The following is a 55,664-nucleotide window of genomic DNA, read 5'->3' as shown; positions in this document are numbered from 1 at the left end:
AGTATATATTGGAAATACTTTACAAGGAAAGAGTGTTACTTTAAGTTATAAAAATAAACAGCAGATAGAAAAAGAGAAAGAAGAATGGATAAGAGTAGAAAATACCCATGAAGCAATTATAAGTAAAGAAGTTTTTACTATTGCAAATACTATGTTAAAAAGAGATTTGAATAATTCTCGTGGAAAGGACAAAATTGATATTTTTACAGGAATGCTTTTTTGTAAAGAATGTGGAAGTTCTTTGATTAGAAGGACTGTAAAGTATAAAAAAAGAGAAGAGGTTTTCTATATATGCTCAAAGTATAACAAGGAAAAATCTTGCACAAGACACAGCATAAAAGAAGAAACCTTGATAAAAGCAGTATCTAAAATAATGAAGTCCTACATTGAATTTAATGAAAATCTATATTCTAAAGTTCAGCGTATAGATATAAATAAAAATTTGAAAGATAATCAAATTCCTATACTAAAACGAGAAAAAGCGATGACAGAAGAACTCTTATCTTCTCTATACCTTGACCTAAAAGAAGATGTTATTAGTAAAGAAGAATATCAACTTTTTAGAAAAAACTATACAGAGAAATTGACTAAATTAGATGAAAGTATCGAGTATAGATTGAAAAAACAGGAAGATACTAAGGAGAAGATTGACAAAAATAAGAGTTGGATCATCGACATTAACAAGTATAAAAATTTATCTGAAATAGATAGATTGTCTGTTGTGATGCTTATTGATAAAATTTTTATTTCTGAAGATAAGACGATAGATGTTAGATTTAATCATACTGAAGAATTGTCTTTACTTGAAGAAATGACAAAAACGGATAAGCCTGATATTAAAACTAACACTATAAAAAAGAAAAGTATCGATAAAAGCAGGAAGTCAAATACTATCCCCACTGTTATGAATAAAAGTCTTGTAAGTGCTGAAAGTGAGGTATGCTGTGGCTAGAACAAAAAATAGGCATATATCACAATCAGAAACAGAAGTTGGAAAAGTGATTGAAAAAATATACATTGCCGGTATTTATGCTAGATTATCACAGGAAAGAAAGGAAGCTTACAGGGATAAAAGTAATTCACTTGAAATGCAGGAAGAACTTTGTATAAATGCTGCAAACGAAAAAGATATAAAGATTTTAAGAGTATACAAGGACTATGAATATTCTGGAACAAATTTTAAAAGACCTGCATTTATTGAAATGATGGAAGATATCCGAACAGGTAGGATAAATTGTATCATAGTAAAAGATATGTCAAGGTTTGGTAGAGAGTATTTAGAAATCGCAAACTATATCGAAAAAGTATTTCCATTTTTGGGAGTTCGATTTATTTCCGTAAATGATAATCTGGATACTAAAGACGGTATAAAATCAGATCAGAGTTATGAAATAGCAATAAAAAATATCTTCAATGATTTATACGCAAAAGATATTTCAAAGAAAATAAAAGCCTCTAAAGAAATAAAAATGAAACAAGGGTCTTTTATAGGAGCGATGGCTCCGTATGGCTATAAGGTTGATAAAATTGATGGTAAAAGAGTTCTGGTGATGGACGAACAGGCAGCAGATGTAGTAAGACTTATCTTTTATATGGCAAGTCAAAGAAAATCCAATATGCAAATAGCAAGAGAATTGACTAAAACATATACGACACCTGATGAATATAAAAGAACAGGTAAAATTTTTAAGGATAAAGAAGATATAAAACAATGGGATATTTCTCATATATCAAAAATGCTTTCTGATGAAGTATATATTGGGAATTTGATTCAAAGAGTATACTCAAATAGACATGATCCAAGTAGGAAAAGTAAGTTTCGTGATAAAGAAGAGTGGATTATAACAGAGAACACCCATGAAGGTTTGATAGACAAAACTACATTTGAAAATATCAGAGAGATAAAGGAGAAAAAACAAAACTATCTACCTTACCATTCACTGAAAAACATAATAAAAGACGGAAAAGAAAATGTTGGAGTAAAAATTCAAAGAGATTATAAAAAAGAAGGAAAGTATGATGACCTCATACAGTGCAGTGTTTGTGGAAGATATTTGAAAAAACGATATGGACCACGAGGACTGAAATATCATGATGAGATTTGCTATTGCTATTATTGTAAAGGTGGAGACAGATTAAACTTAGAAAAATCTCATGTAAGAATATACGAAACAGACCTAGACAAAATTTTAGTAGATACCTTAAAAAAACTGGTTTCAAGCTTTTATAAAAAGGATAAAAGATTACGACTAAAAATATATTTAGAAAATATAAGTACTGAAAAGATAAATCAAGTTTCTCTAAAAACAGATGTAAATAATAAAAAGATTGCTTCTCTTAGGATCAATTTACAAGAACAATATGAAAACTATGTTAAAGGAGAGGTTCTTTTAAGTGATTTTAAAATAGAAAGTAAAAAAATAAATAATCAAATAAAAACCTTAAAAAATGAATTAAAAGTTTTTGATGAAAGAATAAGAAATATAAAAAAGAAAAAAAGAGAAATTATAGAATTTATAGATGTACTATTTTGCTGCTTGGATGCTAAAAGCATAGAAGTTGATAAAGAATTGGTCGATACATTAATTAGCCATATAGAAATATCAGAGTATAAGCAGGTTACTATATATTTTAAGTTTAAACTTGATAAAGATGTGGGAGAGCAGTTGGAGGTAGAGCATGAATAAGATAGCTATATATTTAAGACTTTCTGAAGAAGATTATCACAAAGTAGATGAAAGTGTAAGTATAGCAAATCAAAGAGATTATATAAAAAGCTACATTGAAAATGAAACATCTTTAAAAAGTTGTGAAATAGAAGAATATGTAGATGATGGATATTCTGCTACTAATACAAATAGACCTTCATTTTTAAGGCTTATTGAGGATATAAAGAGTGGTAAAGTAGGAACTATAATTGTAAAAGATATGTCTAGGTTTTCAAGAGATTATATTTTGCTTGGGGATTACTTAAGCAATATATTACCATTTCTAAAAATACGATTTATAGCTATCAATGATTGTTATGATTCCATAAACGAAAATGGAAATGGATTAGATATGGATACACAGTTTAAGACATTGTATTATGATTTATTCAGTAAGGAATTATCTGAAAAGGTAAGAAGTTCTATTAGGCAAATTAAATCGCAGGGGAAAAATATAAATTGGGCAGCACCTTTTGGATATATTAAAGATCCTAAAGATAAACATAGTATCATCATTGATGAAAAAACAGCTTTTATAGTTAAAGAAGCTTTTGATTTATTGCTAAAAGGATATTCGTGTATTCAAGTGGCTAATATATTTAATGAAAAAGGTTATATTACACGCTCTGAACGAAAAGAAGAACTGAAACTTTCTGACTATACTGGAAATTTAATTACTGGAAGTGAGGTAAAGAAAAGAGTTTGGACAAATGCAGCTATCTCACAGATTACAAGGAACGAACTATATACAGGGGATTATGTATATAATAAATTCAAAGAAACAAAAATAGGTGGAAGAAAAAGAATTTTACTTCCTGAAGACGAGTGGAAAATACTTCCAAATACCCATGAAGCTATTATTTCCAGAGAAGTGTTTGATGAGGTAAAGAAAATAAAAGAAAAACGAAGTTTTGGGGGATATACAGGGAACAAAAATCGTTCTATTTTTTCTGATAAGATTTTTTGTAAAGAATGTGGTAGACATATGAGTTTTCGATGTGATAGTAGGCAAAAGAAGAATTCTGATAAAATATACAAGTATAAAAGTTATTATTGTAATTTATGTAAAGCTGAGAAAACACCAAACAATATCAAAGAGAAAGATATTATTGAACTTATAAAACCCAAATTAAAAGATTTTAAGATTCAAAATACATTAAATGAAGAGAAAGTTATAGAACACAAGAATGTGAAAGAAGAGATTCTAAAGGAAATATCCATATTAAACTGCAATTTACAAATCATCTATGAAAACTACAAAAAGAAAATTATTTCTAAAGAGGCGTATCTAAAGGAAAAATCTCTTATACAAGATAAAAAGATATTATTGGAGAGTAAATTGGAAGAGTTGAAGTCAGAGAAGATTGATTCAAGGAAAGAAACGGATATTACAGTCTTAGACGAAGAAAGTTTATTGAAGGCTTATTTAGACAATAAAATTGATAAGATAATTGTATCAAGAAGTGGAGAAATAGAAATTGTAGAAATATAGATGGATAGTATTAAAAGTAACTCATAATCTCGCCAACTTTAATTTTAATACGCCAAAATGAAAATAATGGCGAGAAAATTCGCAGAAATAAATAGTACTGTTTACTATGAGTTGATAGGGTAAATATTTAGGAATAAATAAAAAAATGATATAATTATAGTTAAAATGAGATATTATGAGGTGATTTTTGTGTCTAAAATAAATGTAGAAGGATCAGAAATTAGCATTATTGCCATAGATAATAGAGATTATATTTCTTTAACCGACATGGTTAGAAATGTTGAAAATGGTGTGGCACTAATAGAAAAATGGCTAAGGAATAAAAATACAATTGAATTTTTAGGAATATGGGAAGAAATGTATAATGCGAATTTTAATTCCACCGAATTCGAGGGAATTAAAAATGAAGCAGGTTTTAATCGTTTTATTTTATCGGTTAAACAATGGGTCAATAAAACGAATTCTATCGGAATTGTTGCCAAAGCAGGAAGATATGGTGGAACATATGCACATAAAGACATAGCTTTTGAATTTGCGTCGTGGGTATCACCTTATTTTAAGCTCTATCTTATTAAAGAGTTTGAGCGCTTAAAAGAAGAAGAGCAAAGACAATTAGGTTGGGATATCAAGAGGAATTTAGCTAAGATAAATTACAAAATTCATACAGATGCAATTAAGAATAAACTTGTCCCTGAGAAATTATCAAAGGAAAGAATAAACTATATCTATGCAAGTGAAGCAGATATATTAAATGTAGCTTTGTTTGGAATGACAGCAAAAGAATGGCGTGAAAATAATCCGGAGTTAAAAGGAAATATGAGAGACTATGCTGATATATCACAATTAGTGTGTTTATCAAATCTTGAGAACTTAAATGCTGTTTTTATAAATGAGGGAATGGATGCAACTGAAAGGATAGAAAAATTAAATGCAATTGCTATTGAACAAATGAGGATTCTAACAGAAAGTGAACGTATAAAAAAGTTAAAATAATAGTTTTGTATATAAATTAGGCGATAGAAATATCGTCTAATTTTATGTAACAATTGCTTGACATTGTAGGGCAAATCTACACTACTTCATTTACTTGCAGGAGTAGATACACCAACAAGTGGTGATATATTTATTCAAGATAAAAATATTACCAAGTTTAACAAAGACGAAATGACAGTATTCCGCAGAAGAAATATAGGAGTTGTCTACCAATTTTTCAATCTAATTCCTAATATTAATGTAAGAAAAAATATCCTACTTCCTCTTTTATTAGACAATAAAAAAGTAGATGAAGAATATTTAAAGGAAATTTTATCAATACTAGGAATAGAAGGAAAGCTTGATAGGTATCCAAAACAATTATCGGGTGGAGAGCAACAAAGAGTTGCCATTGCCAGAAGTTTGATTACAAGACCTGCCATCATTCTAGCAGATGAACCTACGGGAAATCTCGATAGAAAAAATTCTGAAGAAATCACAGGACTTTTCAGACTTGTAAATAAAAGATTAAATTCTACAATTATGATCATTACTCATGATGAAAAAGTAGCAAATTCTTGTGATAAGGTCTATAGAATGGTAGATGGTAGGTTAAATTTCTTAGGAGATGAAACTTATGAAAATTATTAATGACCTAGCTGATGGAACTGTAAAAAATAATAAGAAAGACAGTTTTGCTATTAAAATTTCCATACTTTTAGCAGTTATTCTACTAGGAACTGTAATTTTTATCTTTAATGCAATGAGAACCGAACAGTATAATTATGTTAAGAAAAATGTTGGAGACTACCATGTGTCAATTAGTGAAATTGACGAGAAACTTTATGATAAATTAATAAATGATGAGGATATAGAAAAAATTTCTTTTAATAAAATCATAGAGACAGATTTAAATGCAACTATCTATGAATTTGGAGATTCTACTGGTCTTATAGGTTTTGATATTAAAGAGGGAAGAAAACCTAATAATTCAAACGAGATTTTAGTTCCAGAGAAATTTTTAATAAAAAGTAAAGAGTACGATTTGGGCTCTGAAATAACTGTTCGTGATAAAACTTATAAAGTAGTTGGAGTTTATGATGATTATTCTAAATCATTTGAAGAGTCTATGCTTATAGGTTTGACTGAAAGTGATGACAAGAAAGGTTTATTTGAAAAAAATAATGAAATAGAAGCCCAAATTTGGTATAAAAATATAAGGGATACTTATACAAAAACTAGGGAAGTTTTGTCTGAAATGAATATTGACGAGAACCATGCCTTAGACATTGGGAGAGTTTTTTATAATAAAGATATCTTAGAATATAAGATGGTCTATCCAAAAGGAATCATCCCACCAAAGAGTGTTGTAAACTTAGCTATAGAAAAATATGGAGCAGGCTTCTTTCTTTGCCTACTTTTTGCTTTTATCATTTATGGTTCTTTTAATGTATGGAACAATAGGGATTTAAAGGAAATTTCTCTATTAAAAAGCACAGGTATGACAGATAAGCAGGTCAAAAAAATGATTCGAAAGAAAGCTTTTAAACTTTCAACCTTACCAATAGCCTTGGGAACAATTTTATCTTTGGCATTTGCAAATCTTCTCTTATACTTGATGTGGCTTAATAATTCAATATCCTATAAAAATATGTCTGAGATATTGGGAGAAAGTTTAAAATCCCCAGGTTTTTATTTCGTCTATCCAAACCCTATTTCTATAATAATGATTATATTATTGTCAATCCTAACAGTTTATTTATCTGCGATAATCCCTGCTAGGAAAAGTGCAAAAATAAAAATTATAGAAGGTTTAAATGGGATTACAGAAAAAAACATTAAATTGGGTAAGTCAAAAATAAATGGACCTATAGAAAAGACTTTAGCAAAAGATTATTACAGGTCTTATCGTTCAACCTATCGAATTATTGTAATTTCCATGGCTCTGTCTGCTTTTGCCTTGACAGCAGTTTTAGTTAGCCAGTCCTATAGAGCTTTGAATGAAAAATATAATTCTTATAAAAGTCCGTATAATTTTAATTCAAGTATTTATACAGATGGTTATTTAGACAAAAACTTATTAGATAGCTTAGAAAAAGTCGAAGGAATAAAAGAGTTTCACCTATATCAAAGAAATGACACCAAATTTTACCTTGACGATAATAAAGATTTTATGTCTAAGGATTTAAAAAATTCTCTTGATAATGGAAAAATAACAAAAGATAGACTATATGCAAGCATATACGCCTTAACAGATGAAGATTTTGAAAAGCTTTTAAAAGAAAATAACATCTCTCATGCATCTTATTTATTGCTTAATAAGATAAGAAAAGATAATAAAACTCCGTATGCTTTTAGTGAGTATATAAAAATTTCTGATAAGGATACAGGAAATCTTACCTTAAAATATAATGCACAGGGACAACCCATAAATTTAAATATAGATAGAAGTATAGAAGAAATACCTTATGATTTAGAAGCCTATAATGACAACGAAATACCTATATTTACTAGCACAAGTAATATGAGAAAATTTATTGACGAGTATGGAATAGATGAATCAAATCCTGTTTACTATTATTTTGTAAAAATAAAGGCTGATAAAAACAAGGAAAAAGTATTTGAAGATGCCGAAAAAGTAATTTCAAATTATGTGCCAAAGTCTGACCGCGGCACTTCTACAGAAATTATAAAAGCTGCTATGAATAAAGAACAAATGAGAAATGAAAAATTATTAAATCTTGGCATCCAAATCATTCTTATAACCATCGCTCTGTCCAATGCCTATAATAGTTTTAAAGGCAACCTTAGGGCAAGATCCAATGACTTTAAACTTCTATCAACCACTGGCATGACAGAAAAACAAATGGAAAAGATGGTCTTTGGAGAAGGGAAAATATTGTTTAAAAATATTTTCTTAGCCTATATCTTTATGTTCATTATTGGAATTGCATTGAGAGCCTATAGAAGTAACTATGAATTAGCATTTGCGATAAAAGGTCTGATAACAAATATGAATTATATCCCTCTAATAGTAGTATTTGTATTTATGATTGCAGGAGTTTTATTTGCAATAAAAAGTGGTTTTAAAACAATAAACGAAAACTCAGATAATACTTTCAAGAGTATATAAGAAAAAGGCTGTGAGCATTAAACTCACAGCCTCTCCTTTTGCAAATTCAAATTAAAAATTCTCTGAATTAGTTTTTTAAATTCAAAATTGAACAAACTTTTAAAAACCCAACTTTTTCTATTTTATAGAAATTGTGTAATAAATATTATAACTATAGCAATAGGTGCAATGTATTTAATACTTATGCGCATCCAGCTTTGAACAAATGGGCTTTTTATATTTGCAGCCTTGATTGTATTTTCAATACCCCAAACATAACCGCAGAAAATATCAATGATAAGACAACCAATAACTAAGATAAAGTTACTTTCGATCTTGTCTAAAAGATTAAATAAAGCGTCATTTCTGATTGAGAAAAATGCTATAAATAAAATAATTGCTACAGAAATAATAAGTGATTTTACTCTAGAAAAACTATACTTTTCACTAAGAAGTCCAACAATAGCTTCAAGAATTCCAACAGATGAAGTAAATGCAGCTATATAAAAACCTAAGTAGAATAGCATAGATAAAAATCTACCAGCTGGTATAAGGTTAAAAGCATTAGGTAAAGTTAAGAAACTTAGTGCAACACCTTCTGCAGCTTCGAGATTTGTAGCAAAAACTATTGGCATGATCATAAGACCAGCAGCAATTCCTGCAAAAATTAAAGCTATACATATAACAGCTGAACTTTTAAAAATATCTTCATCTTCATTTTTAATATATGATCCAAAAACCATTGAACCTAACATGGCAAGACCAAGTGCAAAAAAGGCTTGTCCCAAGCAGGTTAGTAGTGAATTCATAGAAAACTTTGATGCATCAGGTAGGAATAAAAATCTAACCCCATCAATAGCACCTTCAAGCTTTAGAGATGAAATAATTATTATTGCCATTATTACAAATAAAGCTGGTAAAAGAATTTTTGAAATTCTTTCAATTCCCTTTTGCACACCGAATAAAATTACAGCAACATTTAATAAAATGTTAATAGTGAAAAATAAAAAGACTGCATTTTTATCAGCATTAAAAGTATTAAAATAGTTAACAACTCCATCAGCATCAAGACCAGCTAAAGAACCTTGGAAAGATGCAACAACATATTTAAAGATCCAAGCATAGATTGGTGATGTGTATCCTAAAATTAAAATAGCAGCTATTAAGTGAAGATAACCAGCATAGTACCATTTTTTTCCAGGAGCTAGAGTTTTATAAGCATCAATTGCTGTTCTTTGAGTAGAAAAGCCAATCGCTACCTCACAAGTCATAAGTGGAATACCAATAATTAAAATTATAGCTATGTACATTATTATGAAAATTGCTCCACCATTTTCTCCAACGACATAAGGAAAACGCCATAAGCTTCCAATTCCAAGAGCAAGGCCAATTGCTACAAGAATAAATCCAATTATAGAGCTAAAGCCCTCTTTCTTTTCCAAAAAATCATCCTCCATATTAAATTATCAATTAATATATAAATATTAACAGATAAACTAGAACAAATTAAGTTATTTTTGATATTTTTCAAAAAATATTATAAATCTTTGTAATATTTTTAGTGATTGAACGTATTAACTATTGAAGCTAGCTAAAATAAAGATTAATTAAATTTAAAAGGCCGTGAAGGGAGATGATCTCTTGAATAAAGAAGGATCTATAGATATAGGATCATACAAGGCGAAAGAGAAATACAATTTTGAAGAGATATATGATGAATATTTCACTAGGGTTTATAAATTTTTATCTTACAGAATCAACAATGAAGATGATGTTAAAGATTTGACTGCTGAAGTATTTAAAAAAATATTTAGCAAATTATCTAGCTATGATAAAGAAAAATCTAATTTAGACGTCTGGATTTTTGCCATAGCAAGAAACGCACTCTATGACTATTATAGAAAAATTAACAGGAGGCAGATTCTTCCACTAGAAAAGATAAAAGATATGTTTTCTAGCGATAAAGATCTGCACGAAGAAGTAGAAAGAGCAGAAGAAATTACTTATTTAAAGAAGGCAATAGAAAAATTAAACGAAAGAGAAAAACAAATTATTTCTTATAAATTCGGTGCAGAATTAAATAATAAAGACATAGCTGATTTAATGAATCTTAGTCAGTCAAATGTTTCTGTAATAGTTTATAGGACTATAAACAAGCTTAGAAAAGAAATGGAGGAATACTATGAATTCAAGTGAAAAATTTAATCAAGAACTAGATGATTTATTAAAAAGAGATTATATAGACGAAGATTCTGAATTTTTTGATGAGCTTAAATTAGCAAGAGATGTAAAGAATCTGCAAAATCCTAATAATAAAGTTGAAAAGGAGATATACGATAATATGAAAAATAAAAAATCAAAAAAACCATTACAAATTGCAGCAGTAGCAGCATGTCTAATCATTGCTCTACCAATTACAACAAATGCAGGACAAGAGCTTTATACACGAATAAAACAAGCAATATTACCATCTGGTAGGGTTGTAGTAAATGAAGAAAACCAAACTTTGATCCATCTCAAGATCAAGAAGTTCCTGATGGATATAAGGGACATGTCTTTGATAAAAACGGAAAAGCACTTGAAAAAATGAATCAAAATACAAGACTTTATGATAAAGATGGAAATGAAATAAAATCAATAGCCTATGATGAAGGAAGCAAAAAATACTCTTTCTATACAGAAAAAGATTTAGAAGAAGAGGAAAAGAAATATACATTCTATGATGATCAAGAAAAAATTGCAGATGAAAAATTAAACTTTAAACCACTTTTATTACCAGAAAAATATAATTATCAAAATGCCCGTGTTTATAGTGAAGCTGGAGAAAAATCTGATTATGCACACTTCACATATAAAGATAGCAAAAACAGAGAAATAATACTTTTTGAAAGCGTATCAAGTAAAGAAGCGGCATATGAAACAGGCGGAAGTGATGTAAAAGAAATTAATATTGATGGGGTAGATATAATTTTCCACGATGGTGATACTTTTGAATTTGAAAGGGATGGACTACTTATTACTTTATTATGTAGAAATATGACTTATGAAGAAATAAAAGAAGTCTATAAGGATATCTATCTTTATAAATAAAATCCAAGGTAAACGAAAGGGGAAGCCGAAAAGGCTTCTTTTTTCATTTAACAAATTAATGTGAAAAATTAATAATATGTTAAAAAATGATAAAATGATTTGTTTATAGGGTATATTAAAAATAAGAAAAGATAAAAAACATTTAACTAGGAGGTAAGACATGAAAATTTTAGTACCTATTGACGGATCAAAAGCATCAAAAAGAGCAATTGAAGAGGCAAAATTAATTGGTAAAAAGTTTGAAGCAGAATTAATAGCTTTTACAGTAATACCTGAAACTACAATCTTTGAACAATTTCCAACTAACTTCCCTTATGCATTAGAAGTTAGCGAAGCAAATACTGAACACGCTGAACTTGTGTTATCAGATATAGAAAAATTACTTAAAGATTATCCTTATAAAACAGAAACCTTATATAAGACTGGAGACCCTGCAAGCGAAATTGTTGAGTTTGCTAAAGAAAAAGAAATTAATTTAATAATCATGGGCAATAGAGGTCTAGGAGCATTTTCAAGAACTCTACTAGGTTCAGTTTCATCTAAGGTAATTAACCACTCTAGTATCTCAGTATTATTAGTTAAGGGAGATAAAAATATTTTAGATAAATAAATTAATTATGTAAGTTTTAATATATTTATTTGATGGGAGGAATGACACATGAAAGTATTAGTACCTGTTGATGGATCAAAAATGTCAAAAAGTATAGTTGAGAAAGCGGCTGAATATGGAAAAAAATTTGATGCTGATATAACATTATTTATAGTTATTCCAGAAGATGAAGCTTTTGATAGAATACCATTTCCTGGAGCATCATTCCCTTATACAAATGAAATTCAAAAAGCTAATTTAGAAAATGCAAAAAAGATACTAGAGGAAATGAGAGAAGCTATAAAAGATTATCCTTACAATGTTGATACAGTTTATAAAGAAGGCAGACCTGCTAATCAAATTGTAGATTATGCTAAAGAAAATAATTATGATTTGATAATTATGGGCAATAGAGGACTGGGAGCATTTTCAAGAACTCTACTTGGATCAGTTTCATCTAAAGTTTTAGATCACTCTTCAGTATCTGTATTTGTTATAAAAGATGCTTAATAATTAATTTTAAAAAGACAGAGAAATCTGTCTTTTTTTATGTTCTGAAAAACTTGTAAAATTGAAAAAATGCGATTTTTGGCATATAATAAATATATTTACGGAATTAAATTATTATTTGGAGGTAATTAAATAATATGAAAAGCTATTATCTTACAACTCCTATATATTATCCAAGTGACAACCTTCACATAGGACATACTTATTGTACGGTTGCTGCTGATAGTATAAAAAGGTATAAAAAGCTTCAAGGTTATGATGTATTTTTTACAACAGGAACAGATGAACACGGACAAAAAATACAAGAAAAAGCCAAAGAAGCAGGACTTGAACCTAAAGAATACGTAGACAATATATTGGTATCAATAAAGGAATTATGGGAAAAATTAGAAATAGATTACGATCAATTTAGACGTTCAACTGATCCAGAACACGAAGAACAAGTGCAAAAGATTTTCCAAAAATTATATGACAAGGGAGAAATTTACAAATCAGAATACGAAGGCTATTACTGTACTCCTTGTGAATCTTTTTGGACAGAATCTCAATTAGACGAAGGACACAAATGTCCAGACTGTGGTAGAGAAACAAAAATAAGCAAGGAAGAAAGTTACTTCTTTAGACTTTCAAAATATAGGGACAAATTATTAGAATTATACGAAAAAAATCCTGAATTTTTGGAACCACTTTCTAGAAAAAAAGAAATGGTAAGCAACTTCTTAAAAGATGGTCTTGATGACTTATCAGTTACAAGATCAAGTTTTGATTGGGGAGTTAAAGTTCCATTTGATGAAGACCACGTAATTTATGTTTGGGTAGATGCCTTATCTTGCTACTTAACTGCAATAGGATATGGGTTTGATGAAGAAAAATTCAATAAGTATTGGCCAGCCAATGTCCATCTTGTTGGAAAAGAAATAGTAAGATTTCACGCTATCATATGGCCAGCTTTATTAATGGCACTTGATATACCACTTCCTAAAAAAATATTTGGACACGGTTGGATTTTATTTGACAATGACAAGATGAGTAAGTCCAAGGGAAATGTTGTATATCCAGAACCAATAATTGATCTTTATGGAACAGACGCTTTAAAATATTTCTTATTAAGAGAATTTTCTTTTGGATCTGATGGATCATTTACAAAAGAAAAATTTATGAAAAGATTAAATTCAGACCTAGCTAATGACCTTGGTAACCTTGTTTCAAGGACAATATCAATGGTAGATAAGTACAATGATTTATATCTTCCTGAAGCTCACCAAATAACAGAAATTGACCAAGACTTAATTGATCTTGCAACAACAACTTCACAAAAAGTTGACCAAGCTATGGACCATTTCCAATTTTCAAATGCTTTAGAAGAAATATGGAATTTAATTAGAAGATCAAACAAATATATAGATGAAACTACTCCTTGGATACTTGCTAAAAATGAAGAAGACAGGGAAAGATTAGATACAGTTTTATATAACCTAGTTGAATCTTTAAGAATAATTTCTATTCTTATAAAACCTTTCATTTCTCACACATCTGATAGCATAAGAACAGCACTTAACTTAAAAACAGAAGTAAAATGGGACGATGCTAACACTTGGGGACTAAGTCAAGCTGGAGAAAAACTAAAGAAAATAAAAGCGCTTTTCCCAAGACTTGATATAGAAAAAGAAATCGAAAGACTTGATGAAGCTAACCATGCCCTTGCAGAAAAAAGACAAGCTGAGAAAGCAACTTGGCAACACGAAGCAGGCGGAGAAGATAAAGAAGATAAAAAAGAAGAAAATTCAAAAGAAAAAATTACAATTGATGATTTTTCAAAAGTAGAAATAAAAACTGCCCTAATAGAAGAGGTAGAAGACCATCCAAATGCAGATAGACTATATGTTTTAAAAGTAAAAATTGGCGACGAAAGAAGACAAATTGTAACAAACATAAAATCTCAATTCTCTAAAGAATATTTAAAAGGTAAAAAGATTATGGTAGTAACAAACCTAAAGCCAATGAAATTTAGAGGACTTGAATCAGACGGAATGATTCTTGCAGCAGAAGATAAGGATGGAAAAATTTCACTTGCAACAACATTTGAAGATTTAGCAGACGGTACAATTGTAGGTTAAGGTGATAATTTGATCGATTCACACGTTCATTTAGACGATGCAAAGTTTGATTATGATAGGGAAAATTTAATAGAAAACTTAAAAGAACACGGACTAGACAGGGTCTACAATATTGGAGCAGATTTAAAAAGCTCAATAGCCAGTGTAGAGCTAGCAGATAAATATGAAATAATCAAGGCTGTAATAGGAATTCATCCTCATGCAGCTAGTGAATATAATCAAGAAGTTGAAGATAAATTAATTGAACTTGCAAAAAATGAGAATGTCAGAGCAATTGGAGAAATTGGTTTGGACTACTACTATGACAATTCACCAAGGGATATCCAAGTCCAAGTTTTTAAAAAGCAAATTGAATTAGCAAACAAATTAAAACTTCCTATTGTGGTCCATTCAAGAGAAGCGGCCAAGGAAACTTTTGACATAATAAGCTCTTACAAAGAAAAATATAAGGACTTAAAATTTTTAATCCATTGTTTCTCACAATCAGTTGAAATGATGAGAGAGTATGTAAAAATGGGTTGCTATATAGCTCTTGGAGGAGTTGTAACCTTTAAAAATTCAAAAGTTCCAAAAGAAGTAGCAAAAGAAGTTCCACTTGAAAATCTTTTGCTAGAAACAGATTGTCCATATCTTGCGCCAGAACCAATGAGGGGCAAGAGAAATGAGCCTATGTTTATAAAATATTCTGCTCAAAAAATTGCAGAAATAAGAGGAATAAGTCTTGAAGAACTTTTAAAAGCAACAGATGAAAATACTAGGAGATTCTATAATGATTAAAGAAGTAATTGTTGTGGAAGGAAAAGATGATATAGCCAAGGTAAAAGCTGCAGTCGATGCAAAAGTTGTTGCCACATCAGGCTTTGGTTATGGGAAAAGACTAATAAAAGAACTTAGGGACTTAAATAAAAAATGTGGAATAATAATTTTCACAGACCCAGATTATATGGGAAATAAAATTAGGGCAGATTTAGATAAAAATATAAAGGGAGCAAAGCATGCCTTTCTTCCAAGAAACAAGGCCCTAAAAAAAGATAATGTTGGAGTAGAAAATGCCAGCATAGAAGATATAAAAATTGCCATATCTAGAGCAAGACCTGTCTATGAAAAAAGCGAAGAGATTTATACTAATATTGATTTAATAAAGTATGGTCTTTCAGCTAAGGATGATTCAAAAGAAAAAAGACAAAAGGTTGCAGCCATATTAGATATTGGTTTTGGAAATTCAAAGCAATTTCTTAATAATTTAAATAAATTTAAAATAAAAAGAGAAGAATTAGAAAAAGCACTGAAAGCGGTGGAAGATGCAAAGACTTTATAAGCCAAATAGGGTTGTAGAATTACAAAATAAATATGGTTTTAGATTTACTAAATCATTGGGACAGAATTTTTTGATTGATGGAAACATAGTCAGAAATATTGCTGACTGTGCGGGAGTTTCAGAAAATGACAATATAATAGAAGTGGGTCCAGGCATTGGAACGCTTACAGAAGAACTTGCACTAAGGGCAAAAAAAGTTTTGGCAATAGAAATTGATGAATCTTTGAAGGATCTTTTAAAAGAATCTTTGCCTTATGAAAATGTTAAGGTTATTTTTTCAGATGTTTTAAAAGTAGATTTAAAACAATTAGTTAAAGAAAATTTTAATGATGAGCCATTTAAACTTGTTGCAAATTTGCCCTACTATATAACAACACCGATAATATCAAAATTTATAGAAGCAGATTTAAATCTTGAGTCCATAACAATTATGATGCAAAAAGAAGTTGCAAAGAGATTAGCAGCTGAACCTTCTACAAAAGATTATGGATCTTTGAGTGTTTTTGTTCAATTTTATACAGATGTTAAATATATGTTTACAGTTTCAAAATCCTCTTTCATGCCAAGACCAAAGATAGATTCTGCAGTTGTAAATTTAAAAATAAAGGATGACTTGGTAAAAATCGACCAAGAAAAATTCTTTAAAATTGTTAAGGCTTGTTTTTCAAAAAGAAGAAAGACAATTGCAAATGCACTAACAAGTTATGGTTTTGATCTAGATAAATCCCAAATTTTAAAAGCTTTAGAATTATCTAATATTGATCCAAAAAGAAGAGGGGAAACTTTAACAATAGATGAATTTGTAGTTTTGACTATCAATTTTCCAGAAATAGGAGGCTGAAATGACAAAAAATTTAGAAGATAAAGAAATTCTTGATCAGATAAATGGTTTCTTACAAGATCAAGAAAGTTCTGATTATATGTCTTTAATTTTTAAACTTTTAGGTGATCCGACAAGATTAAAAATAATATATGTTCTTTCTAAAACTCCTATGAGGGTAACAGATATAGCTAATATTTTAGATATGAGCCAGTCTTTAATTTCTCACCAACTAGCAGAACTTAGAGAGGCAAAGCTAATAAAAGTAAAAAGAGTTTCAAGAAATGCCATATATTCATTAGACGATGCTCACGTTTTGTCAATTTTTAACCAAGCGCATGAGCACGCTAAGCACGAAAGGCATAGAAATGATTGACAATTATATTATAGGGTATAATATAATTGTACAAAGGAGGAATTCAAATGAGTAAAGTTACTATATATACTTCAAATACATGCCCATATTGTACAATGGCAAAAGATTATTTAACTGAAAAAAATATCGAGTTTGAAGAAAAAAATGTACAAACTGATGCAGAAGCAAGATCAGAATTATTAGCAAAAGGATATACAGGAGTTCCTGTTATTTACGTTGATGATGAAGAAATAGTAGGTTTTGATAAAGCAAAACTTGAAAGCTTACTTGAAAAATAAAATATAAAAGAAAAAGATGGGGCGACCCATCTTTTTTATTTATCCAGTTTATTAAATTTTATTTTAAAAGTAGAGCCAAAATTAATTTCACTAGAAACAGAAATTTCAGCCTTGTGAACTTTAGCAATCCCATCTACAAGTGCAAGCCCAAGACCACTTCCATCTACTAGAGACTTTTTATTGTTTGACCTATAAAATGGGTTGAAAATATTTTTTAGATCTTCTTGGTCCATGCCTATTCCATCATCTTTTACAAAAATATTGATAAAAGAATTTTCAATCTCAGACCAAATTTCTATTTTTCCATTTTCCTTGTTATATTTTATTGCATTTTCAATTAGATTATAAAATAATCTGTAAATTAAAGTGTCAGATCCTAAAATATATAAATCCTTACATATATTATTAGATATTTTTATTTTATTTTTATCAAGCAGAGGATAAAGGTCATCAATTATTTCATCAATCAAGGAAGATAATTCAATTTTATTTTGCCTTTTTATGGATTCTAGCTCGCTTAGGTCTAAAAGGCTTGTGATAATCGTATTTAACTTAGAAATCTGAGATTTCAACATAGATAAAAATTCTTTGGACTCAGAGTCTAATGAACTATTATCCTCTTCATATAAGTCAATTTGACTTTGAATAATTGCAAGAGGAGTCTTTAATTCATGGGCCGCATTTGCCGTAAATTCCCTTTGATTTTTAAAAGAGGCAGAAAGCCTTTCTAACATATCATTAAAAGAAGATACTAATCTTTCAAACTCTTTTATATTTACTTCTTCTATTTTTGAATCTGATAAATTTTTTATTTGAATTTGTTCTATATTTTCTGATAATTCTTTTAAAGGTTCAAGAGATTTTCCACTGACATAGTAGGCAAGGATTCCACTTAAAAGGCTGACAAGTCCAGTTAACATCCAACCTTTTTTATTTAAGCTAAGTTTATTTTTATAAATTTGGTCAGAAAACTTATCTAAAAATAAATCCATTTTGTCATCGGGAATGTTGATATAAAATCCATTTTCTGAATTTTGAGAATAATCATTTATATAAAACTCTAAAGAATCCATATAATTAGAGCCAGACCTAAACATTAAAAGATTTATGCTTATGCAAGATATGGCAATTAAAAGACTTGTCATTATTGTTATTCGCCATTGCAGAGATATTTTTTTCATTTTTCACTAGCTCCTATCTGATATCCCACGCCAATTTTATTTTTGATTGGGTCGTAGCCGAGTGCTTGTCTTAATTTTTTTCTAAGAGAAGATATGTGAACTCTGATAGAATTGCTCATAAGATCAACGCTAGAATCCCAAACGTGCTCTATTAATTCTTCTTGGCTGATAGGCCTATCTTGGTTTAAAAGTAGGTATTCAAAAATTCCTGTTTCTTTTCTCGTTAGATTTAAAGCTTCATCTTTTGCAAAAGCTTTTCTAGATTTTGTATCAAAGCTCATTTGTCCGCAGACAAGTCTTGTATCATTTTGTATAAAGTTTCTTCTAGTTAAACTTCTTATTCTTGCTTTTAATTCTTCTAGGTGGAAGGGTTTTTGTAAAAAATCATTTGCTCCTGCATCAAGTCCATCAACCTTGTCTTGAATTTGACTTCTGGCAGATAAAATTAAAACTTTTGTTGTATTATCAAAAGATCTTAGTTTTTTTAAAATATCCATTCCATCCATTCCTGGAAGATTTAAATCCAAAACAATTAAATCATATTTTTCAACTTCAATTAAATAGCAGGCATCTTCGCCATCATTTGAAGTATCAACCTCATAACCTTCTTTTATTAAAGATTTTGCTATGTTTTGGCAAATCGTTTTTTCATCTTCAACTATTAAAAGACGCATAAAATCACCTCTTTTACTTTCTTAAAAACATTATAACAAAATAGAAATAAAGTTTATGTTAATATTATTTCTTAACAAAAACTTTATATGAGATATTGTATACTTAATTTGTAAAGAGGGGTGAAGGAGATGTTTAATAAAAGAAAGATGCAAGTATCACTAATTCTCTTATCAATATTTATGATTTCTTTTGGTGTATATAGGAAGGAAGCCTATGTAGTTTTATCAAAGGCCATAAGAATTTGTCTAGAATGTGTGGGGATTGGTTGATATGAAATTTACTAAATTTTTAACAGCTAAAAGAGTTTTACTTCAAGGCCTGGCAAGTATTTTGTCTAACCTGCATTTAAAAAACTTTTTAACTGGTCAAATTTATACTGGCAAGACCAAGGTGGCCTGCCTACCAGGCTTAAATTGTTATTCTTGTCCTGGAGCTGCAGGATCTTGCCCAATAGGAGCCTTGCAATCAGTTTTAGGATCTTCCAAATTTAAATTTAGCTATTATGTTGTTGGGATTTTAATATTCTTTTCAGTTACATTAGCAAGATTTATTTGTGGATTTATGTGTCCTTTTGGATTATTTCAAGAGCTTCTTTACAAGATACCTAGCAAAAAATTTTCAACTGCAAGGCTAAAAATTTTAACTTATTTAAAATACATAATCTTATTGGTAATGGTAATAGCTTTACCGCTACTTATAACCAACAGTTTAGGCATGGGCAATCCATATTTTTGCAAATATATATGTCCACAAGGCGTTTTAGAAGGTGCAATTCCTCTATCAATTTTAAATCCTTCTATAAGAGCAGGACTTGGAAAATTGTTCAAGCTAAAGTTTATGATTTTATTAGTTACAATTTTATTAAGCATCTTTACCTTCAGACCATTTTGCAAGTGGATTTGTCCTCTTGGAGCAATTTATGGATTATTTAATAAAATAGCCCTAGTAAATTTAAATTTTGATAGGGACAAGTGCATATCTTGCGGCAAGTGCAAAAAAGCTTGTAAGATGGATATTGATGTAAGAGAAGATCAAAATAGTCCAGAGTGTATTAGGTGTGGAATGTGTATAGATTCCTGTCCGGTAGATGCTTTGTGCTATAATTGTGATTTAGTTAAGAAAAAAGAAAAAGAAATAATAAAGGAGCAAATATGAAAAACAGAATAGGAAAAATTTTTATACTTTTACTTTTAGTTTTTGGATTGACAGCTTGTGCTAGCAACAACAATAACAACGAAGTAATACCTTATGAAAAATCAAATGAAGAAATAAGCCAAGAAATAAATGCCTTAATAGATCAAGAAGGCGAAATAATTGCAAAAAACAAAGATGCTTGGGACAAAGTTTTTGCCTATGCAGATAAGTCAAATGCAGAAGAAGCTGACTACTACAAGTTTTTAAGCAATGCATTTGAACAAGCTAAAAAAGATTTAAGTGAAAAAGAAATAGGGCTTGTAGAAAAAGACCTTGAAGAAATCAAAGTTTTAGAAGAAAAAATAGCAGAAAAAGCTAAAGGGATAAAAGAAACAAATGAAGCAAGCCTTGATGCAAAAGAAGATTCAAATAAAAAAGAAAAATTTCCTGAATTTACTGCAAAAGATTTTGATGGAAAAGATTTAGATTCTAGCATGTTTAAAAATAATGCAGTTACAATATTAAACTTTTGGAACAATGGCTGCCTACCATGCATAGAAGAGATGCCAAAACTAAATGAATTAAATAAGTCTCTAAAAGAAAGAGGCGGAGAAATCATCGGAGTAAACGCAGATATGATAAATGGCGATGAAGACTCACTTAAAGAAGCAAAGGGAATTTTAGAAAAACAAAAAGTAGAATATAGAAATATCTACTTTGATCAATCAAGCGAAGCTTGGAAACCTCTTTTACAATCATCAGTTTTCCCTACAACAATTTTAGTAAATAGAAAAGGCGAAGTTGTTGGAGATCCGATAGCAGGATCAATCGAAAATGAAAAATTACTTGACATACTAAACCAAAGAATAGAAAAAATAATAGCAGAAGACAATAAATAAAACTTTATTTATAAAGCCCATCTCAGTATGGGCTTTTTTATATTTAGAAATATTTATATAAATTTAAATATGATAATATAATTAATATATTTTTTGAATTTGTATTTAAGGTGGTTTTATGTTTAGAAAAGTAAGGAAAATAAAGAATGAGATAGAAAGCAAGGATTGCTATAAATTACTTTCTGAAAATAAAAGAGGTGTAATTTCTTTTAACGGAGAAAATAATTATCCATATTCAATCCCAATTAACTATTACTATAATGAAGATGAAAATAGGCTATATTTTCACTGTGGTAAAAAAGGATATAAGATTGACTGTATAAATAATGATAATAAAGCTTGTTTTGTAACTTATGGAAATGAGATTTTATCTGAAGATGCTTGGTCTTATTGTGTTTCAAGCGTTGTGATTTTTGGAAAAACTAAAATAATAGAAGATCGGGATATAATATTAAAAAATATAAAAAAATTTGCTATGAAATATTATCCTAATGAGAAAGAAGCTGATGAAGAGATTAAAGAAGGGATAAATGCAGTATCTATGTTTGTTTTAGATATAGACCATATTTCTGGAAAAAGAGTAAGAGAAAAATAATATTTATTAAAAGAAAATAGACAAATAAAAAAGAGCTAAGTCTTAATTAACTTAGCTCTTAATTTTTTAGCACTATTTCAATACACAGAATTTATAATCTCTTTCTTTAAAATAATCTATAACTCCTTGCAAAGTGTTCACTGTATGAGTTTTTGTTTGTTCATCATGCATTAAAACGACTGCAACATTAGTATGGATATTTTTGTTAAGAGTTTTATCAAGATATTTCACAAATTCAGCTTCTGATTTTGGTCCCCTGCCACTAGGTTCTGCATCTCCTGTTAGGCAGTTCCAATCTATCCACTCAACTCCATTTTCTTTTAAAAGATCATCCGATTCTCCAGTATTTTCCCAGGACATGTGTCCACCAGGATATCTCCAAACATTAGACTTGAAGTCTTCTCCAAGAAGGTTTTCTAACCTATTTTGAGTTAACTTATATTCTTCGATAATTTTTGCTGGATCAGCAACTCTTCCAGGATATAGGTCTGTATACTCATGAGTAAAGGAGTGAGTTGCTATTGAGTTACCATTCATCAAAGTTCTTTTTAAAACTGGCTTGGTTTTTTCTGATAGATTTTTACCAACTACAAAGAAAGTTGCATAAGCATCATTTTCTTTTAAAACATCAAGAACTTGAGGAGTGATACTAGTGTTTGGTCCATCATCAAAGGTTAAGAAAACAAGTTTTTGAGGATCTTCATAAGTTGCTTCTCCTCTTATATATTTTCTTATAAGTCCAGCATCATAAGCATAGGATGAAGCTGTTGTTATATGATTTGATCCAGGAACTAATTCCTTAACTAGTTCACTAGCCCTATCATAAACTGAAAGCAGTTTTTCACTTTCATTTACATATTTTTTAGGACTTCTATAGTAGTCATGATATTTTTCTTGGTAAATAAGACCAGCATACCAAGCAGGAAGAGATCCATCTAGGGAAATATCTTTTGGCTTATTAAAGATCGAAGAAATTAATTTAATGATTCCAAAAATGATTAATAGAAGAACAGCTAAGGCGATTATTCTTCTACGTCTGTATTTTTTTCTTCTTTGTGCTCTGCGTCTTTTTACAGACCGTTTGTGTCTAAGGCTTTCTGGGTCAGCCTTTTCGTAATGATTTTTTTTATTATACTTACTATTTCTCATGATATCCCTTCTAAAAAATTAATTAAGCTTATAAACTATATTATAGTTTATCATGATTTGATAATTATTAAAATAAAGAAAAGCCTATAAAAAGATATAAATAGATATATAATTTATATAAAGAAAAATCTAGCTTAGGAGCTGTCTTATGGAAAAAATTTTAGTTAGTGCATGTCTTTTAGGAATTAATTGCAAATACAATGGAAAGAATAATTATATAGAAGAAATAGAAGAAATTAAAAATAAATACCAAGTTGTTTCTTTCTGCCCAGAAGAAAGTTCTGGACTTCCAACTCCAAGGACTCCTTCAGAAATAAAAGATGGCAAGGTTTTTTCAAAAGATGGAAGAGATCTCAGCGATTATTTTATCAAGGGAGCAGAAAAAGCATTAGAAATTTGTAAAAGAGAAAATATAAAGCTTGCCCTTTTAAAAGAAAAATCTCCATCTTGCGGAAGTTCTTATATATACGATGGAAGTTTTTCAAATAAATTGATAAAATCGCCAGGTATAACTAGCAAGCTGCTCATGGAAAACTCTATAAAAGTCTATTCTGAAAATGAAATTAAAAATTTACTAAAATAATTAAGATTTTCTGAGAATTTGACTTTAATCACTTATGCTATAATAAAATAAATAATATTAGAAAAGGAAATAAACCAAGAATTTATGAAAAATAGTAAAACAATAGTTTGTAATAATACAAAAGAAACTGAAAAATTTGGTCTAGCTCTTGGATCTAAATTAAAAGGATCGGATGTAATTTGTCTAAACGGAGATCTTGGTGCAGGAAAGACCACTCTTACAAAAAGTATTGGTAAGGGGATGGGAATTGATGATTATATAACATCTCCAACCTTTAATATAATTAATGAATATTATTCAGACCTAAACTTATATCATTTCGATACTTACAGATTGGAAAATGTTGATGATGTAGAATATCTTGGTTTTGATGAATATTTTTACTCGGACGGAGTTTGCATAATAGAGTGGGCAGACAGGATAAAAGAATTTTTACCAGACCAATATCTTGAGTTAAATATAAAAAAGATAGACGATGATAAAAGAGAAATAGAGCTTGTGGCATTTGGAGATAGACCAGCTGAAATTTTGGAGGAAATTTAATGCTAACATTAGGACTTGATACATCAAGCATGAGAAGTGCTGTGGGACTAGTTAAAGATGGAAAAGAACTTGCCAGTTTTGAAATAAGTGAATCAGTAAATAGTTCTGAAGAATTAGTTGCTATGGTTTCAGAAATTTTTAAAAAACTAAAATACAATATAGAAGATATTGACCTTATAGGAGTTGGCATTGGTCCTGGATCATTTACAGGATCAAGAATTGCAGTTACAGTCGCAAGAGTTTTTGCCCAAACTTTAGACAAAGAAATCAAGGGAGTTTCTTCCTTAAAATCTCTTTCTTTAAATTATAGGGGAGATAGAATTCTTCTTCCAATCCTTGATGCGAGAAGAAACAGGGGCTACTACGGAATTTATAAAAATAATAATGGACTTGAAACTATAAAAGAAGATTCGGTTGACCAGCTTGAAGAGATTAGAGAACAAGTTAAGGGGAAAGAAATCTTATTGCTTGGAAGAGATTGTGAAAAGTTTAAAGAATTTTTTGCTGAATCATGTGATGTAAGTCTTCAACCCAACCACGAAATAAAGGGATCAAACATAGCAAGGCTTGCTGAGATAGAATATGAAAAAAATGGACCGGATGAATTATTAAATGTTTTGCCAAACTATATAACAAAATCTCAAGCAGAAAGAGAATTAGAAAAGAAAAAATGATTAATATAAAAAAGGCGGACTTAAAAGACTTAGATTCTCTATGTGATTTAGAAAAAGAATGTTTTGAAAAGGCTTGGACCAAATCTAATATAGAAGCCGTGCTCAAAGATGAAAATAGCAAAGTTTTTCTTATTAAAGACGATAAAAAAGCATTAGCCTATATAGCTTATTCTCATATAATTGATGAGATAAGTCTTGATAGGATTGGAGTTTCTAAACTCGCTAGGAGAAAAGCCTACGCTTCTTTATTGATAGATAAAATGCTAGAAGAAAATCTTGCTACTAGCCTAGAAGTTAGCGAAAAAAATATTGGAGCAATAAAGTTATACGAAAAATATGATTTTGTCATTGAAGGAAAAAGAAAAGACTACTATAAAATCGGAGAAGATGCATTAATAATGTGGAGGAAGATTAAATGAAGGTATTGGCAGTTGAATCATCTTGCGATGAAACATCAGTTGCTATTTTGGATGGGGGAAGAGAAGTTTTATCAAATATAATTTCATCTCAAATACAAACCCACCAAAAATTTGGGGGAGTTGTTCCAGAAATAGCATCTAGAAAACACGTTGAAGCCATAAATATTGTTTTAGACCAGGCTTTTAAAGAAGCAGGTGTAAAAAAATCAGATATAGATTTGGTTGTTGCGACAAGAGGACCAGGACTTGTTGGTGCTTTATTAATAGGTTTATCAGCAGCAAAAGCATTTGCTTATTGCATAAACAAACCATTTATTGGCGTAAACCATATATATGGACACGTTTGTGCAAATTATATAAGTCATAAAGAATTAGAAGCACCTTTTATATCTTTAATTGTATCGGGAGGTCACACCTATCTTGTCAAAGTAAATGATTATGTAGATTTTGATCTTATAGGAAGAACAAGAGATGACGCTTGTGGAGAAGCCTTTGACAAGGTTGCAAGATCAATGGGACTTGCCTATCCTGGAGGACCAATTATTGATAAATTAGCAGCAAAAGGAAAAGCAAGTATTGAATTTCCTAGAGTTATGTTAGAAGAAGATTCTTATGATTTTTCATTTTCAGGCTTGAAAACAGCAGTAATAAATTATCTCCACCACCAAGAACAAGTTGGGGGAGAAGTTATTGTAGAAGATGTCGCTAGGTCTTTTCAAGATGCAGTTATAGATGTTTTAGAAGAGAAATCATTTAGGTTATTAAAAGAAGAAAATTTAGACAAGTTAGTTCTTGCTGGAGGAGTTTCAGCAAATTCAGGACTAAGAAAAAGACTCGAAGAAAGAGCAAGAAAAGAAGGGGTAAAAATATATTATCCAGATTTAAAACTATGCACAGATAATGCAGCTATGATTGGATCTGCAGGTTATTACTTATATAAATCTGGAAAATATGACAAAAACACATATGCAAATCCAAATCTTGCTTTATAAAAGAAGGGGGCTATAAGATGGAAGATTTTATTTTTGAAGTTGGAACAAAGATTTTATTCGGTAAAGATCAATTAAAAAACTTAGCAAAAGAAATACTTAAATATGGAGATAGGGTTTTATTATGCTACGGTGGAGGTTCCATTAAAAGAATTGGACTTTATGACCAAGTGGTTAAAATTCTAGAAGACAATAATATTTTCTTTAAAGAATTATCAGGCATAGATCCAAATCCTAGATATGAATCAGCAGACGAAGGAATAAAAATTGCTAGAGAAAATGATTTAAACTTCGTTTTAGCAGTTGGCGGTGGATCAACTATTGACTGCTCTAAATTAATTTGTGCAGGAATTTATGAAGATTCTAGCTCTTGGGACATAGTAACAGGAAAAGTTAAACCTAAAAAAGGTTTGCCACTTGGAACAATCCTAACACTTTCTGCAACAGGTTCAGAAATGGATAGGGGATCAGTAATAACAAATCAAGCTACAAAACAAAAATTAGGTTGGGCAGCACATTTCACCCTACCAAAATTCTCTATTTTAAATCCAGAATATACTTATTCAGTTCCTAAAAAACACACAGCAGCAGGAACAGCAGACATCATGAGTCATACTATGGAAAACTATTTTTCATTAAATGACGGAGTTTATTTAGGCGACAGGATGGCAGAAGGATTATTAAAAACTTGTATGAAATATGGAAAAATTGCCTATGAAGATCCAGAAAATTACGAAGCAAGAGCAAATCTTATGTGGTCAGGAACTTGGGCAATAAATGGATTAATTGATGCAGGAAAGAAAACTGAATGGTCAGTGCATGCAATGGAACACGAACTATCAGCCTTCAATGACCTAACTCATGGTTATGGACTAGCAATTTTAACTCCAAACTGGTTAAAATATTGCTTGAGCGAAAAAACAGTAGATAAAATCTCTGAATTTGCTAAAAATGTTCTTGGAGTAGAAGAAAAAGAAGATAAATTTGAAATGGCAAAAGAAGGAATAGATAAATTATCAGAATTCTTTGCAAGTTTAGGAATTCCAAAAACTTTATCAGAAGTTGGATTTAAGGAAGAAGACATTGCTGGTTTAGCAAAAGCTTGTATAGAAAACCATGGTGGGCCAATTAAAGGTTTTATTGAACTAGACGAAAAAGATGTTTTAGAAATTTACAAATTAAGCTTATAAGATAAAAAATCATTAGGGCGAAATAAATTTTGCTTTAATGATTTTAATTTATTTTAAATAAATAATAGGAGATTAAATATGCTAAATATAGTTTTATATGAGCCAGAAATTCCCCACAATACAGGAGCTATTGCAAGAACTTGCGTTTTGACTCATTCAAAATTACACCTAATTAAGCCACTTGGCTTTTCGATTGACGACAAACATTTAAAAAGAGCAGGCCTTGACTATTGGCCCCTTCTTGAGATGGAAGTTTATGAAAACTATAAAGACTTTATAGATAAAAATAAGGACAAAACAATATATTATTCAACAACAAAAACATCAAACATTTACACAGATGTAAAATTTAAAGATGGCGATTTTATAATGTTTGGACCGGAAACAAGAGGAATACCAGAAAGTATCTTAGATAAAAATAGTGAAAATTGCATAAGAATACCAATGATAAAAGAATTAAAAAGATCTTTAAATCTTGCAAATTCAGCAAATATAGTTCTTTTTGAAGCCTTAAGACAAGTTGGATTTTATGATTTAGTATGAATAAAAGAAGCTCTTAGAGCTTCTTTTTTATTGGAAATTTTTATAAAAAACTAAGGTTTAGTTTTTTGATTGAATTTATAAGTATGAGTGTATATTAATATTAGCAGTTAATTTATAGTAAAGGAATTCTTATAAAGTATAAAAATTTTACTACATATCAAAAAACTTTAATTAAATATACCAGTATCAGCAATACTCTTTATGCCAATGAATATTTCTTATAATATTAGAGTTAGCTATTAATAATAAATTCATAAATATGATTTTAACAATTTCTCAATTTTATAAATAATATTTGCAAATTATGTTTTATAAAATTTATTATTTTATAGGATTTCATAAGTTTTATTTTTAAGGGAGGATTTAAATGTTAAACAAGACAAAGGTATCTGATCCAAAATTATATGAAATAGTAGAAAAAGAATTGAAAAGACAAGAATCAAACATTGAGATGATTGCATCAGAGAGTACTGTACCTGTTGAAATTATGGAATTATCAGGCTGTATTTTTACAAATAAAACTTTAGAAGGATATCCTGGCAAAAGATTTCAGGCAGGATCCCATGTAGCTGATGAATTAGAAATTTTAGCAAACGAGAGAGGAAAAGAATTATATGGTTGTGATCATATAAACATTCAACCATATTCAGGAAGTACAGCAAACTATGCTGTTTATGCAACAGTTTTAAAAAAAGACGACAGAGTTTTGTCAATGAGATTAGACCAAGGTGGCCATCTTTCTCATGGATCAAAGGCAAATTTTATGAGTAGATTTTTTAACTTTGACCACTACTCAATAGATAAAGAGACAGAACAAATAGATTACGATGGTTTAGAAAAAAAGGCTGAAGAATTTAAACCAAAATTAATAATAGCTGGTGGTTCTGCATATCCAAGACTTATAGATTTTGAAAGAATTAGAAAAATTGCAGATAAAGTAGGAGCATATTTTATGGTTGATATGGCTCACTTCTCAGGTCTTGTTGCAGCAGAAGTAATTCCATCACCAGTACCTTATGCAGATTTTGTAACATCATCAACAACAAAAACATTGGGTGGACCAAGAGCTGGATTTGTAATGTGTAAGAAAGAGTTTGCCGATGCTTTGGATCATGGAGTATTTCCAGGATCACTTGGATCTATGCATTTAACAACTATGGCTGCTAAGTGTTGGCTTTTTAAATATGCTCAAGGAGAAAAATTTAGAAGCATAATGAGACAAATTCCTATAAATGCTAAAACCTTAGCTAGTGAACTTGAAAACTATGGTTTCAGAATTGTATCAGGTGGAACTGATACTCATATAGTTTTAGTCGATGTAAGAAATAAAAATATTACTGGTAAAGATTTTGATGATGCTTTAGATTATGTAGGTATTACAGTTAATAAAAATCAAATACCATTTGATCCATTGGGACCAGCCGTTACAAGTGGGGTAAGAATTGGACTTACATCAACAACTCAAAGAGGACTTAGAGAAAAAGAAATTAAACAAATAGCTTCTATAATGAATAGAGTTGCAGAAAATACAAAGAACAAAGAAGAATTATCAAAATTAAGTAAAGAAGCAAAAGAATTAATAAGTAAATTCCCTCTATATTCAGATGAAGATCTAAAAGAAATTATGTAAATGGATGTGATATTATGTCTGAAATATTAAATACTTTAAATAATCATGTGTGGGGCATGGGCCTTGTTTTAATGGTTTTATTGACAGGTTTGTATTATTCATTCAAAATGAAATTTCCACAATTTAGAAGATTTAAACTTCTAGTAAAATCTTCATCCAAGGGTGGAGATACTGAGAAAGGTCTAAACCAATTACAATCATTTATATTTACAGCAGCTAGGACAGTAGGAGTTGGAAATATAGCCGGTATGGCGACAGGTATTCATTTTGGAGGACCTGGTGCAATATTTTGGTTATGGATTTTAGCTCTTGTTGGTTCCCCAATTGCTATGATTGAAGGAATAATGTCTCAAGCCTATAAAAAAGAAGTAAGGGGAGAGTACAGAGGTGGACCTGCTTACTATATGGAAAAAGGATTTAAAAATAAAAAAGTTGGCAATGTCTTTGCTAAATTTTATGCAGTAGTTGGTGTATTCGCAGTAACACTTCTTATGCCAGGAGTGCAAACCTACAATATAGTCAAGGGTATAAATCTTGCCTTTAATTTTAATGTAGTAATTGTTGGATTGATATTTTCAATAGTATTTGGTCTAATTATTATTGGTGGACTAAGAAGAATAGGAAATGTTGCACAAAGAGTTTCACCATTTATGGCAATTGCTTATTTTAGTATGTCTTTGATAGTAATATTTTTTAATATAACAAAACTTCCTGCTACACTTGCTTTAATTATTAAATCTGCCTTTGGAAAAGATGCGGTATTTGGAGCTATGGTTGGTCAAGCTGTAATTTGGGGTATCAAGAGGGGAGTTTTTGCAAACGAAGTTGGAGTTGGATCTTCAGCAATAACTTCTGCATCAGCAGATGTTGATCACCCAGTTACTCAAGGTATGATAGGTGGACTTAGTGTATTTATGGGAACATTCTTCATATGTACAACATCAGCTCTTATGATGATAATTACAGATTCTTACAATACAGTAGATAAGCTAGGTAATTTTGTAGTAGAAAATTTACCTGGAGTAGAATATGGTAATGCTTATGTAATAGATGCGATTAATTCATGTTTGCCAGGTATTGGAGAAGCATTTATTGCAATTTCAGTTTTATGTTTTTCATCAGTTGCATTACTAGCCTATTATTTATACGCAGAAAGTGATCTTATCTTCTTAGTTGGAGATAGGGAAAAACCTATTCTTATATTAAAAATAGTTTTTGTTATATCTATATTTTTAGGATGTCTTAATGATGTTGATACTGTTTGGACAATGGGTGATATGGCACACGGTTTGATGGCATGGATAAATGTATTTACCTTAATTTTTATAGGAAATCAAGCAGTGAAGATTTTTAAAGATTATGAAGAACAAGAGAAATTAAATATAAAACCTGTTTTTGATCCAGACAAGTTAGGAATTCATGAAGCATCAGATGTTTGGAGAAATAAATAGGATAAATTATTAGAAATCTTTTATAAAATCTATTTAAAATTAATCGGCATAAGGTTTAATCCCTTATGTCGATTTTTTATATTCATAAGCAGATAAACTTATTTCATAAAAATTTATATCATTGAAATAAGTGATATAATGAAAAAAGCCTAAACTTTGGGAGTGAATAAAGTTGAAGAAAAAAAGAATTTCTAGTGCCATGACTTTTATAATTTTATTTGGCATCGTCAGCCTATTTTCAGACATGACTCACGAAGGAGCATCAAGCATAAGAGGAGCCTATCTTGCTTTACTCGGTGCATCTGCTGGTACAATTGGTTTTATATCTGGACTTGGGGAACTGATCGGATATTCCATGAGATATGTTTTTGGGAAAATAACTGATAGGACTAAAAAATATTGGCCTATGGTAATTTTTGGATACATATTAGATATTTTAGCAGTGCCAGCTCTTGCCTTAGTTGGTGGTAAGGGTTGGATTGCCGCTTCTATTTTATTGGTAGTACAAAGAATGGGAAAGGCGATAAAAAAGCCTGCAAAAGATACCATAATGTCCTTTGCTGCGAGCCAAGAAGGAGTGGGAAAATCATTTGGAATCCAAGAAATGCTAGATCAAATTGGAGCCTTTTTAGGACCAGTTTTTCTTTATCTTGTGATGCTATTTAAAACAGAAGGATCTACTTTTGAAATTTATAGGACTTGCTTTGCTTTCTTGGCGATTCCAGGCTTTATTACAATCTTACTTTTATTTCTTACTAAGAGAAAATTTCCAAACCCAGAAGCCTTTGAACCAGAGCCTAAAAAAGAAGAAACTTTTGTAATGAAAAAATCATTTATATATTACATTGTTGGAATTTCACTTTTTGCTTTTGGCTTTATGGACTATGCTTTAATAATTATGCATATTTCTAAAAATTTCACTGGACCCTCTGGCTCTTATCAAGCTATGAAATTTATAAGTGAAGAAAGCCTACCACTTTTATATGCAGGAGCAATGTTAGTTGATGCTATAGCAGCCTTAATCTTTGGACATTTTTATGATAAGAAGGGGGTAAAGGTTCTTGCAATCTCAACATTAATTTCAGCCCCATTTTCACTTTTTATTTTTGGATTTACCAGGGAGTGGGCAATTCTTCTTGGATTAATCCTTTGGGGAATTGGTATGGGTGCACAAGAATCAATATTGAAAGCCGCAGTAACATCCATGGTGCCAAAGAAAAACAGGGCAAGTGGTTATGGAATATTTGAATGCTCGTTTGGAATATTTTGGTTCTTAGGATCTTGGCTCTTAGGAATTTTATATTCTCACTCTATCCCAATTATGATAGTCTTATCTATAATTAGTCAGGTCATGGCAATTCCATTTTATTTAAAAGTTTCTAAAATGAAATAAATTATTAGCGATCTTAGGATCGCTTTTTTATTTATAAAATTAGATTTTACAAATCTTTTTTATCTGATAATTGGATAAAGGATGGCTTATGAGCAAATGCTCCGCACAATAAAATTTCTAGTTTATCGTTTTCATTTTAAAATATTTATAACTTAATTATAAAAAATTTTTATAATTTCTTACATAAATTTACTTATTCTTTTAATATACTTAACTGTTTATATAAAAAGTTTAGATAGTATTTCAAAAGGAAATAAAAATATATTTATTAGGAGGAATTATGAAAAAGTTTTTAAGGTTATTTTTAAGTTTATGCTTAGTTTTAAGTTTAGTAGCTTGTAAGGGTGATTCTGGAGTTGCTGGAGCAAATACTAATACTGATAAGAAAGAAGAAAGTGCCGTTGCAGATGATGGAAAGATACATATTAAGTTTTGGTATGCTTGGAAGGATAAAATCGGCGAAATAATGAAAATCTAGTTAAAATGTTTAACGAATCCCAAGATAGAATAGTTGTTGAAGCAGAATATCAAGGAACTTATGATGAACTTCATGCAAAGACACAAGCAGCTTTTGTTGCAGGTAATGCTCCTGAAGTTACAGAAAATGAGATAGCTTCTATGGGTGTATTTGCTAGAGGAGGAATGACTGAGGATTTGACTCCTTTTGTTACAGATGATTTAAAGTTAGATGATTTTAATGAAGGCTTGATGGGAAATGCTTATGTTGATGGAAAACTTTATGGTCTTCCATATTTAAGATCAACACCAATTTTATATAAAAATGTTGATATGTTAGAAGCTGCTGGTCTTGATCCTGCTGGTCCAAGAGATTGGAAAGAATTTAAAGAATATTTACAAGCTTTAAGAAAAGATGACCAATATGGACTATCTATGACAATGAATGATTGGATTTATGAAGCCTTTGTTGGATGTGCAGGTGGATCTATGTTTGAAGAAGATGGAATAACACCAGCTTTTAATAAAGAAGCAGGAGTAAGGGCAACTGCTTTTTGGAAAGAATTATATGATGAAGATTTAATGAAGTTAAATATTGGAGAACAAGCAGGTGATACTTTAAAACAAGACTTTGCTAATCAAAAGTCTGCAATGTTTTTTACATCAACAGCAGATTTAAGCTATAACTTAGGAGTTGCAGAAGAACAAGGATTTAAATTAGATGTTTCTTTTATACCAAAAGATGTAGTAAATGCGGTTCCAACTGGTGGATGTAACCTTGTTATGACAGCTGGCTTATCAAAAGAAAAACAAGAAGCTGCTTGGGAATTTATTAAATGGATGACAACTACTGAGCAAACTGCATATGCTAGTGCTTATACAGGATATCTACCTTCAAGATATTCAGCTCTTGAAACAGATACTCTAAAAGATCTTTATGCAAAGACTCCACAATTTATGGTAGCAGTTGACCAACTTCAATACGGCAGACCAAGACCAATGGTAGAGGGATATACAGAGTTAACAAAATATATGATGGACGAAATGACCAAATTAATTGTTGATGGAGAAGGAACTCCTCAAGAATGCATGGATAAGGTAGCAAAACAAGCAAAAAGCATTCTTAAAAAATAAGGAGGAAAAATGGCAGAGGTTATTTTAGAAAATGTGACAAAAAATTTCCCAGGCGATAGAAAAGCAGTAGATAATATAAATTTAAAGATAAATGATGGAGATTTTTGTGTCCTTGTTGGTCCTTCAGGTTGTGGTAAATCTACAACCTTAAGGATGATAGCAGGGCTTGAAAGTCAGAGTGGTGGAAGAATTTTTATAGATGGAGAGGATGTATCAAATGTGAGGCCAGCTAAAAGAGGCGTCGCTATGGTATTTCAAAATTATGCCCTTTATCCAACTATGACAGTCAAAGAAAATATAGAATTTGGCCTTATAAATAATAAGATAGAGAAAAATGAAAGAGAAAAATTAATTAATGAAATAACAGAAATAGTTTCATTACAAGGCTATATGAATTCACTTCCACAAGAATTATCAGGTGGTCAAAGACAAAGGGTGGCTCTTGCAAGGGCGATGGTAAAAAAGCCTAAAGTTTTTATATTAGATGAGCCATTATCAAACCTTGATGCTAAATTAAGAGTTCAAATGAGAAATGAATTAATAAAACTACACAAAAGATTAAAAACAACATTTATCTATGTTACCCATGATCAAGTAGAAGCTATGAGCATGGGAGATGAAATAGTTGTCTTAAATAATGGGAAAATAATGCAAGTGGACAGTCCATCAAGTCTCTATAACAATCCTAAGAATATGTTTGTTGCTCAATTTATTGGAAATCCACCGATGAATGTATTTAATGCAAAAGATATAAAAGATTCTGTATTAGAAATGGATTCTAGAATAAAATATATTGGATTTAGGCCAGAAGATGCAGAAATTCATAAAACAAAACCAAAAACTTTTTCTAGTTTAGTTATAGAAGCGACAATAGATAATGTTGAAATTTTAGGATCAGAGATTATCTATAATATGAATACAAAAATTGGAAACTTAGAAATTAAAAATTTTGACAAAACAAGCATAGTAAAAGATCAGGCATATCTTGTTATTGAAAAAGAAAAACTTAAATATTTTGGAAAAGATAAACAAGCTATTGATGCTGATATAGAAACGCTTGATGATATGCCTAGTTTTGAAAGGGTGGTTTCATGAAAAAACTAGCTTATGCCTTTGTCGCACCAGCAGTTTTAATACTCACAATATTTTTTGTATGTCCAATTTTTTATATTATATATTTAAGTTTTTTTGACTGGAATTTTGTAACACCAGATATGGATTTTGTATTTTTAGATAACTTCATAAATTTGATAAATGATGCAAACTTTAGACAAGTTCTTGTTAACACATCGATATACACAGGCTTGACAATGTTTTTTACTCTTTCAATAGCTCTTCTTACAGCCCTTTGGCTTGGAAAGGATGGAAAGATATACTCATTTGCTCAATCGGCTATATTTTCACCACATATTATTTCATTAGTATCTATATCTATGCTATGGATGTGGATAATGGATGCTGATTATGGTCTTTTAAATGTAATTTTAAAAAGCTTTGGATTTGAACCTCTTGGATGGTTAACAGATTCGAGTCTAGCCTTATATTCTCTTGTAATAGTATCTGTTTGGAAATCAATAGGCTACTATACCCTAATTTTTATAGCAGGACTAAGGTCTATACCAAAAGATTTATATGAGGCAGCTGAGCTTGATAATTCATCAGGATTTAGAACTTTTTCAAAAATTACACTACCAATGTTATCTCCTACAATATTTTTTGTAGTAATAACAAGTTTTATATCGTGTTTTAAAGTATTTGAAACTATAGCAATAATGACAAATGGTGGTCCAGCAAATTCTACAAACACAATTGTCTACTATATATATGAATATGGATTTAGATTTTTTAAGATAGGATATGCTTCAGCAGCAGGAGTTATTTTACTACTTATAATTTCAATATGTACATTACTTTACTTTAAATTTATGTCTAAGCGAGTTTATTACAGGTAGGTGAAAAATGGATATTAATATAGATTTAAGAAAAGAAAAAAGAGACTATGCTAATGTTTATGCAAATATAAAAAAAGTTTTAAATTATATGATGATAATAATAGTATGTTTGATTTTTATAGGACCTTTTGCGTGGATGTTTTTAACATCATTTAAAAGCCTTGGCGAAACATTATTATTTCCACCAACTATAATACCAAAAGAATGGCATCCAGAAAATTATATAAAAGCATGGCAATCTGGTCCATTTTTAAGATATTTATTAAACTCCGTTATAGTAACAGTATCGATCATTGTTTTGCAGTGTTTAACAATAATACCTGCGGCCTATGCCTTTGCAAGATATGAATTTAAAGGAAAAAACTTTTTATTCTTTATAGTAATGCTAACAATGATGATTCCTGCCCAACTAATCTTCCTACCATTATTTTTAATGATGTCAAAAATGAGTTTAATAAATACTTATTTATCGTTGATACTACCATTTGCATCATCAGCCTTTGGAATATTTCTTCTAAGACAAAGATTTATGCAGATACCAGACGAACTAATAGAAGCAGCAAAACTTGACAATGCTAGTGATGTAACAATTTTATATAAAATAATGCTACCACAAGCCAAATCAACACTTGTAACTTTTATTCTATTTTCATTTATTTCAAACTGGAATGACTATTTTTGGCCTTTAGTAATGACAACCAAAGATACAGTTAGGACTTTACCACTTGGGGTTTCGATGCTTAAATCAACAATGGATGGAATATCTTGGAATGTACTTATGGCAGGAAATATGATACTAGTTGTTCCGATAATACTTATATTTTTACTAGCACAAAAAAGAATAATAGATGCCTTTGTATACACAGGAATAAAATAAGGAGATATATGAATAAATTAATAGTAATTTCACTAGATGCATTAGGAAATATTGACGAAGAAACTTATTCCAAAATGCCATTTTTAAGTAAGATGATAAAAAAAGGATCTTGGATAAAAAATTTAAAAACAATTTATCCAACAGTAACATACCCAATTCATACAAGTATGATTACTGGAGTTAGACCAATAGACCATGGAGTTGATAACAATCTTTTATTGCAACCAGAAAAACTCGCTATGGATTGGTTTTGGGATTATAAATATGTAAAAGTTGATAGTATATTTACTGCAGCTAAAAGAAAAGGATTAAAAATTGCTTCATTTTCATGGCCAGTAACAGTAAATGCAGACATAGATTATAATTTTCCAGAAATTGGAAATACTTATGGCATGGAATTTGCAGAATATGTATCAAGTCAATCAGACTCAAATTATATAAGAGAATTATTCCAAAACTTTGGCGAAGTAGACCCTGATCAGCAACCAGGCTATGATGAATTTTTAGCAAGATCTGCAGCCTACACTTTTAATAAATACAATCCAGATTTATTATTTCTACATTTAATAAATATAGATAGTAAAAAACACGTCTATGGCTCAAAACACCTAGCAGTTGACTACGCTATAAAAGATTTAGATGCAAGACTTGAAAGATTCTTCCAAGAAATTTCAAAAGAAAATAATTTAGATGATATAAATGTAGTGTTTATATCAGATCACTCTCAAATAGATGTATTTAAATCTATAAAAATTAATAAAATATTAGAAGATATGGATCTTTTAGAAGCAAATGAAGATGGTTCAACAAAAGACTACAAAGCTTTCTTCTTAACCAATGGTGGATCTGCAGCTCTCTACTTAAAAGATAAAGATGATAAGGAAACTTTAGAAAAAATAATAAATAAATTAAAAGAGCTAAATATAGAAGAAGTAGAAAAAATAATATATAAAGATGAAATAGAAAAACTTGGAGCATCAAAAGATGCAGTTCTATGGTTAGAAGCAAAAGAAGGATATATATTTGATTCTCAACTTGGAGAAAATTTAATTTCTAAAAATAATACTAAAAATCATGGTAACCACGGATATTTACCAGATAAAAATAATTACGATGCAATTGCTATCTGTGTAGGTCCTAACTTTAAAGAAGATACTATATTAGAAAAAGAAAGTATCTTAAACATAGCAGGAACTATAAACAAGGTAATGGATCTAGAGCTAGAATCAAAAAATAAAAACTATATAAAAGAAATTATAAAATAAACTACACCTTCCTATATATAATTAATATGATACAGTAAAAAGAGATGGGGCCACCATCTTTTTTTATTTGTAAAATTAAGCATATTAATAATGTATTTAAAAACTTAATATATTAATATAATAGAAGATAAAAGAATAAATTAAAAATATATAGGATAATAAAAGTTAGGAATTATAAAAAATTAAATAAAATATTTTCTTCCTATATATAATAGATAAAAAGGAGTAGAATTTAATTAAATAAAAAATATAAAAAATAAAAATAAAAAACTTAAAGAAATTTGTCAAATAGCCTTTACAAATGCTCAAGTCTTTTATATAATATTAAAGCGTTTGAAATAGATTAGTTGCGATGATTCTATAAGTTGCTTGTCTTTTGAGAGAAAAAGGAAGGCAAGGTAATTATGGATGAGAAGTCCCGGCTTGACCAGGGCGAGGTTATTTTTCTTTTTAAATGGCACTCAAGATACACCAGGGTGCGTTTATCAGTAACCTAAACTCGCAAATATGTTATTTATGCGAATAGGAGGGAAAGTATGTCAAATAATGGCAAACAAAAAATAAGAATTAAACTTAAAGCTTATGATTATGAACTATTAGATAATTCTGCTTCAAGAATAGTGGAAGCTGCAAAGCAAACAGGTGCGGTTGTTTCAGGACCTATACCACTACCAACAGAAAAGGAAATCATAACAATACTTAGAGCAGTTCATAAATATAAGGATTCTAGAGAACAATTCGAACAAAGAACACACAAACGTCTTATTGATATTGTAAATCCAAATCAAAAGACAGTAGATTCACTTATGAAACTCAACTTGCCAGCAGGCGTTGATATAGAAATTAAGCTATAATAATTGTTCTTTATAAGATTGCGCAGCAATCCGCTGTAAAAATTAGGAGGTAAATATTGAAACTATTAATTGGTAAAAAGATTGGTATGACTCAAATCTTTGACGAACAAGGTGTTGTTACTCCTGTAACAGTTATTGAAGCTGAACCTAATGTAGTAATTCAAAAAAAGACAGAGGAAGTAGATGGATATAACGCAATACAAGTAGCTACAGGTTATGTTAAAGAAAGAAGAGTTAATAAACCAATAAAAGGACACTTCGACAAAGCAGGTGTTGAATACAAGAAAAATATCAGAGAATTTAGAACTGACAACACTGATGAATATAACATTGGCGATGAATTAAAAGTAGATATATTCGAACAAGGACAATTCGTTGATGTTACTGGAAATTCTAAAGGTAAAGGAACTCAAGGTGTTATCAGAAGACACAACTTCGGTCGTGGTAGAGAAACTCACGGTTCAAAATTCCATAGAATGCCAGGTGGTATGAGTGCGGCAACTTATCCTGGAAGAGTTTGGAAGGGACATAGAATGGCCGGCAAAATGGGAAATGAAAGAGTTACAGTACAAAATCTTGAAATAATAAGAGTTGACTTAGATAAAAACCTAATTCTGATCAAGGGTGCAATTCCTGGACCTAAGAAAGGTACTGTTATCATTAAAAATACTGTTAAATAGAAAAGTAGTGAAAGGAGGGTGTTTTTATGCCTAACATTTCTGTTTTAAATATGGATGGTAAATCTGTAGAAGAAATTGAATTAAACAAAGAGATATTTGATATTGAAATAAATGAACATGCTGTTTATCTTGTTGTAAAAAATATCTTAGCTAATAAAAGACAAGGTACACACAGTGCAAAAACACGTGCAGAGGTACGTGGCGGTGGAAGAAAACCTTGGAGACAAAAGGGAACTGGCCGTGCAAGACAAGGTAGTATAAGATCTCCTCAATGGAGAGGTGGCGGAGTAGTGTTTGCTAAGAAACCAAGAGACTATTCCTATACAACACCTAAAAAAGTTAGAAGACTTGCTCTTAAGAGTGTTTTAACATCAAAAGCTCAAGAAAATGAAATAATCGTATTAGATGATTTCAAACTTGAAGAAGCAAAAACAAAGAATTTCAAAAAAGTTTTAGATAATGTAAATGCTAATAGAAAAGCTTTAGTTGTTATAGCTGATAATGATGAAAACATTAAAAGAGCTTCAAGAAATATGGAAAATGTAAAAACAACAATGGCTCAAAACATCAACGTATATGACATTTTAAAATACAACTCATTTGTAGTAACTAAAGATGCTTTGAAAGTTATTGAGGAGGTGTTCAATTAATGAATAAATTTGACATCATAAAAAGACCTATTATAACTGAAAAGAGTATGGACATCACAGAAGAAAAGAAATACACATTTGAAGTTGATAAAAACGCTACAAAACCTGAAATTAAAAAAGCGATAGAAGAAATTTTTGGTGTAGATGTTGAATCAGTGAACACTATGAATATGTATGGAAAGTTAAAAAGACAAGGCGTAAGTCAAGGAAGACGTCCTGCTTGGAAGAAAGCTATTGTAAAATTAAAAGAAGATTCAAAAGATATTGAATTCTTCGAAGGTATGGAATAATAAGGAGGAAAAAGATGGCAATTAGAGGATTTAAACCAACTTCTCCTGCATTAAGACAGATGACTGTCTCTACATTTGAAGAAATAACAAAAAAAGCTCCAGAAAAAAGCCTTACTGTAAGCTTAAAATCAAATGCCGGAAGAAACTCTTACGGTAGAATAACTTCAAGACATAAAGGTGGCGGAGTTAAAAGAAAATATAGAATTATTGACTTTAAAAGAGACAAAGACAATATACCTGCAAAAGTTGCAGCTATTGAATACGATCCATATAGAACAAGTTATATAGCACTACTTAATTATGCTGATGGTGAAAAAAGATATATACTTGCTCCAAATGGATTAAAAGTAGGAGACACAGTAGAATCAGGACAAGAAGCTGATATCAAAGTAGGTAATGCTCTAAGATTAGCAGATATACCTATTGGTACAACAGTTCATAACATAGAAATGTTACCTGGAAAAGGTGGACAAATTGCAAGATCAGCTGGTTCATCAGCTCAACTAATGGCTAAAGAAGGAAAATATGCACAACTTCGTTTACCATCAGGAGAGTTTAGACTAGTTTTACTAGAATGTAGAGCTACAGTTGGTCAAGTTGGAAACCTTACTCATGAATTAGTAGTTTTAGGTAAAGCTGGTAAATCAAGATATCTAGGAAAAAGACCTCACGTAAGAGGTTCAGCAATGAACCCAGTAGATCACCCTCATGGTGGTGGGGAAGGTAGAACTCCTATAGGTAGACCTTCACCAGTAACTCCTTGGGGTAAACCAACACTTGGACTTAAGACTAGAGCTAAGAACAAAAAATCTAACATGTATATAGTTAGAAGAAGAAAGACTAAATAAGGGGAGGTAAATAATGAGTAGATCAGTTAAAAAAGGTCCTTTTGCAGATGAACATCTGTTAAAAAAAGTAGACGCTTTAAACGCAACAAACGACAAGAAAGTTATCAAAACTTGGTCTCGCCGCTCCACTATATTTCCTGAAATGATATCACACACAATAGCAGTGTATGACGGCAGAAAGCATGTTCCTGTATATATAACAGAAGATATGGTAGGACACAAATTAGGAGAATTTGCACCTACAAGACTTTTCAGGGGACATACAGCTAAAAGTGAAAAGACCACTGATGTAAAGTAAAAGAAAGGGGAAAATAATGCAAGCAAAAGCAGTTGCAAAATATGTTAGAATTTCACCATTAAAAGTGAATTATATTTGCGCAGAAATTCGTGGCAAACAAGTAGATGAAGCCCTTTCTATGTTAAAGTTCACTCCTAAGAAAGGAGCAAGAGAACTTTACAAGGTGCTTAACTCTGCAGTAGCTAACGCTGAAAATAATTTAAATTTAAATAGAGATAATTTATATGTAGCTAAGGCATATGCCAATGACGGTCCAACAATGAAAAGATTCCGTCCAAAAGCTAAAGGTACGGCTTATCCGATATTAAAAAGATCAAGCCATATTGGCGTAGTAGTTGCAGAAGCTGAATAAGGAGTGTGAATAATGGGCCAAAAAGTTAATCCACACGGACTACGTGTTGGCGTAATTAAAGACTGGGATTCTAAATGGTTTGCCAATAAAAAAGATTTCGCAGAATTATTATTGGAAGATAACAAAATCCGTAAATATGTAAAAGAAAAATTATACACAGCTGGTATTTCAAAAATTAATATTGAAAGAGCCTCTAAAAAGGTTAAGATTTCAATTTATACAGCTAAGCCTGGAATGGTAATAGGAAGAGGCGGAGCTGGAGTTGAAGAGTTAAGAAAAGAACTTGAAAAACTTACTGGCAAAAGTGTTGTTATAAATGTAGAAGAAATTAAAGTTCAAGATTTAGAAGCACAACTTGTTGCTGAATCAATTGCTGAATCACTTGAAAGAAGAGTTTCATTCAGAAGAGCAATGAAACAAGCAATTCAAAGAACAATGAGAGCTGGAGCAAAAGGTATTAAAACATCTGTTTCAGGTCGTGTTGGTGGTGCTGACATGGCAAGAACTGAAGGATATTCAGAAGGAACAATTCCTCTTCAAACAATAAGAGCTGATATAGACTATGGATTTGCAGAAGCAGATACAACTTATGGAAAGCTTGGAGTAAAAGTTTGGTTATATAAGGGTGAAGTTCTTCCAGAAATAAAAGAAAACAGAAAAAGAAACAACAGAAGAAGACCACAAAACAGAGATAACAGAAACAACAGAGCTCCTAGAAGAAATCAAAGAAATAAGAACGAAAACAGATAATCTGACGAGAGGAGGAAAACAGTCATGTTAATGCCTAAAAGAGTAAAGTACCGTAGAGTGCACAGAGGCAGAATGAAAGGTAAAGCACAACGTGGAAACACGCTTACCTATGGTGAATATGGGCTACAAGCTCTAGAACCAGCTTGGATTACTTCAAATCAAATAGAAGCAGCACGTCGTGCTATGACTAGATATATAAAAAGAGGAGGAAATATTTGGATCAAAATATTTCCAGATAAGCCAGTAACAGAAAAACCTGCTGAAACTCGTATGGGTTCTGGTAAAGGTGCTCCTGAATATTGGGTGTCTGTAGTAAAACCAGGCCGTATTATGTTTGAAATGAGCGGTGTTTCAGATGAAATAGCAAGAGAAGCAATGAGACTTGCAGCAATGAAACTTCCAATCAAATCAAAAATTGTTATGAGAGAAAAGGATGGTGAATCAAATGAAGACTAAAGAAATTCGCCAAATGTCAAGTGAAGAATTAGTAAACAAAGTAAATGATTTAAAAAACGAATTATTTAATTTAAGATTTAGACTAGCAACAGGTCAACTTGACAATCCAGCAAGTATTAAATTATTAAAAAAAGATATAGCAAGAGTTAAAACTGTCCTCAGAGAACGTGAACTAGAAGTGGGAAAGGAGGCTTAATAGACCATGCAAAGAAATTCAAGAAAAACTGAAATAGGAACAGTAATCAGCGATAAGATGGAAAAAACTATCACTGTAGCTGTTGAAACATTTGTAACTCATCCCATTTATAAAAAAAGATTTAAAAAGACTACTAAATTTAAAGTTCATGATGAAAACAATGAAGCAAAATTAAACGATAAAGTAAAAATCATGGAAACAAGGCCACTAAGTAAGGACAAGAGATGGAGATTAGTAGATATTATTGAGAAAGCTAAATAATTTCTAGAAGGAGGTAAGCTCATGATTCAACAAGAAACAAGACTACATGTTGCTGATAATTCCGGAGCTAGAGAACTACTTGTAATAAAAGTACTTGGTGGTACAAACAGAAAAGTAGCTAATATCGGTGATATAGTTGTTTGTTCTGTAAAACATGCAATTCCTGGTGGAGTTGTAAAAAAAGGTTCAGTAGTTAAGGCCGTAATTGTTAGAACAAATAAAGGAATTAGCCGTAAAGACGGATCATATATAAGATTTGATGAAAATGCAGCAGTTATAATAAAGGATGACAGAAGTCCGGTAGGAACTCGTATCTTTGGACCTGTTACCAGAGAACTAAGAAGTGGAAATTTCATGAAGATAATTTCACTTGCACCGGAAGTTCTTTAATGGGAGGTAAATATGCGTATTAAAAAAGGTGATACTGTAAAAGTGATTGCCGGAAAAGACAAAGGAGCTACCGGTAAAGTACTAAAAACCTTTCCTAAACAACATAAAGTAATTGTAGAAAAGGTAAATATGGTTACAAAACATATAAAACCAAGAGGACCTCAACAAGCAGGCGGAATAGAAAAACAAGAAGCTGCTATTGATGTTTCAAATGTAGCATACTTTGATTCAAAATCAGGCAAGACTACAAAACTTGGTTATAGAATAGAAGATGGAAAGAAAATCAGATTTAAAAAATCTGACAACGAAGCTATAAAGTAAGGAGGTAGAATATGACTTCAAGATTAAAAGAAAAGTATGATAATGAAGTAGTAAGCTATCTACTTGAAAAATTCGAATATAAAAGCATAATGGAAGTTCCTAAACTTGAAAAAGTTGTAATAAACATAGGATTAGGAGAAGCTAAAGACAATCCTAAGAGTCTTGAATCAGCTATTGAAGACCTTACTTTAATATCAGGTCAAAAGCCAGTTGTTACAACAGCAAGAAAATCAATTGCGAACTTCAAGTTAAGAGAAGGAAATAAAATTGGTGTTAAAGTAACTCTACGTGGCGAAAGAATGTATGATTTTCTTGACAAACTAATGAATATTGCTCTTCCAAGAGTAAGAGACTTTAGAGGTGTAAAATCTACAGCATTTGATGGTAGAGGAAATTATGCACTAGGTTTAAAAGAACAATTGATATTTCCTGAAATAGAATATGACAAAGTAGATGCTATAAGAGGTATGGATATATCAATTGTCACAACAGCTAAGACAGATGAAGAAGCTAAAGCTTTCCTTGAAAAAATGGGAATGCCATTTGAAAAGTAATTAGGGGGAAACACTTGTGGCAAAAAAATCAATGATAGCAAAACAAAAAAGAAAAGCTAAATATAAATCAAGAGAATACACTAGATGTAACATATGTGGTAGACCACATTCTGTATTAAAAAAATATGGTATCTGTAGAATTTGTTTTAGAGAATTAGCATATAAAGGACAGATTCCAGGTGTGAGAAAAGCAAGTTGGTAATTATTACCATTAGCAGGAAGGGAGGCAAATAATATGATGACAGACCCAATTGCAGATATGCTTACTAGAATTAGAAATGCTAATAATGCAAAACATAAATCTGTTGATATTCCGGCTTCAAATATTAAAAAGCAAATATCCGAAATTCTATTAAGAGAAGGATATATTAAAAATTACGAAGTAATAGATGATGACAAACAAGGAATAATTAGAATTGATATAAAATACGGCGAAAACGACGAAAAAGTTATTAGTGGTTTAAAGAGAATTTCTAAACCTGGCCTTAGAGTATATGCAAAAAATAGTGAAGTGCCTAAAGTTCTTGGCGGACTTGGCATTGCAATTATTTCAACTTCAAAAGGAATAATTACTGACAAAGAAGCTAGAAACTCTAATGTAGGTGGAGAAGTAATCTGCTACGTTTGGTAATAGGAGGAAATATGTCTAGAATAGGTAAAAAACCAATCGAGATCCCAAACGGTGTAGATGTAAAAATACAAGATAATACAGTAACCGTAAAGGGACCTAAGGGAGAATTAACACAAAGCTTTAGCCCTAAATTAAATATCAGCAAAGAAGATTCAGAAATTGTTGTTACTAGACCAGATGATACAAAAGAATCAAAATCACTACACGGCTTAGTAAGAACATTGATCTATAATATGGTTGTTGGTGTTACTGAAGGCTATAAAAAAGAATTAGAAATTGTTGGTACTGGTTATAGAGCAGCAAAAAGTGGTAAAAAACTAGCTTTAACTTTAGGATTTTCTCATCCACTAGAACTTGAAGATCCAGCAGGAATTGAAGTTGAAGTTCCTGAGCCAACAAGAATCATAATAAGCGGCATAGACAAACAAAAAGTTGGTCAATATGCAGCAAATATAAGAAGATATAGAGAACCTGAACCATACAAGGGTAAAGGTATTAAGTATGTAGATGAACATATAAGACGTAAAGTAGGAAAGACAGGTAAGTAAGGAAGGAGTAAATAAAAGTGTTAAAGAAAATTGATAGAAATGCAAGCAGAATAAAAAGACACAAGAGAATCAGAAATAAAATCTCCGGAACAGAATCTTGCCCAAGACTTTCAGTTTACAGATCTAGTGCGCATATATATGCACAAATTATAGATGATGAAAACGGAAGAACTTTAGCACAGGCTTCAACACTTGATAAATCATTAGGACTTGAAAGTACAAAAAATATTGAAGCAGCTAAAGAAGTAGGAAAGTCAGTAGCACAAAGAGCTCTTGATGCTGGTATCAAAGAAGTAGTATTTGATAGATCTGGATATGTTTATCATGGACGTATCAAAGCATTAGCAGATGCAGCTAGAGAAGCAGGACTACAATTCTAAGAAGGAGGGGAAAATGGAACGTTCATTAATTAATGCACAAGAGTTGGATCTTGAAGAAAGAGTAGTAGCAATTAACAGAGTAGCAAAAGTAGTTAAAGGTGGTAGAAACTTTAGATTTTCAGCTCTAGTAGTTGTTGGCGATAGAAACGGTCATGTTGGTGTAGGAACAGGTAAAGCACTAGAAGTTCCTGAATCAATAAGAAAAGCAACACAAGATGCAAAAAAACATTTAATTAAAGTAAATTTATTAAATACAAGTATCCCTCATGAAGTAACTGGAGTAGTTGGTGCGGGAAGAGTATTTTTAAAACCAGCCCCTGAAGGAACAGGAGTAATTGCTGGTGGAGCAGTACGTGCTGTATGCGAACTTGCAGGAATTTCAGATATACGTACAAAAAATATAGGATCTAACAATCCTAGAAATATTGTGAATGCAACTATTAAAGGTCTATCAGAACTTATGACAGTTGAATCAGTTGCAAGACTTAGAAATAAGCCAGCAAATGAAATTTTAGGATAAGGGAGTAAGAACTATGAAAATAAAATTAGTAAAAAGCCCTATTGGTAAAATTAAAACTCATAAGAGAACAATTAAAGCATTGGGATTAAATAAAATAGGACAAGTTGTAGAACACGAAGACAATCCTCAAATAAGAGGAATGATAAAACAAGTTTCTTATATGCTTGAGATAACTGAATAAGGAGGTGTAAACATTGAAATTACACAATCTAAGACCAGCTGAAGGTGGAGAAGTCAAATCTAAGAAAAGACTTGGTAGAGGTATTGGGTCAGGACTTGGTAAAACTTCTGGAAAAGGACACAAAGGACAAAATGCTAGATCAGGTGGTGGAGTAAGACCAGGATTTGAAGGGGGTCAAATGCCTTTATTTAGAAGACTTCCTAAGAGAGGTTTTACTAATGTATTCAAAAAAGAATATGATGTAGTTAATGTTTCTGATTTAAGCAAATTTGAAGACGGAGCAGAAGTTACACCTGAAATACTAAAAGATATGGGAATTATTAAAAATAAAAAAGATGGCTTAAAGATCCTAGGAAATGGTGAAATTAGCTCAAAAATCACAGTAAAAGCTAATAAATTTTCTAAATCAGCTGTAGAAAAAATAGAAGCGGCTGGAGGAAAGGCAGAGGTGATCTGATGATTTCCACATTTAGGAATGCTTGGAAGATACCATCTTTACGTAAAAAGATGCTATTTACATTAGCTATGTTGTTGATATATAGACTTGGATCTCATATAACAGTACCGTTTATGAATTCATTAGCAATATCACAACTATATAGTGACTCTGGCGGAACAGTATTCTCTTTACTTGACCTAATGTCAGGGGGTAACTTTAGTAAATTTACAATATTTGCAGCTAATATATATCCATACATCACATCATCCATTATTATTCAATTATTAACAATTGCTATTCCTTCACTAGAAGCTCTTTCAAAAGAAGGAGAGACAGGAAGAAAGAAAATTGCAAAATACACAAGATATCTTGCAATCGTAATAGCATTTATTCAAGCTATTGGATATTCATTTGGATTCTTCGGTGAAGCTGTTGTGGCAACAACAATACTTGAAAAATCAGTTGTTGTATTGTCAATAGTTGCAGGTACAGCAGTTTTAATTTGGATTGGAGAACAAATAACAGAACATGGAATTGGAAATGGTATATCATTATTGATATTTGCAGGTATAGTATCAAGATTCCCAGCAGATATAGTAAAATCTTTTGCGATAGTAAATGCTGGTATGGCAAATCCAATATTCTTAATACTATTTTTAATAATAGCTATAGCTATTGTAGTATTTGTAGTATTGCTAAATGAAGGAGAAAGAAGAATCCCTGTACAATATGCAAAAAGAGTAGTTGGTAGAAAAATGTACGGCGGACAATCAACTCACATACCTGTAAAAGTATTAATGAGTGGTGTTATGCCTATAATCTTTGCCAGTTCAATAGTTGCAATTCCAGCAACAATTGCTCTATTTACAAAAAATGAATCGACAGTAAGAACAATAGAAAAATATTTCACTGTAGAGGGAGTACCTGGAACTATATATTATGTTGTATTTACTGTTTTATTAATAGTATTCTTCACATATTTCTATACAGCAATACAATTTAATACTGTTGAATATTCTAAGAACTTGCAACAAAATGGAGGTTTTATTCCTGGAATAAGAGCAGGAAAACCTACATCAGATTATCTACAAAGAACAGTTAATAGATTATGTCTACCAGGAGCAATTGCACTAGCAATACTAGCAGTGCTTCCAGTATTTTTAACAAAGATTTCCAACCTACCGTTTAACTATGGTGGAACATCTATGATAATAGTAGTTGGAGTTGTTCTTGAAACAACAAGAGTACTTGAACAACAAATGCTTATGAGACATTACAAAGGATTTCTTAACAAATAGGAGATAAACAAATGAAGTTAGTAATATTAGGACCTCCAGGAGCAGGTAAGGGAACTCAAGCAGAATTTATAATAAACAAATATAATATACCTCATATCTCAACTGGAGATATATTTAGAGAAAATATAAAGAACAACACAGATTTAGGAAAAGAAGCAAAATCATACATGGATAAAGGTTTACTAGTTCCAGATGAAGTCGTAATAAAGATTGTTCAAGAAAGAATCTCAAGAGATGATTGTAAAGATGGATTTTTATTAGATGGATTTCCAAGAACAGTAACTCAAGCTGTTAGCCTTGATGCTCAACTTGATAAATTAAACACAAAACTTGATAAGGTAATAAATATAGACGTAGATCAAAGCATATTAGTAGATAGAGCCGTAGGCAGAAGAATATGCAAGACTTGCGGAGCAACTTATCATGTAAAATACAATCCACCAAAAGTGGAAGGTGTTTGTGATAAAGATAATACACCACTTATCCAAAGAGATGATGATGTAAAAGAAACTGTAGAAAATAGAATTAAAGTTTATTTGGATCAAACAGTTCCTCTTCTAGACTACTATGTAGCTCAAGAGCTATTAGTAAATGTAGACGGATCAAAAGATATAAAAGAAGTATCCGAAGAAATAGTAAAAGGTTTAGAAAACTAATTTATGGATAATACTTTTTTTATAAAGGTAGGCCAAATAGTTAAATCAAAAGCTGGTAGAGATTCAGGAAAGGTATTTATTATAAAAGATATTCTTGATCAAGACTATGTAGCTATAGTTGATGGAAAGCTAAGAAAATTAGCAAAACCAAAGAAAAAAAAGATTAAACATCTGATGATTTATAAAGATATAATAAATATAGAAAATGCAGATATTAATGATTCTTATATTAGAAATAAATTAAAAGACTATAGTTAAGTAATGAAAGGGGAAAATTTTAGTGGCTAAAGAAGATGTAATTGAAGTCGAAGGCGAAGTTGTTGAAGCACTGCCAAATACAGTTTTTAAAGTAAAACTTGAAAATGGTCATATAATTCTAGCCCATATTTCAGGAAAATTAAGGATGAATTATATTAGAATACTTCCAGGAGACAAAGTAAAAGTTGAATTATCACCTTATGATTTAACAAGAGGAAGAATTACCTGGAGAAAGAAATAAACAATCCTAAATTATAGGAGGGATAATTATGAAGGTTAGACCATCTGTAAAAAAGATGTGCGAAAAATGTAAGATTATAAAGAGAAATGGTCGAATTATGGTCATTTGTGAAAATCCAAAGCATAAACAAAGACAAGGATAAGGAGGCTATAATGGCAAGAATTGCTGGTATTGACTTACCCAGAGAAAAACGCGTTGAGATTGGTCTTACTTATATATATGGAATAGGCAGAAGCAGAGCACAAGAAATTCTTAGAAATGCTGACGTTGATTTTGATACAAGAGTAAAAGACCTAACAGAATCTGAACTTGCAAAAATAAGAGAAGAAATAGATAAGTATCACGTAGAAGGAGATCTACGTAGAGATGTAGCAATGAATATCAAAAGACTTAGAGAAATTAATTGCTACAGAGGACAAAGACATAAAAAAGGACTTCCAGTAAGAGGTCAAAAAACAAAAACTAATGCTAGAACTAGAAAAGGTCCTAAGAAATTAGTTTCAAAGAAAAAGTAAGGGAGGGTAGATAATGGCTAAGAAACAAAAAGCAACACGTGCAAGAAGAAGAGAACGTAAAAATATTGAAAAAGGTCAAGCTCATATTTCTTCAACATTCAATAACACAATGGTTACACTAACAGATATGAGTGGTAATGTAATTTCATGGTCTAGTGCTGGAGCACTTAACTTTAGAGGTTCAAGAAAATCTACACCTTTCGCTGCACAAGAAGCAGCTGAAGCAGCTGCAACAAAAGCTAAAGAACATGGACTAAAAACAGTTGAAGTATATGTAAAAGGACCAGGATCAGGAAGAGAAGCTGCGATAAGATCACTTCAAGCTTCAGGACTTGAAGTAACAATGATTAAGGATATTACACCAATTCCACATAATGGTTGTAGACCACCTAAACGCAGGAGAGTTTAATTATTTACACTCCTAATAACCCATAAAGGAGGGTAAGTCAATGATAGAAATTGAAAAGCCTAGTATTGAGATAGAAGAATTAAATGAATCTGGAACATATGGAAAATTTGTAGTAGAACCATTAGAAGGTGGATTCGGTATTACAATAGGGAATTCTCTTAGAAGAGTACTTTTATCATCTCTTCCTGGTGCTGCAGTATCCGTTATAAAAATTAGGGGAGTAGAACACGAATTTTCTACAATTCCAGGTGTATTTGAAGATGTACCTCAAATAATTTTAAACATTAAAGAATTAGTTATAAATTATGATGGTGACGAAGATGTTAAAGTTATCGTTGAAAAAAAAGGTGAGGGAGAAATCAAAGCTTCTGATCTAAAAGCAGAAGTGAATTTAGATATAATTAATCCTGACCACCATATAGCTACTCTTAATGAAGATGCTGATGTTTATATGGAACTAACAATTAAAAAAGGTAGAGGATATGAACCTTCAGAACTTAAAAAAGATGAAAGTGCTGAAATCAGTATAATACCTATCGACTCAAACTATACACCAGTTAGAAAAGTAAACTGGAAAGTTGAGAGCACAAGAGTTGGTCAAAGAACAGACTTTGATAAACTTATATTAGAAGTTTCAACAGATGGTTCTATGGCTGCAGATGAAGCAGTATCACTTGCCGCTAAGATTTTAACAGAACATCTAAACTTATTCGTTGGTTTAACAGAACATGCTAACGAAGTAAACATCATGGTTGAAAAAGAAGAAGATCAAAAAGAAAAAGTTCTTGAAATGACAGTTGAAGAGCTTGATCTATCAGTAAGATCTTTTAACTGTTTAAAAAGAGCAAACATCAATACAGTTGATGAACTGATGCAAAAAACTCAAGAAGAAATGATGAAGGTAAGAAACCTAGGTAAAAAATCTTTAGAAGAAGTAGAAAATAAACTCGCTGAATTAGGATTAAGTTTGAAGAAAGAAGACGAATAAGGGGGTAAAAATGGCAACATTAAGAAAACTTGGCCGTCCAAGTGCTCATAGAAAAGCAATGCTTAGAAACCTCGTAACATCTTTACTTAGAGAAGAAAGAATTATTACAACCGTTTCAAGAGCAAAAGAAACTCAAAGAATGGCTGAAAAAATGATAACTCTTGGTAAACGTAACAATTTACATGCAAGACGTCAAGTACTTGCCTACATTTATGATGAAGATGTAGTAACAAAATTATTTACTGAAATAGCACCAAAGTATGAAGAAAGAAATGGTGGATATACAAGAGTAATAAAACTTGGCAGTCGTCGTGGAGATGGAGCAGAAAAAGCAATACTTGAATTAGTATAAGAGAAGTCCTAAAGGGATTTCTCTTTTTTTTATAAAGCCCTGCTATTTAAAAATAGCAGGGTTTTATTTTTTTAATTCAGAGAGATTCATTTTGTTTTATTTTTTTAATTCAGAGAGATTCATTTTGTTTTATTTTTTTAATTCAAAGGGATTCATTTTGTTTTAATTTGCTAGCAAGATAAAATTCATATAAATTCTATGATATAATGCACTTGAAGGTTAGAAACTGTAACACGAAAAGAGTAAATTATGAAGAAGTTTTTTGTAGTTTAATGATGGCTTTATTAATTTTTTCTTCTGCTAGTCCGACTTTTGCTGACTCAAGAGATTTATATTGTGAAAATATAATAGAAGATTAGAAATTTATCAGTATTACAAGAGATGATCCTTAAAAGCCATTCCATAATAGATAAAAATGGAATAAAATAAATTACTAGTGAAGAATTAGAAATCTCCAAATAGGAAAAGCTGGGGTAGTGGTGAGATTATCAAATGTTTTTGTCACAATAACTTTTGCTAGTAAGCTATTTATATCTACAGACTGGAAAAACCTTTCAAGATAGGTGATTTTTTTGCTTAAAGAAATATTATTAGAAGACTTTGCTAAAATCCACAAAAAGAACAATGCTTTTAATTATAAACTTATTGATTTGCCCAAAGATATTGGTCTTAAAAATTTTAGAGATTTAAAGATTTCTAAAGATAAGATTAAAAAAATAATTAAGGATAATATTAGTGTTCAGTTTGCCTTGGCAAATCTTCTTGAAAGAAGATTTTATATGCCAGAAGATGTAAAAGCTTCTACCGCAAGTATAAATTCTTTTTCTATGAATAATTTGTCTATAAAAGACCAGGAAATTTTTAAATTAATATTTGAAAAAATAACGATCAATCATCTTTTAGATGCTAGAGGAAAGATTCATGAAAATTTTGAAATATATGATATTCCTGATGAGATCATGGATATTTTTAAAGATATGGTCTTAAATGATGAAATAAATCATTACATAAAATATTTTTTTGTCGATAAGCCTAATATAAATTCAAATATATCTGAAGACCTTCCTAAGTATTATAAATACTATAGCTTAGACTCTGTTAAGGATGATAATTTTCATATTAGTGATCCTTTTGCTAGTTACCTATCTTATTTGATAGAGGATACAGGCCACTATCCGATAAATGTTGTTAGAATGATAGATGACTTAAAAGATAATGATTTTTTAAATCTTATGGTTAATAAGTATGATATTTTAATCATAGAGTATAGACATTGTGAAGAAAATAATATATATGCTGGTACAAATGATTGTCCTGTAAGGATTGATTTTTTTAAAAGACATATGTAATTTAAAGTAAAAACAATTCACTTCGCCTTAATTTGATAGCAAGATAAAACAAAGGTAAATTCTATGATATAAGATATTCGAAAATTATAACTTGTAACATGGAATGAGTAAATTATGAAAAAAGTTATTTGTTTATTGTTGGTAGCTTGTATTTTATTTTCTGGGCAGTCTATTATTTTTGCTTCAAATATCTATTCAACACATTCAACAGATGAAGAACGTTATATTGAAAATATTATGGAGATTGATGAAAAAGATGGATATGAAAGCTATGACATCTATTATAATTCAGATGAAAGAGGCGTTATACAAAAAGATAGAGATGGTAATATTGTAGAGGTTTATGTGTATAACTATAATGATGATTCTGTTTATTTAGAAAAATCAGGAATTAAACTTGAAAATATATCTAAAAACAGTGAAAATTCAGATTCATATGGTTTGAGAGATTGTAGATATGGTGGGAGTATAGATATTACGCTTGAGCAAATCTGTAAAGCGGCAGGAAGGACAATAGCTATAGATCACTTGTTGGCTTAATTTTAGTACTTTCTGGTGGAACTGTACTAATGACTGTGAATGTAGTTCATGAAATTAGAAAAGCTTTGCTGTCTCTAGCTCTCGAATGGTGCCCATCGAATCATGGAGTAATAATAAATTATGATAGGTGTTGGGCAAAAAATGTAGAAGATCAGATTGTTATGAAGGATATTTTGGTATAGAAATAAGGAGTTATAGTATTTATTAGGAGTATTATGATAGAAATCTCTAAACTTAGAAAGAAAATTTTAATTTTATATACAATTAGCTTAGTATTCCAATTTTTTATTGCAAATAATTTTTTTATGGAAAAAAGGTTTAGCCCCTTATTTATTTTTTATATTTTTTATGGGCTTGTGTATTTTTTCTATATTCTAAAAAATAAGAAACAATTGATGGAAGAAAGTATATTTTATATATTTTTATACCAAGCTATTCTATTTTTAATTCTATACATAATTAGTTTGATTTTTTCGATGTAGGGATGATTTAAAATGAAAGTGAGTAAAGAATTTATATTTAATTTTATTGCGGTAAATACAGTGCTTTTTGTATTTGCTGTAAGTAATTACTTGGATAAATATTTTAAAATAAATCCAGCTTATATAGCTTATTATAGAATTTATAAGGACATATTTTCTCTTATCCTAACTATTTTTTATATAGGCTTTATATTTAAGAATAAAGGCAGAAAGAAAAAATCATCATTAATTTTTGATATATTAATACTTCTAATTTTAATAACAATAACATTTTCAAGACTTTCATATTACTTTTAATAAAGTAATTTTTATAAAGCTTTACTTTGTATTATATAAACAATTACAATGTTTTTTTGAGGAGCTAACATATATAATGGAAAATTATATTTTTAATAAATCAAATTATGGAACTATCATATTTACCATAATTTTTATAATAATAGCTATAAAAGATTATAGAAAAAGCCAGTGGAAGTATCTCTTATTAGATTTGATTTTAGTCAGCCTGGTAAAATACTTTATCCCAATTTTAGTCTTAGCCCCAGGCCTTATGAAGCTTTTCTTATTAGATTATGGCAGGGGGATGAGTGATACTTTTATTTATTCTATAGTCTTAGTTGATATTATTTCGCTTGCGGGCGGAATATTTGCCTATAAGAAAGAAAAGTATAAAATCCTTTTATTCTTAATATTTTTAAGTCTTTTATACCAATACATAAGCATATTATTTTAAATTAAAAAGATCAGAGAAAATTTGATATGTACCCTCTTTACTGGACATCCAGTAAGGAGGGTATTTTTATGAAATATAGTTATGAATTTAAAAAAGAATGTGTACAGTTGTATAGAGAAGGTAAATGGTC

At 30.4% G+C, this 55,664-nt stretch carries 75 protein-coding genes and 1 pseudogene (1 of these 76 cut by a window edge); 72 read left to right on the top strand and 4 right to left on the bottom strand.

What is annotated here, in order from left to right; all coding sequences use genetic code 11:
• The 6 genes and pseudogenes from HGPB_RS06880 to HGPB_RS06855 all read left to right on the top strand — a co-directional run.
• Window positions 1–952, top strand: the 3' portion of a protein-coding gene (locus HGPB_RS06880; protein ID WP_019132963.1) for a recombinase family protein. 767 nt of this gene lie to the left of the window's left edge; 952 of the gene's 1,719 nt are visible here — the last part of the coding sequence; its start codon lies beyond the left edge, outside the window; it ends in the stop codon at window positions 950–952.
• Complete coding sequence (locus HGPB_RS06875) at window positions 945–2,687, top strand: recombinase family protein (protein ID WP_019132962.1); 1,743 nt, start codon at window positions 945–947, stop codon at window positions 2,685–2,687. The genes HGPB_RS06880 and HGPB_RS06875 overlap by 8 nt, the downstream gene beginning before the upstream one ends.
• Window positions 2,680–4,200 carry a recombinase family protein gene (locus tag HGPB_RS06870; protein WP_019132961.1) on the top strand — a complete coding sequence of 507 codons (1,521 nt, stop codon included), beginning with the start codon at window positions 2,680–2,682 and terminating at the stop codon, window positions 4,198–4,200. The genes HGPB_RS06875 and HGPB_RS06870 overlap by 8 nt, the downstream gene beginning before the upstream one ends.
• 189 nt (window positions 4,201–4,389) lie before the next feature.
• Window positions 4,390–5,193, top strand: a complete 804-nt coding sequence (locus HGPB_RS06865) for a KilA-N domain-containing protein (RefSeq protein WP_019132960.1) — start codon at window positions 4,390–4,392, stop codon at window positions 5,191–5,193.
• A 69-nt stretch (window positions 5,194–5,262) separates the two neighbouring features.
• A pseudogene (locus tag HGPB_RS06860) lies at window positions 5,263–5,823 on the top strand (ABC transporter ATP-binding protein); the annotation flags it as partial.
• The gene (locus HGPB_RS06855; RefSeq protein WP_019132958.1) at window positions 5,810–8,305 is read left to right on the top strand and encodes an FtsX-like permease family protein; all 2,496 of its coding nucleotides are present in this window, start codon (window positions 5,810–5,812) and stop codon (window positions 8,303–8,305) included. The pseudogene HGPB_RS06860 and the gene HGPB_RS06855, both read left to right, overlap by 14 nt.
• Window positions 8,306–8,427: 122 nt before the next feature.
• On the opposite strand, the gene HGPB_RS06850 is transcribed toward HGPB_RS06855, so the two are convergent.
• Window positions 8,428–9,726 (bottom strand): sodium-dependent transporter, encoded by a 1,299-nt coding sequence (locus HGPB_RS06850; RefSeq protein WP_019132957.1) that lies wholly within the window; start codon window positions 9,724–9,726, stop codon window positions 8,428–8,430.
• Between the two features lie 199 nt (window positions 9,727–9,925).
• On the opposite strand from HGPB_RS06850, the gene HGPB_RS06845 reads away from it, so the two are divergent.
• From HGPB_RS06845 to HGPB_RS06795, 11 genes are all read left to right on the top strand, one after another.
• Window positions 9,926–10,480 carry an RNA polymerase sigma factor gene (locus tag HGPB_RS06845; RefSeq protein ID WP_019132956.1) on the top strand — a complete coding sequence of 185 codons (555 nt, stop codon included), beginning with the start codon at window positions 9,926–9,928 and terminating at the stop codon, window positions 10,478–10,480.
• Entirely contained in the window at window positions 10,467–10,874 is a 408-nt protein-coding gene (locus tag HGPB_RS06840; protein WP_019132955.1) for a hypothetical protein, read from the top strand. Before HGPB_RS06845 ends, HGPB_RS06840 begins: the two co-directional genes overlap by 14 nt.
• A complete protein-coding gene (locus tag HGPB_RS06835) occupies window positions 10,871–11,374 on the top strand; it encodes a DUF4367 domain-containing protein (protein WP_019132954.1) in 504 nt (167 codons plus the stop codon). The genes HGPB_RS06840 and HGPB_RS06835 overlap by 4 nt, the downstream gene beginning before the upstream one ends.
• Before the next feature lie 160 nt (window positions 11,375–11,534).
• Complete coding sequence (locus tag HGPB_RS06830) at window positions 11,535–11,984, top strand: universal stress protein (protein WP_019132953.1); 450 nt, start codon at window positions 11,535–11,537, stop codon at window positions 11,982–11,984.
• 48 nt (window positions 11,985–12,032) lie between these two features.
• Window positions 12,033–12,473 carry a universal stress protein gene (locus HGPB_RS06825; protein WP_019132952.1) on the top strand — a complete coding sequence of 147 codons (441 nt, stop codon included), beginning with the start codon at window positions 12,033–12,035 and terminating at the stop codon, window positions 12,471–12,473.
• A gap of 137 nt (window positions 12,474–12,610) precedes the next feature.
• Window positions 12,611–14,590 carry a methionine--tRNA ligase gene (gene metG, locus HGPB_RS06820; protein ID WP_019132951.1) on the top strand — a complete coding sequence of 660 codons (1,980 nt, stop codon included), beginning with the start codon at window positions 12,611–12,613 and terminating at the stop codon, window positions 14,588–14,590.
• Between the two features lie 9 nt (window positions 14,591–14,599).
• Entirely contained in the window at window positions 14,600–15,367 is a 768-nt protein-coding gene (locus HGPB_RS06815) for a TatD family hydrolase (RefSeq protein WP_019132950.1), read from the top strand.
• The gene (rnmV, locus tag HGPB_RS06810; RefSeq protein WP_019132949.1) at window positions 15,360–15,908 is read left to right on the top strand and encodes a ribonuclease M5; all 549 of its coding nucleotides are present in this window, start codon (window positions 15,360–15,362) and stop codon (window positions 15,906–15,908) included. The genes HGPB_RS06815 and rnmV overlap by 8 nt, the downstream gene beginning before the upstream one ends.
• Window positions 15,892–16,749, top strand: a complete 858-nt coding sequence (gene rsmA / locus HGPB_RS06805; protein WP_019132948.1) for a 16S rRNA (adenine(1518)-N(6)/adenine(1519)-N(6))-dimethyltransferase RsmA — start codon at window positions 15,892–15,894, stop codon at window positions 16,747–16,749. Before rnmV ends, rsmA begins: the two co-directional genes overlap by 17 nt.
• 1 nt (window position 16,750) lies before the next feature.
• A complete protein-coding gene (locus HGPB_RS06800) occupies window positions 16,751–17,104 on the top strand; it encodes an ArsR/SmtB family transcription factor (RefSeq protein ID WP_019132947.1) in 354 nt (117 codons plus the stop codon).
• Between the two features lie 47 nt (window positions 17,105–17,151).
• Entirely contained in the window at window positions 17,152–17,382 is a 231-nt protein-coding gene (locus HGPB_RS06795) for a glutaredoxin family protein (protein WP_036738527.1), read from the top strand.
• Between the two features lie 35 nt (window positions 17,383–17,417).
• Here the strand turns inward: HGPB_RS06795 and HGPB_RS06790 are convergent, their stop codons facing one another.
• Together HGPB_RS06790 and HGPB_RS06785 are read right to left on the bottom strand one after the other, a co-directional pair.
• Window positions 17,418–18,563 (bottom strand): sensor histidine kinase, encoded by a 1,146-nt coding sequence (locus tag HGPB_RS06790; protein ID WP_019132945.1) that lies wholly within the window; start codon window positions 18,561–18,563, stop codon window positions 17,418–17,420.
• Complete coding sequence (locus HGPB_RS06785) at window positions 18,560–19,237, bottom strand: response regulator transcription factor (protein WP_019132944.1); 678 nt, start codon at window positions 19,235–19,237, stop codon at window positions 18,560–18,562. The genes HGPB_RS06790 and HGPB_RS06785 overlap by 4 nt, the downstream gene beginning before the upstream one ends.
• Before the next feature lie 129 nt (window positions 19,238–19,366).
• Here HGPB_RS06785 and HGPB_RS06780 point away from each other — a divergent pair, with 129 nt between their 5' ends.
• The 4 genes from HGPB_RS06780 (at window position 19,367) to HGPB_RS06765 (ending at window position 21,866) form a co-directional block, all read left to right on the top strand.
• Window positions 19,367–19,507: a CD1871A family CXXC motif-containing protein gene (locus tag HGPB_RS06780; RefSeq protein WP_019132943.1), complete on the top strand. Its 141-nt coding sequence runs from the start codon at window positions 19,367–19,369 to the stop codon at window positions 19,505–19,507.
• A gap of 1 nt (window position 19,508) precedes the next feature.
• A complete protein-coding gene (locus HGPB_RS06775; RefSeq protein WP_019132942.1) occupies window positions 19,509–20,393 on the top strand; it encodes a 4Fe-4S binding protein in 885 nt (294 codons plus the stop codon).
• On the top strand, window positions 20,390–21,271 hold the full coding sequence (locus HGPB_RS06770) for a TlpA family protein disulfide reductase (RefSeq protein WP_019132941.1): 882 nt from the start codon (window positions 20,390–20,392) through the stop codon (window positions 21,269–21,271). Before HGPB_RS06775 ends, HGPB_RS06770 begins: the two co-directional genes overlap by 4 nt.
• A gap of 118 nt (window positions 21,272–21,389) precedes the next feature.
• Window positions 21,390–21,866 carry a pyridoxamine 5'-phosphate oxidase family protein gene (locus HGPB_RS06765; RefSeq protein ID WP_019132940.1) on the top strand — a complete coding sequence of 159 codons (477 nt, stop codon included), beginning with the start codon at window positions 21,390–21,392 and terminating at the stop codon, window positions 21,864–21,866.
• Between the two features lie 72 nt (window positions 21,867–21,938).
• On the opposite strand, the gene HGPB_RS06760 is transcribed toward HGPB_RS06765, so the two are convergent.
• Window positions 21,939–23,015, bottom strand: a complete 1,077-nt coding sequence (locus HGPB_RS06760) for a polysaccharide deacetylase family protein (protein WP_019132939.1) — start codon at window positions 23,013–23,015, stop codon at window positions 21,939–21,941.
• A gap of 148 nt (window positions 23,016–23,163) precedes the next feature.
• Here HGPB_RS06760 and HGPB_RS06755 point away from each other — a divergent pair, with 148 nt between their 5' ends.
• The 51 genes from HGPB_RS06755 (at window position 23,164) to HGPB_RS06510 (ending at window position 55,534) form a co-directional block, all read left to right on the top strand.
• Window positions 23,164–23,598, top strand: a complete 435-nt coding sequence (locus HGPB_RS06755; protein ID WP_019132938.1) for a 2-thiouracil desulfurase family protein — start codon at window positions 23,164–23,166, stop codon at window positions 23,596–23,598.
• Between the two features lie 84 nt (window positions 23,599–23,682).
• Window positions 23,683–24,141: a tRNA (adenosine(37)-N6)-threonylcarbamoyltransferase complex ATPase subunit type 1 TsaE gene (tsaE, locus tag HGPB_RS06750; protein WP_019132937.1), complete on the top strand. Its 459-nt coding sequence runs from the start codon at window positions 23,683–23,685 to the stop codon at window positions 24,139–24,141.
• Window positions 24,141–24,815: a tRNA (adenosine(37)-N6)-threonylcarbamoyltransferase complex dimerization subunit type 1 TsaB gene (gene tsaB, locus HGPB_RS06745; RefSeq protein WP_019132936.1), complete on the top strand. Its 675-nt coding sequence runs from the start codon at window positions 24,141–24,143 to the stop codon at window positions 24,813–24,815. Before tsaE ends, tsaB begins: the two co-directional genes overlap by 1 nt.
• A complete protein-coding gene (locus HGPB_RS06740; RefSeq protein ID WP_019132935.1) occupies window positions 24,812–25,234 on the top strand; it encodes a GNAT family N-acetyltransferase in 423 nt (140 codons plus the stop codon). Before tsaB ends, HGPB_RS06740 begins: the two co-directional genes overlap by 4 nt.
• On the top strand, window positions 25,231–26,226 hold the full coding sequence (gene tsaD / locus HGPB_RS06735; RefSeq protein ID WP_019132934.1) for a tRNA (adenosine(37)-N6)-threonylcarbamoyltransferase complex transferase subunit TsaD: 996 nt from the start codon (window positions 25,231–25,233) through the stop codon (window positions 26,224–26,226). Before HGPB_RS06740 ends, tsaD begins: the two co-directional genes overlap by 4 nt.
• 17 nt (window positions 26,227–26,243) lie before the next feature.
• Window positions 26,244–27,413 (top strand): iron-containing alcohol dehydrogenase, encoded by a 1,170-nt coding sequence (locus HGPB_RS06730; protein WP_019132933.1) that lies wholly within the window; start codon window positions 26,244–26,246, stop codon window positions 27,411–27,413.
• A 78-nt stretch (window positions 27,414–27,491) separates the two neighbouring features.
• Window positions 27,492–27,956: a tRNA (uridine(34)/cytosine(34)/5-carboxymethylaminomethyluridine(34)-2'-O)-methyltransferase TrmL gene (trmL, locus tag HGPB_RS06725; protein WP_019132932.1), complete on the top strand. Its 465-nt coding sequence runs from the start codon at window positions 27,492–27,494 to the stop codon at window positions 27,954–27,956.
• A 367-nt stretch (window positions 27,957–28,323) separates the two neighbouring features.
• Entirely contained in the window at window positions 28,324–29,586 is a 1,263-nt protein-coding gene (locus HGPB_RS06720) for a serine hydroxymethyltransferase (protein WP_019132931.1), read from the top strand.
• A 14-nt stretch (window positions 29,587–29,600) separates the two neighbouring features.
• On the top strand, window positions 29,601–31,037 hold the full coding sequence (locus HGPB_RS06715; protein WP_019132930.1) for an alanine/glycine:cation symporter family protein: 1,437 nt from the start codon (window positions 29,601–29,603) through the stop codon (window positions 31,035–31,037).
• Between the two features lie 172 nt (window positions 31,038–31,209).
• Window positions 31,210–32,430 carry an MFS transporter gene (locus HGPB_RS06710; RefSeq protein ID WP_019132929.1) on the top strand — a complete coding sequence of 407 codons (1,221 nt, stop codon included), beginning with the start codon at window positions 31,210–31,212 and terminating at the stop codon, window positions 32,428–32,430.
• A gap of 280 nt (window positions 32,431–32,710) precedes the next feature.
• Complete coding sequence (locus HGPB_RS08900; protein WP_019132928.1) at window positions 32,711–32,908, top strand: hypothetical protein; 198 nt, start codon at window positions 32,711–32,713, stop codon at window positions 32,906–32,908.
• A 5-nt stretch (window positions 32,909–32,913) separates the two neighbouring features.
• On the top strand, window positions 32,914–34,020 hold the full coding sequence (locus HGPB_RS06705; RefSeq protein ID WP_019132927.1) for an ABC transporter substrate-binding protein: 1,107 nt from the start codon (window positions 32,914–32,916) through the stop codon (window positions 34,018–34,020).
• Window positions 34,021–34,029: 9 nt separating this feature from the next.
• Complete coding sequence (locus HGPB_RS06700; RefSeq protein ID WP_019132926.1) at window positions 34,030–35,115, top strand: ABC transporter ATP-binding protein; 1,086 nt, start codon at window positions 34,030–34,032, stop codon at window positions 35,113–35,115.
• A complete protein-coding gene (locus HGPB_RS06695; RefSeq protein ID WP_019132925.1) occupies window positions 35,112–35,972 on the top strand; it encodes a carbohydrate ABC transporter permease in 861 nt (286 codons plus the stop codon). The genes HGPB_RS06700 and HGPB_RS06695 overlap by 4 nt, the downstream gene beginning before the upstream one ends.
• Window positions 35,973–35,979: 7 nt before the next feature.
• Complete coding sequence (locus HGPB_RS06690; protein ID WP_019132924.1) at window positions 35,980–36,849, top strand: carbohydrate ABC transporter permease; 870 nt, start codon at window positions 35,980–35,982, stop codon at window positions 36,847–36,849.
• Between the two features lie 8 nt (window positions 36,850–36,857).
• Window positions 36,858–38,114: an alkaline phosphatase family protein gene (locus tag HGPB_RS06685; protein ID WP_019132923.1), complete on the top strand. Its 1,257-nt coding sequence runs from the start codon at window positions 36,858–36,860 to the stop codon at window positions 38,112–38,114.
• A gap of 536 nt (window positions 38,115–38,650) precedes the next feature.
• Window positions 38,651–38,968 carry a 30S ribosomal protein S10 gene (gene rpsJ / locus HGPB_RS06680; protein ID WP_019132922.1) on the top strand — a complete coding sequence of 106 codons (318 nt, stop codon included), beginning with the start codon at window positions 38,651–38,653 and terminating at the stop codon, window positions 38,966–38,968.
• A gap of 56 nt (window positions 38,969–39,024) precedes the next feature.
• Window positions 39,025–39,648 carry a 50S ribosomal protein L3 gene (rplC, locus tag HGPB_RS06675; protein WP_019132921.1) on the top strand — a complete coding sequence of 208 codons (624 nt, stop codon included), beginning with the start codon at window positions 39,025–39,027 and terminating at the stop codon, window positions 39,646–39,648.
• 26 nt (window positions 39,649–39,674) lie between these two features.
• A complete protein-coding gene (rplD, locus tag HGPB_RS06670; RefSeq protein WP_019132920.1) occupies window positions 39,675–40,298 on the top strand; it encodes a 50S ribosomal protein L4 in 624 nt (207 codons plus the stop codon).
• Window positions 40,298–40,588: a 50S ribosomal protein L23 gene (rplW, locus tag HGPB_RS06665; RefSeq protein ID WP_019132919.1), complete on the top strand. Its 291-nt coding sequence runs from the start codon at window positions 40,298–40,300 to the stop codon at window positions 40,586–40,588. Before rplD ends, rplW begins: the two co-directional genes overlap by 1 nt.
• A 14-nt stretch (window positions 40,589–40,602) precedes the next feature.
• The gene (gene rplB, locus HGPB_RS06660) at window positions 40,603–41,436 is read left to right on the top strand and encodes a 50S ribosomal protein L2 (RefSeq protein WP_019132918.1); all 834 of its coding nucleotides are present in this window, start codon (window positions 40,603–40,605) and stop codon (window positions 41,434–41,436) included.
• A gap of 13 nt (window positions 41,437–41,449) precedes the next feature.
• Complete coding sequence (gene rpsS, locus HGPB_RS06655) at window positions 41,450–41,734, top strand: 30S ribosomal protein S19 (RefSeq protein WP_019132917.1); 285 nt, start codon at window positions 41,450–41,452, stop codon at window positions 41,732–41,734.
• 16 nt (window positions 41,735–41,750) lie between these two features.
• Window positions 41,751–42,086 carry a 50S ribosomal protein L22 gene (gene rplV, locus HGPB_RS06650; protein ID WP_019132916.1) on the top strand — a complete coding sequence of 112 codons (336 nt, stop codon included), beginning with the start codon at window positions 41,751–41,753 and terminating at the stop codon, window positions 42,084–42,086.
• A gap of 12 nt (window positions 42,087–42,098) precedes the next feature.
• Window positions 42,099–42,836 (top strand): 30S ribosomal protein S3, encoded by a 738-nt coding sequence (rpsC, locus tag HGPB_RS06645; protein ID WP_019132915.1) that lies wholly within the window; start codon window positions 42,099–42,101, stop codon window positions 42,834–42,836.
• 24 nt (window positions 42,837–42,860) lie between these two features.
• On the top strand, window positions 42,861–43,292 hold the full coding sequence (gene rplP / locus HGPB_RS06640) for a 50S ribosomal protein L16 (RefSeq protein ID WP_019132914.1): 432 nt from the start codon (window positions 42,861–42,863) through the stop codon (window positions 43,290–43,292).
• Entirely contained in the window at window positions 43,282–43,488 is a 207-nt protein-coding gene (gene rpmC, locus HGPB_RS06635; protein ID WP_019132913.1) for a 50S ribosomal protein L29, read from the top strand. The genes rplP and rpmC overlap by 11 nt, the downstream gene beginning before the upstream one ends.
• A 6-nt stretch (window positions 43,489–43,494) precedes the next feature.
• On the top strand, window positions 43,495–43,749 hold the full coding sequence (gene rpsQ, locus HGPB_RS06630) for a 30S ribosomal protein S17 (protein ID WP_019132912.1): 255 nt from the start codon (window positions 43,495–43,497) through the stop codon (window positions 43,747–43,749).
• A 21-nt stretch (window positions 43,750–43,770) separates the two neighbouring features.
• Window positions 43,771–44,139, top strand: coding sequence for a 50S ribosomal protein L14 (gene rplN, locus HGPB_RS06625; protein WP_019132911.1), 369 nt, complete (start codon window positions 43,771–43,773; stop codon window positions 44,137–44,139).
• A 12-nt stretch (window positions 44,140–44,151) separates the two neighbouring features.
• Entirely contained in the window at window positions 44,152–44,460 is a 309-nt protein-coding gene (gene rplX, locus HGPB_RS06620) for a 50S ribosomal protein L24 (protein WP_019132910.1), read from the top strand.
• Between the two features lie 11 nt (window positions 44,461–44,471).
• The gene (gene rplE / locus HGPB_RS06615) at window positions 44,472–45,014 is read left to right on the top strand and encodes a 50S ribosomal protein L5 (RefSeq protein ID WP_019132909.1); all 543 of its coding nucleotides are present in this window, start codon (window positions 44,472–44,474) and stop codon (window positions 45,012–45,014) included.
• Window positions 45,015–45,030: 16 nt separating this feature from the next.
• The gene (locus tag HGPB_RS06610) at window positions 45,031–45,216 is read left to right on the top strand and encodes a type Z 30S ribosomal protein S14 (RefSeq protein ID WP_019132908.1); all 186 of its coding nucleotides are present in this window, start codon (window positions 45,031–45,033) and stop codon (window positions 45,214–45,216) included.
• Between the two features lie 33 nt (window positions 45,217–45,249).
• Window positions 45,250–45,645 carry a 30S ribosomal protein S8 gene (gene rpsH / locus HGPB_RS06605; RefSeq protein ID WP_019132907.1) on the top strand — a complete coding sequence of 132 codons (396 nt, stop codon included), beginning with the start codon at window positions 45,250–45,252 and terminating at the stop codon, window positions 45,643–45,645.
• A gap of 11 nt (window positions 45,646–45,656) precedes the next feature.
• Window positions 45,657–46,193 (top strand): 50S ribosomal protein L6, encoded by a 537-nt coding sequence (rplF, locus tag HGPB_RS06600; RefSeq protein ID WP_019132906.1) that lies wholly within the window; start codon window positions 45,657–45,659, stop codon window positions 46,191–46,193.
• 17 nt (window positions 46,194–46,210) lie between these two features.
• On the top strand, window positions 46,211–46,573 hold the full coding sequence (gene rplR / locus HGPB_RS06595; RefSeq protein WP_019132905.1) for a 50S ribosomal protein L18: 363 nt from the start codon (window positions 46,211–46,213) through the stop codon (window positions 46,571–46,573).
• Between the two features lie 13 nt (window positions 46,574–46,586).
• Window positions 46,587–47,093, top strand: a complete 507-nt coding sequence (gene rpsE, locus HGPB_RS06590) for a 30S ribosomal protein S5 (protein ID WP_019132904.1) — start codon at window positions 46,587–46,589, stop codon at window positions 47,091–47,093.
• 13 nt (window positions 47,094–47,106) lie between these two features.
• Window positions 47,107–47,274 carry a 50S ribosomal protein L30 gene (rpmD, locus tag HGPB_RS06585; RefSeq protein WP_019132903.1) on the top strand — a complete coding sequence of 56 codons (168 nt, stop codon included), beginning with the start codon at window positions 47,107–47,109 and terminating at the stop codon, window positions 47,272–47,274.
• A gap of 13 nt (window positions 47,275–47,287) precedes the next feature.
• Window positions 47,288–47,731: a 50S ribosomal protein L15 gene (gene rplO, locus HGPB_RS06580; RefSeq protein WP_019132902.1), complete on the top strand. Its 444-nt coding sequence runs from the start codon at window positions 47,288–47,290 to the stop codon at window positions 47,729–47,731.
• Window positions 47,731–49,011 (top strand): preprotein translocase subunit SecY, encoded by a 1,281-nt coding sequence (secY, locus tag HGPB_RS06575; RefSeq protein ID WP_019132901.1) that lies wholly within the window; start codon window positions 47,731–47,733, stop codon window positions 49,009–49,011. The genes rplO and secY overlap by 1 nt, the downstream gene beginning before the upstream one ends.
• An 11-nt stretch (window positions 49,012–49,022) precedes the next feature.
• On the top strand, window positions 49,023–49,667 hold the full coding sequence (locus HGPB_RS06570; protein ID WP_019132900.1) for an adenylate kinase: 645 nt from the start codon (window positions 49,023–49,025) through the stop codon (window positions 49,665–49,667).
• 3 nt (window positions 49,668–49,670) lie between these two features.
• Window positions 49,671–49,925 carry a KOW domain-containing RNA-binding protein gene (locus HGPB_RS06565; RefSeq protein ID WP_019132899.1) on the top strand — a complete coding sequence of 85 codons (255 nt, stop codon included), beginning with the start codon at window positions 49,671–49,673 and terminating at the stop codon, window positions 49,923–49,925.
• A gap of 22 nt (window positions 49,926–49,947) precedes the next feature.
• Window positions 49,948–50,166 carry a translation initiation factor IF-1 gene (gene infA, locus HGPB_RS06560; RefSeq protein WP_019132898.1) on the top strand — a complete coding sequence of 73 codons (219 nt, stop codon included), beginning with the start codon at window positions 49,948–49,950 and terminating at the stop codon, window positions 50,164–50,166.
• 28 nt (window positions 50,167–50,194) lie between these two features.
• Entirely contained in the window at window positions 50,195–50,308 is a 114-nt protein-coding gene (gene rpmJ / locus HGPB_RS06555; protein WP_009221333.1) for a 50S ribosomal protein L36, read from the top strand.
• A 10-nt stretch (window positions 50,309–50,318) separates the two neighbouring features.
• On the top strand, window positions 50,319–50,681 hold the full coding sequence (gene rpsM, locus HGPB_RS06550) for a 30S ribosomal protein S13 (protein WP_019132897.1): 363 nt from the start codon (window positions 50,319–50,321) through the stop codon (window positions 50,679–50,681).
• 13 nt (window positions 50,682–50,694) lie between these two features.
• Window positions 50,695–51,090: a 30S ribosomal protein S11 gene (rpsK, locus tag HGPB_RS06545; RefSeq protein ID WP_019132896.1), complete on the top strand. Its 396-nt coding sequence runs from the start codon at window positions 50,695–50,697 to the stop codon at window positions 51,088–51,090.
• Window positions 51,091–51,130: 40 nt separating this feature from the next.
• Entirely contained in the window at window positions 51,131–52,078 is a 948-nt protein-coding gene (locus HGPB_RS06540) for a DNA-directed RNA polymerase subunit alpha (RefSeq protein WP_019132895.1), read from the top strand.
• A 10-nt stretch (window positions 52,079–52,088) separates the two neighbouring features.
• Complete coding sequence (gene rplQ, locus HGPB_RS06535) at window positions 52,089–52,430, top strand: 50S ribosomal protein L17 (RefSeq protein WP_019132894.1); 342 nt, start codon at window positions 52,089–52,091, stop codon at window positions 52,428–52,430.
• Between the two features lie 572 nt (window positions 52,431–53,002).
• Window positions 53,003–53,779, top strand: coding sequence for a hypothetical protein (locus HGPB_RS06530; RefSeq protein ID WP_019132893.1), 777 nt, complete (start codon window positions 53,003–53,005; stop codon window positions 53,777–53,779).
• A gap of 114 nt (window positions 53,780–53,893) precedes the next feature.
• On the top strand, window positions 53,894–54,319 hold the full coding sequence (locus HGPB_RS06525; RefSeq protein ID WP_019132892.1) for a hypothetical protein: 426 nt from the start codon (window positions 53,894–53,896) through the stop codon (window positions 54,317–54,319).
• A gap of 29 nt (window positions 54,320–54,348) precedes the next feature.
• Entirely contained in the window at window positions 54,349–54,501 is a 153-nt protein-coding gene (locus tag HGPB_RS08800) for a hypothetical protein (protein ID WP_019132891.1), read from the top strand.
• A 312-nt stretch (window positions 54,502–54,813) separates the two neighbouring features.
• Window positions 54,814–55,098, top strand: a complete 285-nt coding sequence (locus HGPB_RS06515; protein ID WP_019132889.1) for a hypothetical protein — start codon at window positions 54,814–54,816, stop codon at window positions 55,096–55,098.
• 76 nt (window positions 55,099–55,174) lie between these two features.
• Window positions 55,175–55,534 (top strand): hypothetical protein, encoded by a 360-nt coding sequence (locus tag HGPB_RS06510; RefSeq protein ID WP_019132888.1) that lies wholly within the window; start codon window positions 55,175–55,177, stop codon window positions 55,532–55,534.
• Window positions 55,535–55,664 lie beyond the last annotated feature (130 nt).

The sequence above is a fragment of the Peptoniphilus obesi ph1 genome (assembly GCF_000311865.1).
GTDB lineage: Bacteria > Bacillota > Clostridia > Tissierellales > Peptoniphilaceae > Peptoniphilus_E > Peptoniphilus_E obesi.
Note: the sequence above shows the minus strand (reverse complement) of the source record. Positions and strands in the feature narration are given on the sequence as shown.

Bases quoted from the DNA above. Each gene is read 5' to 3' on its own strand.
- HGPB_RS06870 (WP_019132961.1), top strand. From the start codon at position 2,680: ATGAATAAGATAGCTATATATTTAAGACTTTCTGAAGAAGATTATCAC.
- HGPB_RS06855 (WP_019132958.1), top strand. From the start codon at position 5,810: ATGAAAATTATTAATGACCTAGCTGATGGAACTGTAAAAAATAATAAG.
- HGPB_RS06840 (WP_019132955.1), top strand. From the start codon at position 10,467: ATGAATTCAAGTGAAAAATTTAATCAAGAACTAGATGATTTATTAAAA.
- HGPB_RS06835 (WP_019132954.1), top strand. From the start codon at position 10,871: ATGAATCAAAATACAAGACTTTATGATAAAGATGGAAATGAAATAAAA.
- HGPB_RS06830 (WP_019132953.1), top strand. From the start codon at position 11,535: ATGAAAATTTTAGTACCTATTGACGGATCAAAAGCATCAAAAAGAGCA.
- HGPB_RS06825 (WP_019132952.1), top strand. From the start codon at position 12,033: ATGAAAGTATTAGTACCTGTTGATGGATCAAAAATGTCAAAAAGTATA.
- metG (WP_019132951.1), top strand. From the start codon at position 12,611: ATGAAAAGCTATTATCTTACAACTCCTATATATTATCCAAGTGACAAC.
- rnmV (WP_019132949.1), top strand. From the start codon at position 15,360: ATGATTAAAGAAGTAATTGTTGTGGAAGGAAAAGATGATATAGCCAAG.
- rsmA (WP_019132948.1), top strand. From the start codon at position 15,892: ATGCAAAGACTTTATAAGCCAAATAGGGTTGTAGAATTACAAAATAAA.
- HGPB_RS06800 (WP_019132947.1), top strand. From the start codon at position 16,751: ATGACAAAAAATTTAGAAGATAAAGAAATTCTTGATCAGATAAATGGT.
- HGPB_RS06795 (WP_036738527.1), top strand. From the start codon at position 17,152: ATGAGTAAAGTTACTATATATACTTCAAATACATGCCCATATTGTACA.
- HGPB_RS06790 (WP_019132945.1), bottom strand. From the start codon at position 18,563: ATGAAAAAAATATCTCTGCAATGGCGAATAACAATAATGACAAGTCTT.
- HGPB_RS06785 (WP_019132944.1), bottom strand. From the start codon at position 19,237: ATGCGTCTTTTAATAGTTGAAGATGAAAAAACGATTTGCCAAAACATA.
- HGPB_RS06780 (WP_019132943.1), top strand. From the start codon at position 19,367: ATGTTTAATAAAAGAAAGATGCAAGTATCACTAATTCTCTTATCAATA.
- HGPB_RS06775 (WP_019132942.1), top strand. From the start codon at position 19,509: ATGAAATTTACTAAATTTTTAACAGCTAAAAGAGTTTTACTTCAAGGC.
- HGPB_RS06770 (WP_019132941.1), top strand. From the start codon at position 20,390: ATGAAAAACAGAATAGGAAAAATTTTTATACTTTTACTTTTAGTTTTT.
- HGPB_RS06765 (WP_019132940.1), top strand. From the start codon at position 21,390: ATGTTTAGAAAAGTAAGGAAAATAAAGAATGAGATAGAAAGCAAGGAT.
- HGPB_RS06760 (WP_019132939.1), bottom strand. From the start codon at position 23,015: ATGAGAAATAGTAAGTATAATAAAAAAAATCATTACGAAAAGGCTGAC.
- HGPB_RS06755 (WP_019132938.1), top strand. From the start codon at position 23,164: ATGGAAAAAATTTTAGTTAGTGCATGTCTTTTAGGAATTAATTGCAAA.
- tsaE (WP_019132937.1), top strand. From the start codon at position 23,683: ATGAAAAATAGTAAAACAATAGTTTGTAATAATACAAAAGAAACTGAA.
- tsaB (WP_019132936.1), top strand. From the start codon at position 24,141: ATGCTAACATTAGGACTTGATACATCAAGCATGAGAAGTGCTGTGGGA.
- HGPB_RS06740 (WP_019132935.1), top strand. From the start codon at position 24,812: ATGATTAATATAAAAAAGGCGGACTTAAAAGACTTAGATTCTCTATGT.
- tsaD (WP_019132934.1), top strand. From the start codon at position 25,231: ATGAAGGTATTGGCAGTTGAATCATCTTGCGATGAAACATCAGTTGCT.
- HGPB_RS06730 (WP_019132933.1), top strand. From the start codon at position 26,244: ATGGAAGATTTTATTTTTGAAGTTGGAACAAAGATTTTATTCGGTAAA.
- trmL (WP_019132932.1), top strand. From the start codon at position 27,492: ATGCTAAATATAGTTTTATATGAGCCAGAAATTCCCCACAATACAGGA.
- HGPB_RS06720 (WP_019132931.1), top strand. From the start codon at position 28,324: ATGTTAAACAAGACAAAGGTATCTGATCCAAAATTATATGAAATAGTA.
- HGPB_RS06715 (WP_019132930.1), top strand. From the start codon at position 29,601: ATGTCTGAAATATTAAATACTTTAAATAATCATGTGTGGGGCATGGGC.
- HGPB_RS08900 (WP_019132928.1), top strand. From the start codon at position 32,711: ATGAAAAAGTTTTTAAGGTTATTTTTAAGTTTATGCTTAGTTTTAAGT.
- HGPB_RS06705 (WP_019132927.1), top strand. From the start codon at position 32,914: ATGTTTAACGAATCCCAAGATAGAATAGTTGTTGAAGCAGAATATCAA.
- HGPB_RS06700 (WP_019132926.1), top strand. From the start codon at position 34,030: ATGGCAGAGGTTATTTTAGAAAATGTGACAAAAAATTTCCCAGGCGAT.
- HGPB_RS06695 (WP_019132925.1), top strand. From the start codon at position 35,112: ATGAAAAAACTAGCTTATGCCTTTGTCGCACCAGCAGTTTTAATACTC.
- HGPB_RS06690 (WP_019132924.1), top strand. From the start codon at position 35,980: ATGGATATTAATATAGATTTAAGAAAAGAAAAAAGAGACTATGCTAAT.
- HGPB_RS06685 (WP_019132923.1), top strand. From the start codon at position 36,858: ATGAATAAATTAATAGTAATTTCACTAGATGCATTAGGAAATATTGAC.
- rpsJ (WP_019132922.1), top strand. From the start codon at position 38,651: ATGTCAAATAATGGCAAACAAAAAATAAGAATTAAACTTAAAGCTTAT.
- rplD (WP_019132920.1), top strand. From the start codon at position 39,675: ATGCCTAACATTTCTGTTTTAAATATGGATGGTAAATCTGTAGAAGAA.
- rplW (WP_019132919.1), top strand. From the start codon at position 40,298: ATGAATAAATTTGACATCATAAAAAGACCTATTATAACTGAAAAGAGT.
- rplB (WP_019132918.1), top strand. From the start codon at position 40,603: ATGGCAATTAGAGGATTTAAACCAACTTCTCCTGCATTAAGACAGATG.
- rpsS (WP_019132917.1), top strand. From the start codon at position 41,450: ATGAGTAGATCAGTTAAAAAAGGTCCTTTTGCAGATGAACATCTGTTA.
- rplV (WP_019132916.1), top strand. From the start codon at position 41,751: ATGCAAGCAAAAGCAGTTGCAAAATATGTTAGAATTTCACCATTAAAA.
- rpsC (WP_019132915.1), top strand. From the start codon at position 42,099: ATGGGCCAAAAAGTTAATCCACACGGACTACGTGTTGGCGTAATTAAA.
- rplP (WP_019132914.1), top strand. From the start codon at position 42,861: ATGTTAATGCCTAAAAGAGTAAAGTACCGTAGAGTGCACAGAGGCAGA.
- rpmC (WP_019132913.1), top strand. From the start codon at position 43,282: ATGAAGACTAAAGAAATTCGCCAAATGTCAAGTGAAGAATTAGTAAAC.
- rpsQ (WP_019132912.1), top strand. From the start codon at position 43,495: ATGCAAAGAAATTCAAGAAAAACTGAAATAGGAACAGTAATCAGCGAT.
- rplN (WP_019132911.1), top strand. From the start codon at position 43,771: ATGATTCAACAAGAAACAAGACTACATGTTGCTGATAATTCCGGAGCT.
- rplX (WP_019132910.1), top strand. From the start codon at position 44,152: ATGCGTATTAAAAAAGGTGATACTGTAAAAGTGATTGCCGGAAAAGAC.
- rplE (WP_019132909.1), top strand. From the start codon at position 44,472: ATGACTTCAAGATTAAAAGAAAAGTATGATAATGAAGTAGTAAGCTAT.
- rpsH (WP_019132907.1), top strand. From the start codon at position 45,250: ATGATGACAGACCCAATTGCAGATATGCTTACTAGAATTAGAAATGCT.
- rplF (WP_019132906.1), top strand. From the start codon at position 45,657: ATGTCTAGAATAGGTAAAAAACCAATCGAGATCCCAAACGGTGTAGAT.
- rpsE (WP_019132904.1), top strand. From the start codon at position 46,587: ATGGAACGTTCATTAATTAATGCACAAGAGTTGGATCTTGAAGAAAGA.
- rpmD (WP_019132903.1), top strand. From the start codon at position 47,107: ATGAAAATAAAATTAGTAAAAAGCCCTATTGGTAAAATTAAAACTCAT.
- secY (WP_019132901.1), top strand. From the start codon at position 47,731: ATGATTTCCACATTTAGGAATGCTTGGAAGATACCATCTTTACGTAAA.
- HGPB_RS06570 (WP_019132900.1), top strand. From the start codon at position 49,023: ATGAAGTTAGTAATATTAGGACCTCCAGGAGCAGGTAAGGGAACTCAA.
- HGPB_RS06565 (WP_019132899.1), top strand. From the start codon at position 49,671: ATGGATAATACTTTTTTTATAAAGGTAGGCCAAATAGTTAAATCAAAA.
- rpmJ (WP_009221333.1), top strand. From the start codon at position 50,195: ATGAAGGTTAGACCATCTGTAAAAAAGATGTGCGAAAAATGTAAGATT.
- rpsM (WP_019132897.1), top strand. From the start codon at position 50,319: ATGGCAAGAATTGCTGGTATTGACTTACCCAGAGAAAAACGCGTTGAG.
- rpsK (WP_019132896.1), top strand. From the start codon at position 50,695: ATGGCTAAGAAACAAAAAGCAACACGTGCAAGAAGAAGAGAACGTAAA.
- HGPB_RS06540 (WP_019132895.1), top strand. From the start codon at position 51,131: ATGATAGAAATTGAAAAGCCTAGTATTGAGATAGAAGAATTAAATGAA.
- rplQ (WP_019132894.1), top strand. From the start codon at position 52,089: ATGGCAACATTAAGAAAACTTGGCCGTCCAAGTGCTCATAGAAAAGCA.
- HGPB_RS06525 (WP_019132892.1), top strand. From the start codon at position 53,894: ATGAAAAAAGTTATTTGTTTATTGTTGGTAGCTTGTATTTTATTTTCT.
- HGPB_RS08800 (WP_019132891.1), top strand. From the start codon at position 54,349: ATGACTGTGAATGTAGTTCATGAAATTAGAAAAGCTTTGCTGTCTCTA.
- HGPB_RS06515 (WP_019132889.1), top strand. From the start codon at position 54,814: ATGAAAGTGAGTAAAGAATTTATATTTAATTTTATTGCGGTAAATACA.
- HGPB_RS06510 (WP_019132888.1), top strand. From the start codon at position 55,175: ATGGAAAATTATATTTTTAATAAATCAAATTATGGAACTATCATATTT.